Origin of the sequence: Pseudomonas sp. D8002, from assembly GCF_013385695.1 — a bacterium.
Classification (GTDB): domain Bacteria; phylum Pseudomonadota; class Gammaproteobacteria; order Pseudomonadales; family Pseudomonadaceae; genus Aquipseudomonas.
On the sequence record NZ_JACAPM010000035.1, the window covers coordinates 1 to 57,671 of the forward strand.

General features: G+C 61.4%; 44 protein-coding genes and 2 pseudogenes (1 of these 46 running past the window's edge). 25 read left to right on the forward strand and 21 right to left on the reverse strand.

Annotation, left to right across the window (positions count from 1 at the left end; genetic code table 11):
• The coding region (locus HX807_RS21135; protein WP_177050932.1) for a hypothetical protein at positions 1–578 on the reverse strand (578 nt) is incomplete at its 3' end.
• Between HX807_RS21135 and HX807_RS21140 the strand changes: the two genes are divergently transcribed.
• The 5 genes from HX807_RS21140 to HX807_RS21160 all read left to right on the forward strand — a co-directional run bounded on the left by HX807_RS21140 (position 528) and on the right by HX807_RS21160 (position 8,377).
• Positions 528–2,501: a BapA/Bap/LapF family large adhesin gene (locus HX807_RS21140; protein ID WP_256349554.1), complete on the forward strand. Its 1,974-nt coding sequence runs from the start codon at positions 528–530 to the stop codon at positions 2,499–2,501. The two genes, HX807_RS21135 and HX807_RS21140, sit on opposite strands and share 51 nt — an antisense overlap.
• 182 nt (positions 2,502–2,683) lie before the next feature.
• Positions 2,684–4,081, forward strand: coding sequence for a TolC family outer membrane protein (locus HX807_RS21145; protein ID WP_085984651.1), 1,398 nt, complete (start codon positions 2,684–2,686; stop codon positions 4,079–4,081).
• The gene (locus tag HX807_RS21150; protein WP_177050933.1) at positions 4,078–6,261 is read left to right on the forward strand and encodes a type I secretion system permease/ATPase; all 2,184 of its coding nucleotides are present in this window, start codon (positions 4,078–4,080) and stop codon (positions 6,259–6,261) included. Before HX807_RS21145 ends, HX807_RS21150 begins: the two co-directional genes overlap by 4 nt.
• A 26-nt stretch (positions 6,262–6,287) precedes the next feature.
• Complete coding sequence (locus HX807_RS21155; protein ID WP_087693464.1) at positions 6,288–7,478, forward strand: HlyD family efflux transporter periplasmic adaptor subunit; 1,191 nt, start codon at positions 6,288–6,290, stop codon at positions 7,476–7,478.
• A gap of 35 nt (positions 7,479–7,513) precedes the next feature.
• Positions 7,514–8,377: a S9 family peptidase gene (locus tag HX807_RS21160; protein ID WP_177050996.1), complete on the forward strand. Its 864-nt coding sequence runs from the start codon at positions 7,514–7,516 to the stop codon at positions 8,375–8,377.
• Here HX807_RS21160 and HX807_RS21165 read toward each other — a convergent pair.
• The 3 genes from HX807_RS21165 to HX807_RS21175 form a co-directional block, all read right to left on the reverse strand.
• A complete protein-coding gene (locus HX807_RS21165; RefSeq protein ID WP_177050934.1) occupies positions 8,374–11,427 on the reverse strand; it encodes a UDP-N-acetylmuramoyl-tripeptide--D-alanyl-D-alanine ligase in 3,054 nt (1,017 codons plus the stop codon). The genes HX807_RS21160 and HX807_RS21165 overlap by 4 nt on opposite strands.
• A 239-nt stretch (positions 11,428–11,666) precedes the next feature.
• Positions 11,667–11,867 carry a hypothetical protein gene (locus HX807_RS21170; protein ID WP_003212332.1) on the reverse strand — a complete coding sequence of 67 codons (201 nt, stop codon included), beginning with the start codon at positions 11,865–11,867 and terminating at the stop codon, positions 11,667–11,669.
• Between the two features lie 558 nt (positions 11,868–12,425).
• Positions 12,426–12,770, reverse strand: a complete 345-nt coding sequence (locus HX807_RS21175) for a cupin domain-containing protein (protein WP_003212331.1) — start codon at positions 12,768–12,770, stop codon at positions 12,426–12,428.
• A gap of 389 nt (positions 12,771–13,159) precedes the next feature.
• Here HX807_RS21175 and kynB point away from each other — a divergent pair, with 389 nt between their 5' ends.
• Both kynB and kynA read left to right on the forward strand, forming a co-directional pair.
• Positions 13,160–13,810: an arylformamidase gene (gene kynB / locus HX807_RS21180; RefSeq protein WP_177050936.1), complete on the forward strand. Its 651-nt coding sequence runs from the start codon at positions 13,160–13,162 to the stop codon at positions 13,808–13,810.
• A complete protein-coding gene (gene kynA / locus HX807_RS21185) occupies positions 13,807–14,664 on the forward strand; it encodes a tryptophan 2,3-dioxygenase (RefSeq protein WP_008436669.1) in 858 nt (285 codons plus the stop codon). The genes kynB and kynA overlap by 4 nt, the downstream gene beginning before the upstream one ends.
• 177 nt (positions 14,665–14,841) lie before the next feature.
• Here kynA and HX807_RS21190 read toward each other — a convergent pair whose 3' ends face one another.
• From HX807_RS21190 to antA, 4 genes are all read right to left on the reverse strand, one after another.
• A complete protein-coding gene (locus tag HX807_RS21190; protein ID WP_003212324.1) occupies positions 14,842–16,242 on the reverse strand; it encodes an amino acid permease in 1,401 nt (466 codons plus the stop codon).
• A gap of 71 nt (positions 16,243–16,313) precedes the next feature.
• On the reverse strand, positions 16,314–17,321 hold the full coding sequence (gene antC, locus HX807_RS21195; protein WP_177009245.1) for an anthranilate 1,2-dioxygenase electron transfer component AntC: 1,008 nt from the start codon (positions 17,319–17,321) through the stop codon (positions 16,314–16,316).
• Between the two features lie 170 nt (positions 17,322–17,491).
• On the reverse strand, positions 17,492–17,983 hold the full coding sequence (gene antB, locus HX807_RS21200; RefSeq protein ID WP_102368034.1) for an anthranilate 1,2-dioxygenase small subunit: 492 nt from the start codon (positions 17,981–17,983) through the stop codon (positions 17,492–17,494).
• Positions 17,983–19,374 carry an anthranilate 1,2-dioxygenase large subunit gene (antA, locus tag HX807_RS21205; RefSeq protein ID WP_177050938.1) on the reverse strand — a complete coding sequence of 464 codons (1,392 nt, stop codon included), beginning with the start codon at positions 19,372–19,374 and terminating at the stop codon, positions 17,983–17,985. Before antA ends, antB begins: the two co-directional genes overlap by 1 nt.
• Before the next feature lie 312 nt (positions 19,375–19,686).
• Here antA and HX807_RS21210 point away from each other — a divergent pair, with 312 nt between their 5' ends.
• Positions 19,687–20,685, forward strand: a complete 999-nt coding sequence (locus tag HX807_RS21210; RefSeq protein ID WP_177050940.1) for a helix-turn-helix domain-containing protein — start codon at positions 19,687–19,689, stop codon at positions 20,683–20,685.
• 139 nt (positions 20,686–20,824) lie between these two features.
• Here the strand turns inward: HX807_RS21210 and HX807_RS21215 are convergent, their stop codons facing one another.
• Positions 20,825–21,700, reverse strand: a complete 876-nt coding sequence (locus tag HX807_RS21215; protein WP_003212314.1) for a LysR family transcriptional regulator — start codon at positions 21,698–21,700, stop codon at positions 20,825–20,827.
• 114 nt (positions 21,701–21,814) lie between these two features.
• Between HX807_RS21215 and HX807_RS21220 the strand changes: the two genes are divergently transcribed.
• The 3 genes from HX807_RS21220 to catA are packed head-to-tail and all read left to right on the forward strand — an operon-like array spanning position 21,815 to position 24,218.
• Positions 21,815–22,939, forward strand: a complete 1,125-nt coding sequence (locus HX807_RS21220) for a muconate cycloisomerase family protein (RefSeq protein WP_177050942.1) — start codon at positions 21,815–21,817, stop codon at positions 22,937–22,939.
• A gap of 16 nt (positions 22,940–22,955) precedes the next feature.
• On the forward strand, positions 22,956–23,246 hold the full coding sequence (gene catC, locus HX807_RS21225; RefSeq protein WP_003212310.1) for a muconolactone Delta-isomerase: 291 nt from the start codon (positions 22,956–22,958) through the stop codon (positions 23,244–23,246).
• 42 nt (positions 23,247–23,288) lie between these two features.
• A complete protein-coding gene (gene catA, locus HX807_RS21230) occupies positions 23,289–24,218 on the forward strand; it encodes a catechol 1,2-dioxygenase (RefSeq protein ID WP_008436682.1) in 930 nt (309 codons plus the stop codon).
• A gap of 124 nt (positions 24,219–24,342) precedes the next feature.
• Here catA and HX807_RS21235 read toward each other — a convergent pair whose 3' ends face one another.
• Complete coding sequence (locus HX807_RS21235; RefSeq protein ID WP_003212305.1) at positions 24,343–24,816, reverse strand: Lrp/AsnC family transcriptional regulator; 474 nt, start codon at positions 24,814–24,816, stop codon at positions 24,343–24,345.
• 142 nt (positions 24,817–24,958) lie between these two features.
• On the opposite strand from HX807_RS21235, the gene kynU reads away from it, so the two are divergent.
• Both kynU and HX807_RS21245 read left to right on the forward strand, forming a co-directional pair.
• Positions 24,959–26,209, forward strand: a complete 1,251-nt coding sequence (gene kynU / locus HX807_RS21240; RefSeq protein ID WP_177050944.1) for a kynureninase — start codon at positions 24,959–24,961, stop codon at positions 26,207–26,209.
• Between the two features lie 171 nt (positions 26,210–26,380).
• The gene (locus HX807_RS21245) at positions 26,381–27,781 is read left to right on the forward strand and encodes an amino acid permease (protein WP_177050998.1); all 1,401 of its coding nucleotides are present in this window, start codon (positions 26,381–26,383) and stop codon (positions 27,779–27,781) included.
• Here HX807_RS21245 and HX807_RS21250 read toward each other — a convergent pair.
• On the reverse strand, positions 27,727–28,623 hold the full coding sequence (locus tag HX807_RS21250) for a LysR substrate-binding domain-containing protein (RefSeq protein WP_177050946.1): 897 nt from the start codon (positions 28,621–28,623) through the stop codon (positions 27,727–27,729). The two genes, HX807_RS21245 and HX807_RS21250, sit on opposite strands and share 55 nt — an antisense overlap.
• Positions 28,624–28,813: 190 nt before the next feature.
• Between HX807_RS21250 and HX807_RS21255 the strand changes: the two genes are divergently transcribed.
• From HX807_RS21255 to HX807_RS21275, 5 genes are all read left to right on the forward strand, one after another.
• The gene (locus HX807_RS21255; RefSeq protein ID WP_177050948.1) at positions 28,814–29,593 is read left to right on the forward strand and encodes a sulfite exporter TauE/SafE family protein; all 780 of its coding nucleotides are present in this window, start codon (positions 28,814–28,816) and stop codon (positions 29,591–29,593) included.
• 117 nt (positions 29,594–29,710) lie between these two features.
• The gene (locus HX807_RS21260) at positions 29,711–30,301 is read left to right on the forward strand and encodes an NAD(P)H-dependent oxidoreductase (RefSeq protein ID WP_008436691.1); all 591 of its coding nucleotides are present in this window, start codon (positions 29,711–29,713) and stop codon (positions 30,299–30,301) included.
• A gap of 41 nt (positions 30,302–30,342) precedes the next feature.
• Positions 30,343–31,239 (forward strand): LysR family transcriptional regulator, encoded by an 897-nt coding sequence (locus tag HX807_RS21265; RefSeq protein ID WP_003212293.1) that lies wholly within the window; start codon positions 30,343–30,345, stop codon positions 31,237–31,239.
• 104 nt (positions 31,240–31,343) lie between these two features.
• Positions 31,344–32,237, forward strand: coding sequence for an NAD-dependent epimerase/dehydratase family protein (locus HX807_RS21270; RefSeq protein ID WP_177047041.1), 894 nt, complete (start codon positions 31,344–31,346; stop codon positions 32,235–32,237).
• Positions 32,238–32,445: 208 nt separating this feature from the next.
• Positions 32,446–33,891 carry a SulP family inorganic anion transporter gene (locus HX807_RS21275; protein ID WP_008436699.1) on the forward strand — a complete coding sequence of 482 codons (1,446 nt, stop codon included), beginning with the start codon at positions 32,446–32,448 and terminating at the stop codon, positions 33,889–33,891.
• Positions 33,892–34,020: 129 nt separating this feature from the next.
• Here HX807_RS21275 and HX807_RS21280 read toward each other — a convergent pair whose 3' ends face one another.
• The gene (locus HX807_RS21280; protein WP_003212286.1) at positions 34,021–34,413 is read right to left on the reverse strand and encodes a lysozyme inhibitor LprI family protein; all 393 of its coding nucleotides are present in this window, start codon (positions 34,411–34,413) and stop codon (positions 34,021–34,023) included.
• A 193-nt stretch (positions 34,414–34,606) separates the two neighbouring features.
• Here HX807_RS21280 and HX807_RS21285 point away from each other — a divergent pair, with 193 nt between their 5' ends.
• From HX807_RS21285 to HX807_RS21300, 4 genes are read left to right on the forward strand one after another with little or no spacing between them, the layout of a single operon-like run.
• Complete coding sequence (locus HX807_RS21285) at positions 34,607–36,010, forward strand: gluconate:H+ symporter (RefSeq protein ID WP_177047039.1); 1,404 nt, start codon at positions 34,607–34,609, stop codon at positions 36,008–36,010.
• 15 nt (positions 36,011–36,025) lie between these two features.
• Entirely contained in the window at positions 36,026–36,886 is an 861-nt protein-coding gene (locus HX807_RS21290) for a MurR/RpiR family transcriptional regulator (protein ID WP_003212283.1), read from the forward strand.
• Position 36,887: 1 nt separating this feature from the next.
• Positions 36,888–38,351 (forward strand): amidohydrolase family protein, encoded by a 1,464-nt coding sequence (locus HX807_RS21295; RefSeq protein WP_177050950.1) that lies wholly within the window; start codon positions 36,888–36,890, stop codon positions 38,349–38,351.
• Between the two features lie 29 nt (positions 38,352–38,380).
• Positions 38,381–38,749 carry a glyoxalase superfamily protein gene (locus HX807_RS21300; RefSeq protein ID WP_177021603.1) on the forward strand — a complete coding sequence of 123 codons (369 nt, stop codon included), beginning with the start codon at positions 38,381–38,383 and terminating at the stop codon, positions 38,747–38,749.
• Between the two features lie 651 nt (positions 38,750–39,400).
• Here the strand turns inward: HX807_RS21300 and HX807_RS31995 are convergent.
• The 6 genes and pseudogenes from HX807_RS31995 to HX807_RS21325 all read right to left on the reverse strand — a co-directional run bounded on the left by HX807_RS31995 (position 39,401) and on the right by HX807_RS21325 (position 51,580).
• Entirely contained in the window at positions 39,401–40,264 is an 864-nt protein-coding gene (locus tag HX807_RS31995; RefSeq protein ID WP_371132985.1) for a methyl-accepting chemotaxis protein, read from the reverse strand.
• Positions 40,256–41,353: pseudogene (locus HX807_RS32000) on the reverse strand (methyl-accepting chemotaxis protein); the annotation flags it as partial. The gene HX807_RS31995 and the pseudogene HX807_RS32000, both read right to left, overlap by 9 nt.
• A 151-nt stretch (positions 41,354–41,504) precedes the next feature.
• Positions 41,505–47,249 carry a membrane-targeted effector domain-containing toxin gene (locus HX807_RS21310; protein ID WP_177050952.1) on the reverse strand — a complete coding sequence of 1,915 codons (5,745 nt, stop codon included), beginning with the start codon at positions 47,247–47,249 and terminating at the stop codon, positions 41,505–41,507.
• A gap of 64 nt (positions 47,250–47,313) precedes the next feature.
• On the reverse strand, positions 47,314–49,116 hold the full coding sequence (locus HX807_RS21315) for a CocE/NonD family hydrolase (protein ID WP_177051000.1): 1,803 nt from the start codon (positions 49,114–49,116) through the stop codon (positions 47,314–47,316).
• A 19-nt stretch (positions 49,117–49,135) separates the two neighbouring features.
• Positions 49,136–50,575, reverse strand: a complete 1,440-nt coding sequence (locus HX807_RS21320) for a YfcC family protein (protein ID WP_177050954.1) — start codon at positions 50,573–50,575, stop codon at positions 49,136–49,138.
• A 108-nt stretch (positions 50,576–50,683) separates the two neighbouring features.
• Complete coding sequence (locus HX807_RS21325) at positions 50,684–51,580, reverse strand: LysR family transcriptional regulator (RefSeq protein ID WP_177050956.1); 897 nt, start codon at positions 51,578–51,580, stop codon at positions 50,684–50,686.
• Positions 51,581–51,752: 172 nt separating this feature from the next.
• Here HX807_RS21325 and HX807_RS21330 point away from each other — a divergent pair, with 172 nt between their 5' ends.
• The gene (locus HX807_RS21330; RefSeq protein ID WP_177050958.1) at positions 51,753–52,976 is read left to right on the forward strand and encodes an OprD family porin; all 1,224 of its coding nucleotides are present in this window, start codon (positions 51,753–51,755) and stop codon (positions 52,974–52,976) included.
• Positions 52,977–52,982: 6 nt separating this feature from the next.
• On the opposite strand, the gene HX807_RS21335 is transcribed toward HX807_RS21330, so the two are convergent.
• The 3 genes and pseudogenes from HX807_RS21335 to HX807_RS21345 form a co-directional block, all read right to left on the reverse strand.
• Positions 52,983–54,440: a glycosyltransferase family 39 protein gene (locus HX807_RS21335; RefSeq protein WP_177050960.1), complete on the reverse strand. Its 1,458-nt coding sequence runs from the start codon at positions 54,438–54,440 to the stop codon at positions 52,983–52,985.
• 117 nt (positions 54,441–54,557) lie between these two features.
• Positions 54,558–55,106 (reverse strand): annotated as a pseudogene (locus HX807_RS21340) (nucleotidyltransferase family protein); the annotation flags it as partial.
• Complete coding sequence (locus tag HX807_RS21345) at positions 55,107–56,135, reverse strand: hypothetical protein (protein ID WP_177050963.1); 1,029 nt, start codon at positions 56,133–56,135, stop codon at positions 55,107–55,109.
• A 428-nt stretch (positions 56,136–56,563) separates the two neighbouring features.
• On the opposite strand from HX807_RS21345, the gene HX807_RS21350 reads away from it, so the two are divergent.
• Together HX807_RS21350 and HX807_RS21355 are read left to right on the forward strand one after the other, a co-directional pair.
• The gene (locus tag HX807_RS21350; RefSeq protein WP_003212263.1) at positions 56,564–57,310 is read left to right on the forward strand and encodes an SDR family oxidoreductase; all 747 of its coding nucleotides are present in this window, start codon (positions 56,564–56,566) and stop codon (positions 57,308–57,310) included.
• Between the two features lie 149 nt (positions 57,311–57,459).
• On the forward strand, positions 57,460–57,671 hold the beginning of the coding sequence (locus tag HX807_RS21355; protein ID WP_003212262.1) for a DJ-1/PfpI family protein. It continues 643 nt past the right edge of the window; the window shows 212 of its 855 coding nt (coding positions 1–212); it begins with the start codon at positions 57,460–57,462; its stop codon lies off the right edge, out of view.

Sequence of the window (57,671 nt, forward strand, 5' to 3'; positions counted from 1 at the left end):
ATGCTGATGCCGATGCCGATGCTGATGCGGACGCTGATGCTGATGCCGACGCTGACGCTGACGCTGACGCTGACGCTGATGCGGATGCTGACGCGGATGCCGACGCCGATGCCGATGCGGATGCGGATGCGGACGCGGATGCTGATGCCGACGCTGACGCTGACGCTGATGCGGATGCTGACGCGGATGCCGACGCCGATGCCGATGCGGATGCGGATGCGGATGCCGATGCGGACGCGGATGCTGATGCCGACGCTGATGCTGATGCTGATGCGGACGCCGATGCTGACGCGGATGCTGATGCCGACGCCGACGCCGACGCCGACGCCGATGCTGATGCTGATGCCGATGCCGATGCCGACGCGGATGCGGATGCGGATGCTGACGCCGATGCCGATGCCGATGCCGATGCCGATGCCGACGCTGATGCGGACGCCGACGCCGACGCCGACCTCGAAGCCTTCGACGACCTCGCTACCGGCGAAGTAACCATCAAACCCGTAACATCCAACACCGGCCTGGCCGATATGCGCGTGTTCACCCTGTTGGGTGTCGGCGGCATCATTCTGGGCGATCACACCAAGCAGCAGGAGTTCTCGGTTGCCGAGGGTTCCAGCGGAACGCTGAACCTGCAGTTTGCCCAGGCCGACCTGGTCTCGCTGTTGGGCGGTGGCTTCACTGCCACGCTGGAAGTGAGCGACGGTGCCGGTGGATGGTTGCCGGTGCAACAAGGCAGCAACGGTTCGGGCTTGCTCGACCTGTTGGGGCTGTTCGGACAAAGCTCCAGCGCCAAAATCGAAGGCCTGGAAGCCGGGCAGTATCGCTTTACCCTCAAGCTCGACCCCAACCTGGTCAGCGTTGGTGCAGGGGCCACGGCCAAGTTGAGCGTCACCAATGACAGCCTCACCGACTTCACCGGGGAAGCAGGGCCGGATGTCACCGGCAACGTCATCACCGACCCGGGCATTGGCGGTAAACCGGATGAACCGGGAACCGGCGGGCCAGTGAAGGTGCAGGTCGAGGTCAACGGCGAATTCGTCGATGCCGACGCCACCACCGGCACGGTGCTGCAGGGCCAATATGGTCAGCTGACCATCTTCGCCAACGGCGAGTACAAGTACACCCCGAACGGCGATGTCGCCAGCATCGGCAAGGTGGATGCCTTCGAGTATCACCTGGTCAATGGTGCCGGTGCTTCGGCCTCGGCAACCTTGTATGTGCGTATCGACAGCCCGAGTGTCAACGTGGACTGGAGCGCTACCGATCCATCTGCGCCCGGCGTGATCAACACGGTTGCCAATGATGACCTGGGTTCGGCGCAGATCGACATCGTCAACCTGGTCACCCAGGCCGACCTGGCGCCCCTGAGCTACAACCTGGCACTGCTCGGCAGCAGTACGGGTACGGGTGCAGCGATCAACGTTGCCACGGGCACGACCGCAGAGCTTGCGATCAACGTCACCGTCACCGGCATTGCGTTGTTGCCAGGCACGACCGTCAATCTGCAGAAGTTCATCGGTAACGAATGGGTCACGCAGCAGACCACTACCCAGGCGAACCACACGTTCCAAGGGTTGGATGCCGGGACCTATCGCGTGACCGGGACGACCGGTGCCGTGCTGTCGCTGAGTGCGCTGCACATTGCGCAGAAGCTCACTACCACCTCCCTCACGGAGTTCGTGACCGGTGCAATGAGCAATGCGACTGGCAACCTGCTGTCCGACAGCTTGTCCGGGCCGGATGTCCTCGGTTCGCCGCTGACGGTACTCAGTGTGCTGGTCAACGGGGTCTATGTGATTCCTGGGCAAACGGGGACGAAAATCAACGGTGACCACGGCACATTGACCGTGTTTGCCGATGGTAAGTACGTCTACACCCCGCATGCCGGGCTGACGCTGGACGAGATTGGCCAGGTGGATAAATTCACCTACAAGCTCACCACGCCAACCGGCCAGGAAGACACCGCCGACCTCTACGTGCGCATCGACTCGCCGGATCGCGACCTGGTCTGGGACGACGCCAACCCGGGTGCGCCAGCCACTGAAGGTGCCGGCATTGCCGCTGCCCACAGTGCGGTGGACCAGGCGGCGGATGACGGCGCCAACGTTGACGGCGATCACCACGATGCCGTGGTGGCCGACGACACCGACTTCACCCATGTCGATGCTGGCGCGGGTGCAGACGGGTTGTTGTGGGAAGGCGGCGATGCAGCCATCAACCTCACCGACCTGATTGGCACAGTCAGCGGGGTGCACAGCATCGACCTGAACGATGTCAGCGCCGTCGACCTGACCCTGAGCCTCGAAGACCTGGTGTCCATCACCGGGCCTGAGTCGGATCGCTTGATGATCCAGGGCGACGATCAGGACAGCGTGCACCTGACAGGTGACTGGAGCGCCGGTGCGACCCAGGTAGAGAACGGTCTTGAGTACGTGATCTACACCAGTCCGGAAGATGAAACCCATCAGCTCTGGGTACAGAGCGGCATCAGCGTGGTGTAACGCCACCCCTGCCGGCCGGGCCGCGAGGCCCGGTTTTCCCTACCAACGGTAATGCAGCGATGGGCCGTGACGTCAGTCACGGTCCGTTGTTGTACTCATCAGGTTTGACAACAGTCAGGTGACTAGCAGTGAGGCAAAAGAGTTTGGCCAAGCAGCTGTCTGCCGTAATTCTGGCAGTCGCAATGATCGCGCCCGAGCGTGCGCCGGTCATGGCAGCGTCGTATATCGACGATGAAGAACGCGTCAACATCATCAGCCCGAGCAACCTGGGCACACATTTACCCGGTGGGCCAACGGGCGTCAGCGCACCGGTGGCACCCGAGCACGTCATACCGAGCAACCTTGACCTGACACGCGCCATTCAACTGGCGGTGGAATGGCACCCGGCAATTTCCGAGGCGATCGGCCAGCTGTACCAACAAAACGAGAACGTGAACATCGCCCGTTCCGGTTATTACCCGCAAATCAGCGGTGGCTTCAACTCCGGCTACGACAGCGGCCTCAGGGGCAACGGCCAGAGCCGTGCGTTTTCGTTGTCGGCGTCGCAGATGCTCTACGACTTCGGCAAGGTCTCAAGTTCTGTCGACAGTGCGCTGGCGCGGGTCAGTGCCAGCCAAGCGTCGGTGTTGCTGTCGATCGATCAGGTGGCGCGCGATACCTCGTTCGCCGTGATCGAACTGCAGCGCTCGCAGTTGCTGGTGCAACTGGCTCGCGAGCAAATCGACGGCATTTCGGCGATTGCAGAGCTGGCCAAAAAGCGCAGCGACATGGGCGCCAGCACCCGTTCGGACCTGATCCAGGCCCGCTCGCGGGTCGAGGCCTCGGTGGCGACGCAATTGCAATTCACCGCGCAATTCAATCGCTGGCGCAGCACGTTGAGCAGCCTGCTTGGGTCGCAGGCGCCAGTGAGCGTGGCGCATGGTTTTCCGGCAAGCCTGGAGCAATCCTGCGTGGGCGTGGTACCCGATACGGCAGTCACGCCGACCCTGCTGATCGCCCAGGCGCAGCGTGTCGATGCGCTGGCGCTGATTGCACAAGCCCGTGCCGAGGCGTTGCCGACCGTGTCGCTGGACCCGTCCATCACGCACTACCTGGACAACAACGACGACAGCAACGTCCCCGGCGGCCGCGACCGTACCCGTTACGGCGTATTTCTCAACGTGAAAATGCCGCTGTACCAGGGCGGCGCAATCACCGCCCGCAAATCCGCCGCGCAACAGGCCCTGCGTTCCGCCGATGCCGCCAACGACGCCGCGCGCCTTGCGGTTCGCCAGGGGTTGCTGGAGGCGCGGGATCAAATCTCAAGCCTCAGCCAGCGGCTATCCACCCTGGATTTTCGTGAGCGCAGCATCTCCGAAACCCGCGACCTGTATCGCCAGCAGTACCTCGAACTGGGCACACGGCCGTTGCTCGACCTGCTGAATGCCGAGCAGGAAATTCACCAGGCACGCATGGACCGGGAAAACACCGCCGCTGACCTGCGCCGCCTGAAAATCGATTGCCTCTACAACACGGGCGCACTGCGCACGGCGTTCCACCTGGACAACAGCACCCTGCAAGGTGTGGAGATTCGGCCATGAATGATGCTGTGATGCTTGCGGGCGAAACCAACGCAGTACAAACCCCGCTGAACCCGGCGCCCGCAGTGGATTATGACGTGTGGCTGGAGGCCGTCCTGAGCGTGGCCCGGCATTACCGCCTGGAATGCTCGGCCCAAAGCGTGCGCATCGCTGCACAATGGACCGAAGGCGCTTCGGTGGAAGAGGTGGTACGGCAGATGGCCCGCCAGGCGGGGTTGAACTGCGTGATTGCCGACTTCAGCGAAACCACGCTGATGCAGCGCCAATTACCGGTGGTGCTGCAATTTGCCGACGGCCAGGTGGGTGTGCTCGAAACCCTCGGCGACGGCGACAACCTGGGCATCGCCTACAGCGGCGACGGCGGCCTGCAAAGCCGGCTCACCCGCCAGGACCTGTTGGAGCAAGCGCGCAAGAGCGTGATTCTGCGACCCATGGCGGCAGTGCGTGACCGGCGTGTCGACGACTACATCAAGCCTTACGAGAAGGCGTGGTTCAAAAACATCGTGCTGCGCGACCTGCGGCCCTATGGCTATGTGATGCTCGCGTCGCTGGTCACCAGCGTGCTGGGGTTGGCCGGGGTACTGTTTTCGATGCAGGTGTACGACCGGGTGATCCCGGCCGAATCCATGCCCACCCTGTATGTGCTGTTTGGCGGGGTGATGCTGGCGCTGGTGTTTGATTTCATCATGCGCATCACCCGTGTGCGCATCACCGACATGCTCGGCAAACGCGCGGATCTGCGCGTTTCCGACCTGGTGTTCGGGCATGCCATTCGCTTGCGTAACAGCGCCCGGCCGAAGTCCACCGGCTCGTTCATTTCGCAGCTCAAGGAACTGGAACAACTGCGTGAGCTGATCACCTCCAGCACCGCCACGGCGCTGGCCGATCTGCCGTTCTTCCTGCTGTTTCTGGTGATCTACTGGTTGATCGCCGGCCCGCTGGTGGCGGTGCCAATGGTGGCTGTGCTGTTCCTGATAGTGCCCGGGCTGTTGGCGCAGAAAAAACTCGCGGCACTGGCGAATGAGTCGATGCGTGAAAGCTCGTTGCGCAGCGCAATGCTGGTGGAGACCATACAAGGCCTGGACGACATCAAGGCGTTGCAGGCCGAACAGCGCTTCCAGCAACAATGGAATCACTACAACGCCACCTGCGGCGACGCCAGCCTGCGCCTGCGCATGCTCACCAACAAACTGGTGGCCTGGAGCAACAATGTGCAGGGCTCGGTGTTTGCCGTGGTGGTGGTGTTCGGTGCGCCCATGGTCATGGCCAGCGACATGACCACCGGTAGCCTTGTCGCGGCGTCGATCCTGGCGTCGCGGATGATGGCGCCGATGTCCCAGGTCACCCAGGTGCTGACGCGCTGGCAGCAGGCCAAGGTTGCGCTGCAAGGCCTGAACCGGATCATGGAATTGCCGGTGGACCATTCCGAGGGCAGCAAGCGCGTGCACCTGCCGGTGATCAAAGGCCAATACGCGCTGAGCCAGGCCACATTCCAGTATTCCGACGATGCCCCCGTACCGGCGCTGCGTGTGGCCGACCTGAAGATCCAGCCGGGCGAACGCATCGCGATTCTGGGGCGTAACGGCGCGGGTAAATCCACGCTGTTGCAGGCATTGGCCGGGATGCTCGACCTCAAGGCCGGCACCATCAGCCTGGATAGCGTTGCTCTCAGCCACATCGACCCCGCCGACGTGCGCCGCGATGTGGGGCTGATGACACAAAACTCGCGGCTGTTCCACGGCACGCTGCGCGACAACCTGATCATGGGGGCGCCGCATGCCAGCGATCAGGAAATCCTCCAGGCCCTGGCGCTGACCGGTGCGGGCGACTTCATCGGCAAGTTCGCCGACGGCCTGGACCACATGATCCTGGAAGGTGGCCTGGGCATGTCGGGCGGGCAGCGTCAGTCGCTGCTGCTGTCGCGGCTGATGATTCGCCAGCCGCATATCGTGTTGCTCGACGAGCCCACCGCGTCCCTGGATGAAGCGACCGAGCGCCAGTTGATCCACAACCTCGACCGCTGGGCAGCCCACCGCACGCTGATTATCGCCACGCACCGCATGAGTGTATTGAGCCTGGTGAATCGGGTGATCGTGGTCGACAACGGCCAGATCATCGTCGATGACAGCAAAGCCAACGCGATTGCGCGCCTGTCCAAACCGAAGGGGAAAACCCAGTGAAAAACCCTGCGCCGAAAACCATACCCCTGCTCGCCACCGAAGACGAAGGCGCCCGGCATACCCACGACGGCGTGGATGAACGCACCGTGGTGCGCGCCACGCGCGTGGTGGGTTGGGTGTTTGTCATGCTGATTGCGTTTGGTGCCTGGGCCTACTTTTTTGAAGTGGACGAAGTCTCGACGGGCAGCGGCAAAGTCATCCCGACCTCGCGTGAGCAAATCATCCAGTCGCTGGAAGGCGGCATCGTCACGGAATTGAATGTGGGGGAGGGCGATATCGTCAAAAATGGCCAGACGTTGGCCAGGCTTGACCCGACCAAGACCGAATCCAACTTTGATGAAAGTGCCGCCAAGTACCGGGCGTCGCTGGCCAGCGTCGCGCGTTTGCAGGCCGAGGTAGACGGTAAACCGTTACTGTTCCCCCCGGAGCTTGAGCGTTACCCCGCACTGGTGCGCGCCGAAACCGACCTGTTCAACACTCGGCGCAAGGGCCTCGAAGAATCGTTGGCCGGCGTGCGATCGTCGCTCGGGCTGGTGCGTAGCGAGCTGGAAATCACCGAAAACCTGGCCAAGGTCGGCGCCGCCAGCAACGTTGAGGTGTTGCGCCTCAAGCGCCAAAAGGCCGAGCTGGAGTTGAAACTGACCCAGGCCCGCTCCGAGTATATGGTGCGGGCCGGTGAGGACCTGGCGAAGGTCAATGCCGACGTCGAGACGCTGTCGTCAGTCATGCGCGGGCGCTCCGACTCGGTGACCCGCCTGACCCTGCGCTCGCCGGTGCGCGGTATCGTCAAGGGGATAGAGGTCACCACCATCGGCGGGGTTATCCCGCCCAACGGGCGCCTGATGCAGATTGTGCCCCTGGATGAGCAGTTGTTGATCGAGGCGCGTATCTCCCCGCGAGATATCGCCTTTATCCATCCCGACCAGGTGGCCAAGGTCAAGATCACCGCCTACGACTACGCCATTTATGGCGGCATGGACGGCAAGGTCGTGACCATTTCTCCGGACACTATCCAGGACGAGGTCAAGCCAGAAGTTTTTTACTATCGAGTGTTCATCCGCACCGACGCTGACACCTTGAAAAACAAGGCCGGCAAGTCGTTTTCGATTGTGCCTGGGATGATTGCCTCGGTGGATATCAAGACCGGCCAGAAAACCGTGCTCGACTATTTGATCAAGCCCATGAACCGTGCGCGGGAGGCCTTGCGCGAGCGTTAGGCGAGGTGGCTGTGGCCAGGTTTGCGTTGTGGTGGATGCTGTTGTGGGCCGGCGTGCCGGGCGCGTGGGCCCTGAGTGAGGGTTCGACACCGTTGCTTTGGAACACCCCGGCCGACCAGTCGACCTGCAACCAGGTCGACTCTTCACTTTGGGTCGAGTTGGCCGGGGGCGATGAGTGCATTCGCTATTTTTCCGGGGCGGTGCTGAGCCGTGCGCCCGTGGTAATCGTGATGTTTCATGGCGACCGCAACGTGGAAATGCACCGCTCGCCCGAGTCGATCCGTGGCAATACCCTGGCCGCCAAGGCCAGGCAGGCCAAGGCCCTGAGCCGGCGTGCGGGCGTACCGGTGGTGATTGTGGCGCGACCTGGCACCTACGGTTCCAGCGGCAACCATGGGCAGCGGCGCCAGGCGCGGGAATTCATTGTGCTGGACGCTGCGCTCAACGAGCTGCGCAAGCGTTACGGCATCGGGCAGTTTGTGTTGCTGGGGCACAGCGGCGGCGCCACGGTGGCCGCGGCGTTGTTGACCTTGGGGCGTACCGATGTGAAGTGTGCAGTGATGACTTCCGGCGCGTTTGCCCTGGTGCAGCGCGCGCAGATGTTGCGTCAAAGCAAAGGCCTGCCTTCGCGTCCGGGACGCGACACCAATGGTTTATTGCACCCCTACGATCCCCTGGAGCACCTGGCCGGCATTGCCGTTGCGCCTGCGCGGCAGTTGTTCGTGATTGGCAGCGTGGACGACCAGGTAACCCCATTTGTGTTGCAGGAGCGTTTTTACCAGGCGTTGATTCGCGCCGGGCATCAGGCGCAGTTGGTCAAGGCGCAGGGTGTGCCTGCGATGTTTCACCAACTGCGCAATGACATTGGCCTGAAGACAGCAGCGGGCTGCGCGGGCTAACCCGCCGGCACCGCCTGTTCGGTCGTGTTCAGCCAATCACAGATCTGCGACAACCCGGTACCACCGGAGCTTTTCACCAGTACCCAATCCCCCGCTTGGAACCACTGGCCGGGGTGGCGCGCCAACGCCTGGCCTAATGCCGTGGCATCCTCGAACCACTGCACTGACAGCTCACTGCGCAGCACCCGGTACACCTCACGCATCAGCGGTCCGCACAGCACCAAATGCCGGGGCGCCGCCGCGCGCAGCGAGTCAGCCAATTCCAGGTGGTAGCGCTGGGCGTCGGGGCCCAGCTCCAGCATGTCGCCCAACACTACTACCCGGTGTCGCGAGGCCACGGGCAGGTCGGCCATCGAGCGCAAGGCCGCAGCCATCGAGCCGGGGTTGGCGTTGTACGCATCGTTGATCAACTGGAAATGCCCGTCGGTGCATTTGATCGAGCGGATATTGCCGCGACCTTCCACCGGTTGGAAGCCGGTCAGCACTTCCAGTGCCTGGTCGGCGTCAAGCCCGGCGGCGAACAGCGACGCCAGCACCCCCAGTGCGTTGAGCACCATGTGTCGGCCGCGAGCACTCAGGCTGAAATCCAGCCGTTGCGTGTCACGTTGCGCGGTGACGTAGACCCGGTCGGCCTCGCTGCACACGTCGAGCAGGCGCACATCGGCATCGGCGTGTTCGCCATAGTTGGTCACGTGCAAGCGCGCGACTTCGGCGGCCTGGGCGAACACCTCGTAGTGCGGCATATCGCGGCACAGCACCGCGTGCCCACCCGGTGCCATCGAGCGGAAGATCGCGCTCTTTTTACGCGCCAGGTTTTCCAGGGTGCCATGGTATTCCAGGTGCGCCGGAGCCAGCCCGGTCACGATAGCAATGTGTGGGCGCACCAGCTCCGAGTTAATCGGCATGCGGCCCACGGCCATTTCCAGTACCCAGAATTTGGCCGGCCGGGGCATGCTCGCCAGGTTCCAGGCGATCCCATGGGGCAGGTTGGCGTTGGCCTCGGTGTGGCCCACTTCGCCCCAGTGTTTCAGGGCGTGGCCGAGCATGGCGACCACGGTGGTTTTACCGAAGCTGCCGGTGACGCCGAACACCTGGCCAGTGAATTGCTGCCTGGCGTATCGACCCATTTGCAGCATGGCCTCGCTGGTATCGGCGACCTGTAACACCGGCAGGCCGCTGTCCAGGTAGGGCGTCGGGTCTACACACAAGAACGCCGAGGGGCGCCGCTCAGGACTGGCCTGGGCCCAGCGCAGCGCCGACTGCACTTCGTTCGGTCCCACCTTGCTGGGGTGCCGATTGAGCATGCGCTGGGGTTTGAAAAACTGCATGGACGGCGTCAAACCCGACGTGTACCAACCGGGCGGCGGCTGTTTGGCCCAGGTGCCGTGTGTCACCCGAGCCAGGGTGTTGGCGTCCCAGACCCAGCCGAGGGGCGCTGCGTCCTGGGCCAGGCTCACTTGCGGCGCGCCGTCGAGCAGGTAGCGGTGGTAGGCAATCAGCCCCGAGAGGTAATGCTCCACGTCGTCGATGCGCACCCTGAACGCGTGGTGACGGATAAAAAACGAGCCGGCAATGCGCGCAGGATTGGCGAAATACATCGCCGTTTCCGGCCAGAAATACCCGTTGAACAAATAGCGCGCACGATGATGCAGGGCGCGGTAAAACGCGTGCAGGTCGATCTCGGTGAGCAGGTGGCGCAATTGCGCTTGCTGGGCGATGCGTTCGAGCATCTGCTGCGCAGCCATCATCAATTCCAGTAGCGTCGGAAAGGTGGTGATGCGCTGTTGCACGAACCCCAGATAACCGGCGACGTTATTCAGGCCGAAGCGGAAATACTTTTCGTCAGGTCGGTAGCGGGTCAGTTCGTTCACGCAATAGCTGAGCCAGTGATCGTGCTCGCGCCAGTGCTGTTTTTCGATGAAGTAGTCGAAGGCTTTTTCCACCACGGTTAACCAGCGCTCATCGCCGGTGAGGCCGTAGAGGCGGATCAACCCGAACGCGGCCTCGCCGTCGTAGTAGATGATCCGGAACGCCTCTTTGACGGTAAGGTCACGGCCATGCAAGACGTGCACGAAGGCGCCGGTGGTCGCGTCCTGCATCCAGGCCATGCCATTGGCCAGGGCTTCCAGCACGGGTAGGTAGTGGCGGGTGCCGGTGACTTCGCTGTATTTGACCAGCGCCAACAAACACACGGCATTGCCACCCAGTTTGATCTCGTCACCGGTGTCCAGCAGATACGCGGCCACACTGCCGTCGGGCAGCACGTAGGACTTGATCAGTTCCTGGGTAAGGTAGGCCAGCGAGCGGTCGATGGCGGATTTAAGCGCCTCATCGCCGGTCAGTGCCCAGGCCTCGATCATCGAATAGGTGGTACTGGCGTGGCGCAGGGTGTTGTAGTTTTTTATCGCCCGGTCAAAGCACGGGAAGTAGCCGTAGACGAACTGGCCGCCGCCCTGCACCTGAGTGCTCAGGTAGCTTGCGGCGCTGATGATGCTCGCCTTTACCATGCCGGGCTCCAGCGCTGCGAGGGTGCGCCAGCCGGTTTCTGTCGGGCCAGGGTTCAGCGGGTGGGGCACGCCGTCTTCGGCACAAAAAACGCCCTTGGTGTCGAACAGGAACACGGGGGTCTCGGGTTCAAGTGTGGCGATCAGGTCGGCTGTATTGAGCCCGGTAAAACGGCGCCTGGCGTACACCGAAAAATTGCCGGCATTGAAGCTCGCGTGATTGATAGCGTTGCCGCCATACAGGATCGCGTTGGCGTTCAGTTCCTGTTCGGTGATCGCGATATGCAGCGCCGCATCGAAGGCGATGCCGCGCCGGAAGTAATTACGCTTGTGGCGCTTGAAGCGCGCATTGAGTTCGGCCCAGGTGATGGCGGTTACGTTGATCGCGCATTCGACGCGTATCCATGAACGTTCGACGATGTTGCCTGACTGCGCACGGTCTCGTTCGTAGGCACCCTGCAAGCGCTGCATACCGGTTTGCCAGGCAGCTTCGAAGTTATCTGCCGTGATATGAAAAACATGCGCGCGCTGGGTGCTGTCGCTCATGGAGAAAAACAAGGTACAGGGCTGCGCGGTGTCTGATGATACAGCAGGCCCATTCATTTCTTTGCTTAGATGAGCATAACAAGCAAGCCATTGCTGTTTCACAGGCATAGTTCATCACCAGTTTTTAACTTGGAGAGGGGTGGCGCGCAGTGTTCATGATTAAACTGCGCGCCAGCTGATAAATAAGCAGAAAGTTATGCCGCACAATTTTATAAAGGCAAATTAACCAGGCTTATATATCAAGAGCAGAGCGATGAATCCTCTTTCTCCGGCTCCAGCACGGAGGGCGGGACTTGGCTCTCGTATTGCTGGAGATGGTCACGAATCAGCTTGCGAATAACCTGAGAAATAGTAAGGTCAACTTCCTCGGACAGCGACTCCAGACGCTGCTTGGTCGGGAAGTCGATGAGAATGGTCAGACGTGTTGTTTTTTCAGGCATTTTCTTGATCCTTTTACAAAAGCGCGGTCTCGACTGCCGCGTGCAGTAAGTGCTGGAAGACGTGTGGAGTCCTTAGAACAAACCAATGGGGTAATCAATTGATTCATTGGAGTCTAATTCAAATCGCTGCGCGTTTTCCATCAATGTGCAGTGAAGGTTGCGATTATGTGAAGTTCTGCACCTTCTCCGTACCTCTTATTATCATCGGGTTATAATGCTATGATATTCGAGTATAGACCGGTTGCAAGAAAGCTATCTCAAAGTGTAGGGGGGTGTCAAAAGTCAATCTTATCTATAACTAAAGTAGTGGTTGTACTGTTTGGTGAGTTTGATTATGTATTTTGCGCATTACGTCATGAGATTTTTTCAAGAACTTGGTGCTCACAATATTCTGTCACAAAATACTAATTGATTGTTTTCGAATATCAAGGGTTGTTGTCACGAATAACAGCGATTGTTGTTGGAAGAGGGGCAGGGAGGTGCTGCTTTTATCAGAAGGGCGCGACGGTCGTCGTTGAGGTAAAAGGGGCCAGGGCGACCCCTTTCCAGGTGGTGGGATCAGGCAAACACAAAATACTTACGCACCGTCTCGACCACTTCCCACGTCCCCTTCATCCCCGGCTCCACCACAAAGATATCCCCAGCCCGCAAATGGATCGGCTCCAGGCCGTCCGGGGTGATCACGCAGTAGCCTTCCTGGAAGTGACAGTATTCCCACTTCACATACTCCACCCGCCATTTGCCGGGGGTGCAGATCCAGGTGCCCATGATCTTGCTGCCGTCCTCGCTGGTGTAGGCGTTGAGGTTGACGGTGTGCGGGTCGCCTTCGAGTTTTTCCCATTTGCAGGCGTCCAGCACCGGCAGTGGATGGGTGTCGCGCAGTACGGTGATTGGCTTGGACATGATGATTCCGAGGCAGTGGAAGGGAAGTCCGAACCCTATCGCCTTGGGCGGCCCGCCAGTGGTCTGGACTCGACATCGGGATGCCCAGAAGCGCAGTCATTTGCACAGCCGTGAGTCACCGCCAACCCCTGTGGGAGCCGGGCTTGCCCGCGGTGGCGGAGTGTCAGGCGATGGAAGGGCACGCTGTGCCGACCTCATCGCGGGCAAGCCCGGCTCCCACAGGGGATATTTGTTGTTTGAAGGATTGAGTCGGTACGAAATATCTGTGCGCCAATCAGCCATTTCCTCGCAGTAAGTGCGAAAGATTTCCTACTTTGCGCTGGAATTCGCAAGAATATTTACAGCCGGCCCTCGTATCATTCACCCCAGTAACGACCGAGAGCCTTGAAATGAATCCAATAAAAACGTGGTGGGACATCAGCCCGCCCTTGAGCACCGCGACCCCGACCTGGCCGGGTGATACGCCGTTTCAGGAAGAGCGGGTCTGGCAGTTCGGCCCCGAGTGCCCGGTGAATGTCGGACGCATCACCCTGTCACCCCACACCGGCGCCCATGTGGACGCGCCGTTGCACTACAGCGCGGACGGCGCGCCGATTGGCGAAGTGTCCCTGGATGTGTACATGGGCCCGTGCCGGGTGCTGCATTGCCTGGGCAGCGGCGCGCTGGTGCAGCCGCATCAGTTGGAAGGTCGGCTGGAAAACCTGCCGGAGCGTGTACTGTTGCGCACTTATCAACAGGCGCCGCTGGATGCCTGGGATTCGAATTTCGCCGCCGTCGCCCCGCAAACGGTCGAGTTGCTGTTCAGCCTCGGTGTGCGCCTGATCGGTATCGACACACCGTCCCTGGACCCGCAGCAGTCCAAGACCATGGACTCCCACAACGCCGTCGCCCGGCATGGCATGGCGATTCTCGAAGGCATCGTCCTCGACGACGTGCCGGAGGGCGATTACGAGTTGATCGCGCTGCCGCTGCGTTTTGCCAACCTCGATGCCAGCCCGGTACGAGCCATTCTCCGCCCGCTCAAGGAGCCCACGCGATGAGCCAGTGTCCTTTCTCCCCTGACTACCAGCCGCCGGAAGAATGGCATAACGCCGAGCTGAATTTTTCCGAGTCCATGAGCTACGGCGACTACCTGGACCTGGGCAAAGTGCTCAGCGCCCAGCACCCGCTGTCACCGGACCACAACGAGATGCTGTTCATCATCCAGCACCAGACCTCGGAGCTGTGGATGAAGTTGATGCTCCACGAACTCAAGGCCGCCCGTGAGCACGTGCGCCTGGGTGAGCTGCCGCCGGCGTTCAAGATGCTGGCGCGGGTGTCGCGGATCTTTGACCAGTTGGTGCACGCCTGGGCGGTACTGGCGACCATGACGCCGTCGGAGTACAAGTCGATCCGCCCGTACCTGGGGCAGTCGTCGGGTTTCCAGTCGTTCCAGTACCGGGAAATCGAATTCATCCTCGGCAACAAAAGCGCGGCGCTGTTGCGGCCTCACGCCCACCGGCCGGAGTTGTTGAAGGAGCTGCAGGTGGCGATTGCCACGCCGTCGCTGTATGACGAAGCGATCAACCTGATGACCAAGGCCGGGCTGGCGATCGACCCCAAGCGCGCCGAACGCGACCCGACGGCGCCAACGGTTCACGATGATTCCGTGGAGGCGGCGTGGCGCGAGGTTTATCGCGATCCGAGCCGGTATTGGGACCTGTACCAATTGGCCGAAAAGTTTATCGACCTGGAAGATTCCTTCCGCCAGTGGCGCTTCCGCCATGTCACCACCGTGGAGCGGATCATCGGCTTCCAACCTGGTACGGGCGGCACCGAAGGCGTGGGCTACCTGCGCAAGATGCTCGACACCGTATTGTTCCCCGAGCTGTGGCGAGTGCGTTCTACGCTGTAATCAAGGCCCAACAAAAAGCCCCGGTACTCATCAGTACCGGGGCTTTTCATTTGGAATACGATCAAAATGTGGGAGCGGGCTTGCTCGCGAAAGCGGTGGGTCAGTCAATACATCAGGTGACTGACACGACGCCTTCGCGAGCAAGCCCGCTCCCACACAAGCCCGCTCCCACATGGGTTATTGCGCTGTTACTGCCTTCGCGTTGTTCAACCGCAACCGGTACGCCACATAGATGATCCCGACCCAAACCGGGATCGCATACACCGACGCCCGCACACCCGGAATCGCCAGCATCACGCAGATGATCATCAGCATGAACGCCAGGCACAGGTAGTTGCTGAACGGGAACCAGAAGGTCTTGAACGACGGCACCACGCCTTGCTCGCCCATGGCCTTGCGGAACTTGATGTGGGTCAGGCTGATCAGCGCCCAGTTGATCATCAACGAGGCAACCACCAGCGCAAACAACAGCTCCAGTGCGTCATGCGGCGCGACGTAGTTGATCACCACACACAGCAGCGTCACCAGGGCGGAGATGCCCAGGGCACGCAGCGGCACGCCTTGCTTGTTCAACTTCATCAGCGCTTTCGGCGCGTCGCCTTGCTCGGCCAGGCCGAACAGCATGCGGCTGTTGCAGTACACGCCGCTGTTGTACACCGACAGTGCCGCGGTCAGGACCACGAAGTTGAGGATGTGGGCGGCGGTGTCGTTACCGATCAAGGAAAAGATCTGCACGAACGGACTGCCGCTGTAGGCATCGCCCGACGCGCCGAGGGTTTGCAGCAGTTGGTCCCATGGGTACAACGACAGCAGCACGGTAAGGGCGCCGACGTAGAAAATCAGGATCCGGTACACCACCTGGTTGATCGCCTTCGGGATCACCTTGCGGGGTTCGCTGGCTTCGGCGGCGGTAATACCCACCAGCTCCAGGCCGCCGAACGAGAACATGATGAACGCCATGGACATCAACAGCCCCATGCCGCCATTCGGGAAGAACCCGCCGTGGCTCCACAGGTTGCTCACCGAGGCTTGCGGGCCGCCGGTGCCGCTGAACAGCAGGTAGCAGCCGAGCACGATCATGCCGACAATCGCCACCACCTTGATGATCGCGAACCAGAACTCGGTCTCACCGAAGAACTTCACGTTGAGGGTGTTGATCAGGTTGACCAGCACAAAGAACACCACCGCACTGACCCAGGTCGGAATTTCCGGCCACCAGAACTGGATGTACTTGCCCACCGCTGTCAGCTCGGCCATGCCCACCAGCACGTAGAGTACCCAGTAGTTCCAGCCGGCGAGGAAGCCTGCGTAACCGCCCCAGTACTTGTGGGCGAAGTGGCTGAAGGAGCCGGCCACCGGTTCCTCGACGATCATTTCGCCCAGCTGGCGCATGATCAGGAACGCGATGAACCCGGCTACCGCATAGCCCAGGATCATCGACGGCCCCGCCGACTTGAGCACGCCCGCCGAGCCGAGGAACAGCCCGGTCCCGATCGCCCCTCCCAAGGCAATCAGCTGAATATGCCGGTTCTTCAGGCCACGCTTGAGGCCCACCGGGTTAACCATGTCATCCGCCATTAACATTCCCTTCTACTTGTTTTTTTCAGGGTTGATCGCACACCGAACCAGCCCCTCAAACCGCTGAGGGGTCAGATATTACTCTCGGTAAACTTTTCGTAATACAGCTGAACGCCATCAAGTGCCTGATCCAGCAGCCATTGTTTGATGGATTCGACCATCGGAGGGGGGCCGCAGACGTACATATCTGCCGATTGATCCCGCAATTCGGCCAGGTCGAAATGCTCGGTGAGGTAGCCGCGTTTGCCGGCCCAGTCCGAAGGTGGGTCGCTGAGTACCTCGGTGTAGCGAAACCCCGGGATCGTATCGGCGTAGGCTTTTATGCGTGTTGCCTCGCATAAATCGGCCGCACCCCGCACGCCGTAATACAGGTGCACCGGCTGTTGGCAGGTGCTGGCGGCCAGGTCGTCAAGCATGCCCAGCAGCGCCGATAAACCAGTGCCACCGGCCACCAACACCAGCGGTCGGGTGACATGCCGAAGGTAGAAGGCACCCAATGGCGCTTCCAGCAGCAACTCATCACCGACCTGGCAGCGTTCGCGAATGTAGTTGCTCATCACGCCATCGGGCAGCAGGCGGATCAGGAACTGCAACTGATTGCCCGGGCGGTTGGCGAAAGAGTAGGAGCGCCAACTGTCGGTGCCGGGAATCGACAGGCGGGCATATTGGCCCGGCAAAAAGTCCAATGGGTGTTCAAGCTGCAGGTGCAGGATCGCGGTGCTGGCCGAGACCTGTTGCACTTGGCTCACCGTACTGCGGATTTGTACTGGCCCCGGCGCGTTGCACAGGCTGGAATCAAAATCGAAATAAAACGCCGCATCGGATTGGACCCGGGTCTGGCAGCTGAGCATTTTGCGTTGTTGCAGGTCGAGGCTGGAGAGGGCTTCCTCGTCCACGTAGTCCTGGCTGTAGTCGCCGGACTCGCAGCGGCCCTGGCAGGTGCCGCAAACGCCTTCGCGGCAGTCGAGCGGGATCTTGATGCCGTTGCGCAACGCCGCATCCAACAGGATCTCATTGGCGCCCACCGGGAAAAACAGGGTCTTGCCGTCGGCAAAACTGAAGGCCACTTTGTGATTCATTCGCAGAACTCCGCGAGTTTGATTTTCTATGCCTGCGATTTACCTGTGGCGAGGGAGCTTGTTCCCGCTGGGCTGCGCAGCAGCCCCAAAACGCCGGGAGCGCTACGCACTGGAGCGCCAACCCGGTCCAGCGGGAGCAAGCTCCCTCGCCACAGGTGTAATGCATCAGGTCACAGGTGATAGAAATCCAGCACCGAGTTGATGGTGTCGTTGAGCAGCAGCGCATGCTTGCGGGTGATCAACCAACTGTCGCCATCGGGCTTGAGGCTGTAGGTGGCGCTGCCATAGAACTGCTCCGACGTCGCCAGTCGATAGAACAACGTGTGCCAGTTCAACTTCACTTCCAGCAGCCCGCCCGGTTGCTCGGCAATCCGCACGTTGTTGATCAAATGCAGCGTCCTTGGCATCGGCGTGGCCGACGCGGCCTTGCCCGTGCGCAGGCGAAACACCCGATCCTCCAGCCCCGAGCGGTTGGCGTAGTAGATCAACGACATTTCGCGCTTCGGGTCGCGGGTGTAGACATGTTCCGAATCCCACTGCGGCAGGTGGAATTCACTCTGCGGGTCGAACAACTGCACGTAGGCGTCCCAGTCCTGGGCATCGCACAGCTCGGATTTACGATAAAAAAACTGCTCGATCCGGTACTGCAATTGCGCATTCATCATTCCACCTCCCGCAGTTTCAGGGCTTGCTGGTCGAGCCCGTCCAGCAGGAATTTCTGCCAGTTGCGGTGCTGGTTGACGTACAGCCCTTCGTGGGTGAATTCGGTGCCGGTCATCGCCGGCTGGATACCGATGGCTTCGCTGTTGGGGGTCGGCCCGGTTTCCCAGAGGTGGCTGCCACGGGAAATATCGCTCCAGCGCTCCAGGCGGCCCTGGAAGCCGCGCTGGGCTTCGCGAAATTCCACCAGGTCATCCGGCGTGCCCATGCCCGAGACGTTGAAGAAATCCTCGAACTGGCGAATACGGTTTTCACGGTCGGCGTCAGACTCGTTCTTCACCCCCAGGCACTGGCTGATGATTTCGGTCTTGTTCCACGCGATGGGCCGGATGATCCGCAGCTGCGAACTGATCTGGTCGAGGAAGAACAGGCTCGGGTAGATGTTCAGGTTGCGCAGGCGGTGCATCATCCATTCGGCTTTTTGCTGGCCGTGTTCTTCGATCAGGCGCGGCATGATGGTGGCGTAGCCCGAACGCACGGTGGGGTTGGGCATGTCGCTGAACAACAGGCTGTGGCCATTGTTGAAGGCGAACCAGCCGTCATCGGTGTTCGCGTCGCCGGCGCCGAGCTTGCTGTAGTCCAGTGTCGTGCCCGAGCCGGTGCCGTTTTCCGTATTGACCTGCTGGCGATGCTGCACCGTGGCCACGTAGTTGTAGTGCACGGTGCTGACGTGATAACCGTCCAGGCCGTTCTCGTTTTGCAGTTTCCAGTTACCGTCGTAGGTGTAGGCGGACTTGCCCGGCAGCACTTCCAGCTCACCGGTGGCCGATTGGGCGACCATCATGTCGAAGAACACTTTGGCGTCGCCGAGGAAGTCTTCCAGGCTGTTGGTGCCGTTCACGTCGAGGCTGATGAAGACGAAGCCCTTGTAGCTCTCGATCCGCGCTTTTTTCAGGCCGCGAGTGGCCTTGTCGAAGCCTTCCGGGTATTCCCCCGGCGCCTTGACCTTCACCAGCCGGCCATCGCTCTTGTAGCACCAGGCATGGAACGGGCAGGTGAAGGTGGACTGGTTGCCCTTGCCGACTCGGGTCAGGGTGGTGCCCCGGTGCTGGCAGGCGTTGATCAGCGCGTTGAGCTGGCCTTCGCCGTCGCGGGTGATGATCATCGGCTGGCGCCCGGCGCGCATCGTCACGAAGTCGTGCTTGTTGGCCAGTTCGCTCTCGTGACAGGCATAGATCCAGTTTTTTTCGAAGATCAGCTCCATTTCCAGCTCGAACAACTCCGGCTCGGTGAACATGTCCCGGGCGATGCGGAACACCTCATCCACCGGACGGAAGTCCAGGCAGCCTTCGATAAAGCTTTTCCACTGCTCGACGCTTCTTGCACCACTCATGGGAGGCACCTTTTTGATAATGGCTAGACGGGTAGGCCATTAAGAGGCTGCGGCGGGGCACCGGGCTATCCGGTTAATGGGGGAAGGTGGGCCACTTAGTTGGGCACGAAATACCCACGGCGGTGCAGGGCGGTGGCGGAATGCGCTACTGTCTTGCAAGGCGATTGTCGGAAAAGTCTGCTTGTTATCCACTTAGTCGACGGTTGCTATCCACCCAGTGGCGATCCCGCTGGCGTGGCGCAAAACTTGCTGTCGATCTACCAGGACGCGCCGTCAGAGCGCGCCGGCCACAATTGCCGTGGGTGCCCCGTGATGAGTAGCAATACACGCGATATACGTATCGAGCGCTTCGACCTTGAAGGCGCCTGCAGCTGGATGTCCGGCATTTGCGGGCCGCACCGCCTGCAAACCGCGACGCCGGAGCGCATCCGCTTTCACCACAGCGCCAATGTGTTCAAGTCCCGCGCCACGACGCTGGGGATTATCGAATACGGCACCGATGTCACCATCGACATCGAAGACGCCGAGCACTTCAGCAGCTACAGCCTGACCCTGCCGCTGGTGGGCGAGCAGGAACTGAGCAAGAACGGCGTGCGGCTCAGCTCCAACCGTGACCAGGGCGTGATCATCTCGCCCAACGAACATCAGGTGCTGGAGATCTCCGGCGACTGCCGCAAGTTGCAGGTGGTGATCACCCGCGCGGCGATGAGCGAATCCCTGGAAGGCCTGCTGCAGCGGCCGATTGAAGCGCCGCTGCGCTTCGAGTCGGCGATGGACGCGGTGGACGGCGCTTCCGCGTCGTGGTGGCGCATGGCGCGGTATTTCATCGCCGAACTGGAGCGCAGCAGCGAGCTGTATGACCAGGTGGCGTTTACCCGGGACCTGGAAAGCTCGCTGATCAAGGGCCTGATCCTGGCCCAGCCGAACAACTATTCCGAAGAACTGCGGGACGTGCTGGGGGTGAAGCTGCCGCACTATTTGATTCGTGCCCGACAGTACATCCACGACAACGCCCGGGAAGTGGTGCACCTGGAGGATCTGGAGGCGGCGGCGGGCGTGTCGCGCTTCAAGCTGTTCGATGCCTTCCGCAAATACTTCGCCCTGTCGCCCATGGCCTATCTGAAGAAATACCGCCTGGGTGCCGTGCGCCAGCAAATCCTCGAACATGGCTCAACCCGTACTATCTCCGAAATCGCCCTGGGCTGGGGCTTTACCCACCTGGGGCGATTCTCGGCCGAATACCGCAAGCTGTTCGACGAGTCTCCCAGCCAGACGCTGCAGCGCAACGACGCCCGGCGCATGCGGGGGTGAACACTTTACTCAAAAACAACGGAGATCAACTGTGGGAGCGGGCTTGCTCGCGAATGCGGTGCATCAGCCAACTCATTCGGTGACTGACACTGCGCATTCGCGAGCAAGCCCGCTCCCACATTGGATGTGTGGTGTTCTTTTAAATCAACTCTTCCACCAGTTGCAGGCAATGACTGAGCCCCGGCGACTGGTCATTGATCCGCCGGCTGAGAATGATCGGCGACGTGGCGGTGGCCTCCACCACCGGCGTATAGCCAATGTCTGCGCGGTGCAGTACCTGCACCGAGGCGGGTACCAGGGTCACGCCCATGCCTGCGCCGACCAGACCAATGGCGGTCTGCAATTCGTTGGTCCACTGCGAAACCTTCAGGCTCAAGCCATGGGCATCGAACAGCGCGATCACATGGTCGGCGTAGCTCGGCCTCGGGTTGCCGGGATACAGCACGAAGGGTTCAGCGGCCAATTGCGCCAGGGTGGCCGGGGCGCCCAGCAGGGGATGCCCGGCGGGCAACACCGCCACCAACCGGTCCTCCACCAACACCCGCTGCACAATGGCCGGGTCGTCAATGCGAATCCGCCCGAAGCCCACGTCAATCCGCCCGGCCTTGAGAGCTTCAACCTGTTGCAGCGTGGTCATCTCCGACAGGCCCAACTCCAGCTCCAGGCCATCGTGGCTGCGCAGCCGGCGAATCAACTCCGGCAGCACGCCGTACAGCGTCGACGGCGCAAAACCGATGCCCAGCCAGGTTTTCTGCCCAAGGCCTATGCGCCGGGTGTTGTCACACACCTTGCCCAGTTGCTCCAGCAGCACATTGGCGTGCTCATAGAAAAACCGCCCGGCTTCGGTCAGGCGCAACGGGCGCCCACGCTCCAGCAGGACCACACCCAGTTCGTCCTCCAGTTGCTGGATCTGCCGGCTCAGCGGCGGCTGGGCAATGTGCAGGCGTTCGGCGGCGCGGGTGAAGTTGAGGGTTTCCCCCAGCACCTGGAAGTAACGCAGATGGCGCAGTTCCATAAGGACTCCATTCATACCTTAAGGGTATTGTTCGAGACTCATTCTATATTGGAAGCCAGCAGAGATCCGGAACAGAATCAGGCCAAATCTATAAAGAACCCAACGGGTATTGCCATGCCGATTTGCGCCATCGAGTCGATCGAGACCATCATCGTCGATCTCCCTACCATCCGCCCGCACAAACTGGCGATGCACACGATGCAGAACCAGACCCTGGTGATCATCCGCGTGCGCTGCGCCGACGGTATCGAAGGCATTGGTGAATCCACCACCATCGGCGGCCTGAGCTACGGCAATGAAAGCCCCGACAGCATCAAGATCAACATCGACCGGCACTTCGCGCCGCTGCTGCTCGGCCAGGACGCGAGCAACATCAATGCCGCCATGTTGCGCCTGGAGCGCAGCATCCGGGGCAACACCTTTGCCAAGTCGGGTATCGAAAGCGCCTTGCTCGACGCCCTCGGCAAACGCCTGAACCTGCCGGTCAGCGAATTGCTCGGCGGCCGCGTGCGGGACGCCTTGCCGGTGGCCTGGACCCTGGCCAGCGGCAACACCGAAAAAGACATCGCCGAGGCCGAGAAGATGCTCGACCTGCGCCGCCACCGCATTTTCAAATTGAAGATCGGCGCCGGTGAAGTCAGCCAGGACCTGGCCCACGTCATCGCGATCAAAAAAGCCCTGGGCGACCGCGCCAGTGTGCGGGTCGACGTCAACCAGGCCTGGGACGAAGCCGTCGCCCTGCGCGCCTGCAAGGTGCTGGGTGACAACGGTATCGACCTGATCGAACAACCGATCTCGCGCAACAACCGTAGTGGCATGGTGCGGCTCAACCTGTCGAGCCCGGCGCCGATCATGGCCGACGAGTCCATCGAATGCGTGGAAGATGCCTTCAACCTGGCCCGCGAAGGCGCGGCCTCGGTGTTCGCCCTGAAGATCGCCAAAAACGGCGGGCCGCGTGCGGTATTGCGCACCGCTGCGATTGCCGAGGCGGCGGGTATCGGCCTGTACGGCGGCACCATGCTCGAAGGCGGTATCGGTACCCTGGCTTCGGCCCATGCCTTTCTCACCTTGAACAAACTGGCGTGGGACACCGAGCTGTTCGGCCCGCTGCTGCTCACCGAAGACATCCTCGCCGAGCCGCTGGTGTACCGCGATTTCCACCTGCATGTCTCCACCGCTCCGGGCCTGGGCCTGGCCATCGATGAAGAGCGCCTGGCGTTCTTCCGTCGCGATAAATAACAAGAGGACACCTGCGATGTTGTTCCACGTAAAAATGACCGTGAACCTGCCCGTCGACATGAACCCCGAGCGCGCTGCCGGCCTCAAGGCTGAAGAAAAAGCCTTCTCCCAGCGGCTCCAGGAGCAAGGCAAATGGCGCCACCTGTGGCGCATCGCCGGGCTGTACGCCAACTACAGCGTGTTCGATGTCGACAGCGTGCAGGAACTGCATGACCTGCTGATGCAACTGCCGCTTTATCCTTACATGGCCATCGAAGTGAATGCCCTGTGCCGGCATCCATCGTCGATCCGTGAGGATGATCGCTGAGTCTGTTTTTTCACCTAATAATTACAAGATGAGGATTGCACCATGACCATCCGACTTTCCCAGACTGCTCACGCCCAACAGTTTCTCGAAGAAGCCAGCGGCAACCTTAACGACGGCGGCAACCCACGGGCCAAGGCGCTGATCTACCGGATCCTGCGGGACACGGTGAACATCATCGAAGACCTGGAAGTGACTCCGGAAGAGTTCTGGAAGGCGGTCAACTACCTCAACGAACTGGGCAAGAACCAGGAAGCCGGCTTGCTCGCGGCAGGCCTGGGCCTGGAGCATTACCTGGACATGCTGATGGACGCGGCAGACGAGGAAGCCGGCAAGTCCGGCGGCACCCCGCGCACCATCGAAGGCCCGCTGTATGTGGCCGGTGCGCCGCTGTCCAAGTTCGAGGCGCGGCTGGACGACGGGCAGGACCCGGGCGTGCCGCTGTTCATGCAGGGCCAGGTGCGCGACACCAATGGCAAGCCGTTGGCGGGGGCGATTGTCGATGTATGGCAGGCCAATACCGGTGGTACGTATTCGTGGTTTGACAGCACGCAGTCGGAGTTCAACCTGCGTCGGCGAATCGAGACCGATGCCCAGGGCAACTACCGTTTTCGCAGCATCGTGCCGTCGGGGTATGGCTGCCCGCCGACCGGCCCGACCCAGCAGTTGCTGGACCAGTTGGGGCGCCATGGCCAGCGGCCGGCGCATATCCACTTCTTCATCTCGGCGCCGGGCCATCGGCACCTGACCACGCAGATCAACCTGTCGGATGATCCGTACCTGCATGATGATTTTGCCTATGCGACGCGGGATGAGTTGATCGCCGAAATTCGCTTCAGCGAGGACGCAAACCTGGCGAAGGAATTTGGTGTGGAAGGGCAGTTTGCGCAGATTGATTTTGACTTTGAGTTGCAGCCTGCGGCGGCGCCTGTCGAACAGAAACGTATGCAACGAGTTCGCGCGCTCGAAGACTGAACGCGGTAAAAAAATGTGGGAGCGGGCTTGCTCGCGAATGCGGTGGATCAGTCAATATTTCCGGTGACTGACACTCCGCATTCGCGAGCAAGCCCGCTCCCACATTGGCGCTGTATCGTTTGGCCTACTTGCGAACAACCAGATCGAGCAGATCATCCCGATCCTTGATCTTCTGCAGCACGATCTCCGAGCGAATATCCATCACCCCCGCCGTGCGGTTCAGGTGGTTCACAATGAAATCCGAAAAGTGCTTGAGGTTGCGCGCCTGCACCCGCAGCACATAATTGCTCGCCCCGGTAATCACATACGCACTGGCTACCTCCGGCCACCCTTGCACCTTCTTGATAAACGTCTCGTGCCAATCCTCCACATCCTGGCGTAACGACAGGTGGACGATGGCCTCCAGCTCAATCCCCAACTGCTCGGCATTCAACACCGCCCGATAACCACTGATGATTCCCTCGCTTTCCAGCAGGCGCAAACGCCGCAGGCAGGCCGACGGCGACAGGGCGACTTTCTCCGCCAGTTCCTGGTTACTGATACGGCCATCCTGTTGCAGGAAATGCAGAAGGCGCAGGTCGGTGGCGTCGAGAATCATGGTTAGAATAAATCCGCGTGTTTGGGGGTTAAATTCGAATTTCCTACAGCTTAATTAGCCTGTTGCCCACCACTTTGCACGAAAATTCTCTAAAGCTTCGTTCATTATTTGGCTCATTGTTACTACAACAACAGGACTGACCATGACCACCCGCACCCATTGCCTGACCCTCGACGCCCAGGATCCGCTGGCGCCATTGCGCAACCAATTCGCCTTGCCGGCCGGGGTCATCTACCTCGACGGCAACTCCCTCGGTGCGCGCCCGGTAGCGGCACTGGAACGGGCGCAAGCGGTGATCGCCGAGGAGTGGGGCAATGGGCTGATTCGCAGTTGGAACAGTGCCGGCTGGGCCGACCTGTCCCAGCGCCTGGGCAATCGCCTGGCACCGCTGATCGGTGCCCGCGACGGTGAAGTGGTGATCACCGATACCACCTCCATCAACCTGTTCAAAGTGCTCAGCGCCGCGCTGACCGTGCAACGCGAACGCGCGCCAAGCCGCAAGGTGATCGTCAGCGAAGCGAGCAATTTCCCCACCGACCTGTACATCGCCGAAGGCCTCACCGAACTGCTGCAACAGGGCTACTCCCTGCGCCTGGTCAACAGCCCGGACGAACTGCCGAAAGCCATCGACCAGGACACGGCCGTGGTGATGCTCACCCACGTCAACTACAAGACCGGCTACATGTACGACATGCAGGCCCAGACTGCCTTGAGCCATGAATGTGGCGCGCTGGCGATCTGGGACCTGGCGCATTCGGCGGGCGCGGTGCCGATCGACCTGCATCAGGCCGGTGCCGATTATGCGATTGGTTGCACTTACAAATACCTCAACGGCGGGCCCGGCTCCCAGGCGTTTGTGTGGGTCAACCCGGCGCTGGTGGATGTGGTTACGCAGCCGCTGTCGGGCTGGTTCGGGCATACCCGACAGTTCGCCATGGAATCGCGTTATGCCCCGAGCCAGGGCATCGCCCGCTACCTGTGCGGCACCCAGCCGATTACCTCGCTGGCGATGGTGGAGTGTGGCCTGGATATTTTTGCCCAGACCGATATGGCCAGCTTGCGCTCTAAATCCCTGGCGTTGACCGACCTGTTCATCGAGTTGGTGGAAAGCCGTTGCGCCGCCCACGACCTGACCCTGATCACCCCGCGTGAGCATGCCCGACGGGGTAGCCACGTCAGCTTCGAACACCCGGAAGGCTACGCGGTTATCCAGGCCTTGATCGCCCGTGGCGTGATTGGTGATTATCGCGAGCCGCGCATCATGCGTTTCGGGTTTACCCCGCTGTACGCCAGCTTTGCTGAAGTGTGGGATGCGGTGGAAATCCTGGGTGAGATTCTCGATCAGAAAACCTGGGACCAGCCGCAGTTCAAGGTTCGCCACAGCGTCACCTGAGTAAACGCAGAGCAAAAAATGTGGGAGCGGGCTTGCTCGCGAATGCGGTCTATCAGTCTCTGATGTATTGACTGGCACACCGCATTCGCGAGCAAGCCCGCTCCCACGGGGGACAGTGTTTCAACCAGAAAGCAGTGCAATCACAATAATAAAGGGGCACGCCACGTGACCATGCCAGACCAAGGCTTTGCCGAAATCACCAATCGCGAACTGGGCCTCAGGCGCCAGCTCACTTCCGGCCAGATGAGCATGATCGCCATCGGTGGCGCCATCGGCACCGGGCTGTTCATGGGCAGCGCCTACGCCATCGGCTATGCCGGGCCCAGCGTGCTGGTCAGCTATGCCATCGGTGCGCTGATCACTTTGCTGTTGATGGGCTGCCTGGCGGAGATGACCGTGGCGCATTCCACCTCGGGCTCGTTCGGCGCGTATGCCGAATTCTACGTCAGCCCGCTGGCCGGTTTCCTGGTGCGTTATGCGTACTGGGCGGCGATTGTGCTGGCGGTGGGCGCCGAGGTCACGGCGGTGGCGATGTACATGAAGTACTGGTTTGCCAACGTGCCGGAATGGGTGTGGATCGTCTCGTTTTCCAGCGTGCTGATCGTACTCAACGCCATCAGCGTCAAGACCTTCGGCAACTTCGAGTACTGGTTTTCCACGATCAAGATCAGCGCGATTGTCGGCTTCATCATCCTCGCGGTGTACGTGGTGTTCGGCTCCGGCAACCCGGATTACGGTGTGCAGAACTACACGGCCCACGGCGGCTTTTTCCCGAACGGGTTGAGCGGCATGTGGATCGCGGTGATCGTCTCGATCTTCAGTTACCTGAGTGTGGAAATGATCGCGGTGGCCGCAGGTGAAGCGGCCGACCCGGAGCAGGCGGTGAAAAAAGCCTTCCGCGCGACCATCGTGCGGCTGGTGGTGTTCTACCTGCTGACCCTGGCGCTGATGTTGGCCATCGTGCCGTGGAACCAGGCCGGCCACGCCCAGAGCCCGTTCGTCACGGTGATGCAGACCATCGGCATTCCCGGCGCCACCGGGGTGATGAACTTCGTGATCCTGATCGCTGCGCTGTCGGCGATGAACAGCCAGCTCTACATCACCACCCGCATGATGTTCAGCCTGTCCCGCGCCGGTTTCGCGCCCAAGTCCATGGGCGCCTTGAGCAAGAGCGGGATCCCGTTGAACGCCTTGTTGCTGTCCAGCTCGGGCATTGCCCTGGCGACCCTGCTGAACGTGGTGTACCCGGAAAGCTCGTTCACCCTGATGATGGCGATCTCGATGTTTGGCGCGATCTTCACCTGGTTCATGATCTTCCTCACGCACCTGTTTTTCCGCCGCTACCGCAAGCGTCACGGCGGGGCGAAGCTGTCGTTCCAGCTGGCGCTGTTTCCCTACAGCACACTGCTGGGCCTGGTGCTGATGGGCGCGGTGATGATCACCACGTTCTTCACCGATGCATTCAAGATGACGCTGGTGTTCGGGGTGCCGTTCCTGCTGATTCTGTCGCTGGTGTACTACGTATTCTTCCGCAAGGGCGCGGCCAAGGCATCGAACAAGGCTTTGGCATAACCCGGCAATTGCTCGAACTCGCGGGCGCATAACAGCAGTTTGCGACAGGCCCAATCCTCGCTCAGGGGTTGGGCCTTGAAGCGCCGCTCCAACGGCCAGCGTTCCAGCGCGGCCAGGGGCACGATCCCCAGCCCCGCGCCCCGGGCGACCATGCGAATAAGCCCGTCAAACCCATCTGCACGGATGCGTGTCTGCAAGCGAAAGCCTGCGTGCAATGCCTGTTCCTCCAGGTACACCGCCAGCGCGCTGTCGGCGGCCAGGCCCACGTAGTCATACTGCAAGCTGTCGATAAAACTCACGGTGCGCCCGGCCAGCGGGTGATCCAGCGGCATGATCAGCACCAGCGGGTCGTCGCGAAAGGGCAGGGTTTGCAGGCCGTGGGTATCTACTGCGTCGGAAATAATCCCCAGGTCTGCCGCGCCCTGGCGCAAGGCGTGGGTGATGCGCAGGCTTGGCAGTTCCTGCAGGTCGATGTCGAGGTTGGGGTGCTCGTGCAGAAAGTCCGCCAACAGTTCCGGCAGGTATTCGCTCAGGGCGGTGGTGTTGCACAGCAGGCGCACTTGGCCCTTGACGCCGTTGGCGTATTCCGCGAGGTCTTGCTGCAGGTGATCGGCCTGCTGCAACAGCAGGCGGGCGTGACGGGCGAGGGCTTTACCCGCAGCAGTCGGGGTGACGCCACGGCGACCACGTTCAAGAAACTCGATGCCCAGGGAGGCTTCCATCGCCCGGATCCGTGCACTCGCCGCCGCCAGGGACAAATGGCTGCGGCTGGCGCCGGCGGTGATATTGCCGGTGTCGAGGATGTGCAGGTACAGGCGCAGGTCGATCAGGTCAAAGTGCATGTGCTGGGGATCTCAGTGTCTGTACGGGCCTCTTCGCGAGCAAGCCCGCTCCCACATTTAGATCTGTGAACCCTTTCAAAATGTGGGAGCGGGCTTGCTCGCGAAGAGGCCATCTGCCTCATGCAAAACAAGAGGCTGCCTCAGTATATGGCGAATTTTCAGACATCACCCAAACCTGCAAAATCGGCCCATGAATACTTTCCTCGCGTTCTACCAAAACCTCGGCCCGGCCCTGACATTGCTGGTGGTCGGCACCTTCCTGCTGGCCGGTACGGTCAAGGGCGTCATCGGCCTGGGCCTGCCCACCGTCGCCATGGGCATGCTCGGCCTGGCTATGTTACCGGCGCAGGCTGCGGCGTTGCTGATCATCCCGTCCACCGTCACCAACCTCTGGCAACTGGCCTTCGGCGGTCACCTGAGCGCGTTGATCAAACGCCTGTGGCCGATGCTCCTGCTGATTTTCCTCGGCACCGGGCTGGGCTCGGTGTGGCTGGGCTCGGTGTGGCTGGGCATGGATGGCGGGCATTGGGTGGTGCGGGCGTTGGGCGGCGCGCTGCTGGTGTATGCCTTGAGCGGGCTGTTGCTGCCGACGTTCAAGGTAAGCCCGGCCACCGAGCGTTGGCTGGGCCCGCTGTGCGGCGTGCTGACCGGGGTCATCACCTCGGCCACTGGGGTGTTCGTGATACCGGCGGTGCCGTATCTGCAAGCGTTGGGCTTGAACCGCGATCAGCTGGTACAGGCGTTGGGGCTGTCGTTCACCGTGTCGACCCTGGCGCTGGCAGCCGGGCTGTTCTGGCGTGGCAGCCTGGGCGGCGGCGAATTGAACGCCTCGTTGCTGGCGCTGGTTCCGGCGCTGCTCGGGATGTGGCTGGGCCAGGCCCTGCGCCAGCGCATCAGTGCCGTGCTGTTCAAACGGGTGTTCTTTATCGGCATGGCCGCGCTGGGAGGTCATCTGCTGATCAGTGGTTAACAATATGCCGTTGATTCGTGCGCCTTGGTCAAATGTATTTTGCCGCCGGGACGCTTATTCCAAAGCGCCGACCCCGTTACCCTGCCTTCAGACATTTTTAATCTTTAGGCATCCCCTATGAAAAAAGTACTCCTGCTCAACGGCGGTAAGAAATTCGCCCATTCCGACGGTCGCTACAACAGCACCCTGCATGAAGCCGCCCTGGCGGTACTGGACCGTGGCGGCATCGACGTCAAGGAAACCCACATCGACGCCGGCTACGACGTGGCCGAAGAAGTCGCCAAATTCCTCTGGGCCGACGTGATCATCTACCAGATGCCCGGCTGGTGGATGGGCGCCCCGTGGATCGTCAAGAAGTACATCGATGAAGTCTTCACCGAAGGCCATGGCAGCCTGTACGCCAGCGACGGCCGCACCCGCTCCGACTCGTCGCAGAAATACGGCAGCGGTGGCCTGATCCAGGGCAAGCAATACATGCTGTCCCTGACCTGGAACGCTCCCCAGCAAGCGTTCGACGACCCCACCGACTTCTTCGAAGCCAAGGGCGTGGACGCGGTGTATTTCCCGTTCCACAAGGCCAACGAGTTCCTCGGCATGACCGGCCTGCCGACCTTCCTCTGTGTGGACGTGATGAAACGCCCGGCCATCGAAGCCGACGTGGCGCGTTATGAACAGCATCTGGCACAGGTGTTTAACCTGAGTCTGTAATGCGGCTAGTATCCGTGCAGCCGCTATAAAGAGGATTCACGTTGAAAGCCCGATCCGATGAGCTACAGATCTTCGTCTGCGTGATTGAATGCGGGTCGATTTCCGCCGCAGCCGAACAGGTCGGGCAGACGCCGTCGGCGGTCAGCCGCACTTTGTCGCGCCTGGAAGCCAAGCTCGACACCACCCTGATCAATCGCACCACCCGGCGCATGGACCTGACCGAAGAGGGCAAGTATTTCTTCGAGCGGGCCAAGGTGATCCTCGAGCAGATGGACGACCTGGAAGAACGCCTGTCGTCGCGCCAGCAAACCCCGTCGGGGCGCCTGCGGATCAACGCGGCGTCGCCGTTCATGCTGCATGCGATCGTGCCGTACATCGCCGAGTTTCGTGGCCTGTACCCGGATATCCAGCTGGAACTGAACAGTAACGACCTGATCATCGACCTGCTGGAGCAGAGCACCGACATCGCGATTCGCATCGGCGCCCTGGCCGACTCGACGTTGCACGCCCGCTCACTGGGGTGCAGCCCGCTGCATATCCTCGCCAGCCCGGCGTACCTGGAACAGCACGGCACGCCCACCACCGTTGCCGAACTGGCCGAACACACGTTGCTCGGCTTCACCCAGACCGAAACCCTCAACCACTGGCCGTTGCGCCACGTGCACGGCGATCGCTGGCAAATCCAGCCCGGTGTCGCCGCTTCCAGCGGTGAAACCTTGCGCCAGCTGGCGCTGGAAGGGCAGGGCATCACCTGTCTATCGGACTTCATGACCGCCCAGGACATCAAGACCGGGCGCCTGATACCGGTGCTGGCCGAGTTCAACAGCGGCTATCGTCAACCGATCAATGCGGTGTACTACCGCAACTCGCAATTGGCCTTGCGCATCCAGTGCTTCCTGGACTTTATCCAGGGCAAGCTGGCCAGCTACGCCAGCTGATTCGTGACCTCTGCGCAAGATTGAATTGGGCAATACGGACTTATTCGGAATGGATAGGTCCGCAATACTGAGTCCATCAATTACTCACGCAGGGAGACACCTCCATGAACGTATTCATCACCGGCGCTGCCGGTTTTATCGGCGGTTCCATCGCCACTGGCCTGGTCAAGGCCGGCCATAACGTCACCGGCCTGGTGCGCAGCACCGAACAGGCTGCGGAAATGACGGCACTGGGCATCACGCCGGTAATCGGCACGCTGGATGACAACACGCTCTTGACCGAACAGGCGAAGAAAGCTGACGCGGTGATCAACGCCGCCAGCAGCGACCATCGCGGCGCCGTGGAAACCTTGCTGGCCGCGCTGCGCGGTTCCAACAAAACCTTCCTGCACACCAGCGGTTCGAGCATCGTTGGCGATGCGTCGGGCGGTAAGTCCAGCGATGTCATCTACTTTGAAGACAACCTGCCGGCGCCGACTGTCGACAAGGCTGCTCGCGTGGCCATCGACAACCTGATCCTGGCTGCCGCCAAAGATGGCGTGAACTCGGCAGTGATCTGCAACACCCTGATCTACGGTCACAGCCTGGGCGTCAAGCGCGACAGCGTGCAGTTGCCACGCTTGCTCAAGCAGGCACGCAAAAGCGGTGTAGTGCGGCATGTGGGCACCGGGCAGAACATCTGGTCCAACGTGCACATTGAAGACGTGGTTGCGTTGTACCTGCTGGCGCTGGAAAAGAATGTGCCGGGCACTTTCTACTTTGTGGAGAGTGGCGAAGCGGCGTTTGTCGACATGACCACCGCGATTGCCGAAGCGCTGAAGCTGGGTAAACCACAGGATTGGCCATTGGCGGATGCCGAGGCCGAGTGGGGTTATGAAATGGCCAACTATGGCCTGGGCTCCAACAGCCGGGTGCGCGGCAAGCATGCGCGGGAATTGCTGGGATGGGCGCCGAAGCGGACTTCTGTAGTTGAGTGGATTCGCAACGAGATGGTTTGATGTTCGCTTGAGACCGAGGCTAGCCCTTTCGCGAGCAAGCCCGCTCCCACACTTAACCGAGTTCCAACTTTGGAATGCGGTCAAATGTGGGAGCGGGCTTGCTCGCGAAAGGTGCGACTCGGTCCAACGGTCTTACCCAACACTAGCCCCACCCCGCCCAATTCCGTACCATCCCCAGCCTTATCCCCCGCAACTCCCCGGTACTTCAATGAACCTCACCCGTCTGCGCGCCGACGCCCTGGCCGGACTCACCACGTCTTTTGCCTTGCTGCCCGAATGCATCGCCTTTGCCCTGGTGGCTCATCTCAACCCGCTGATGGGCCTTTACGGCGCATTCATCATCTGCACCCTCACCGCGCTGTTCGGCGGCCGGCCTGGCATGGTCTCCGGGGCCGCCGGCTCGATGGCGGTGGTGATCGTCGCGCTGGTGGTGCAGCACGGCGTGCAGTATCTGTTGGCCACGGTATTACTGGGCGGGTTGATCATGGTCGCCTTCGGCCTGTTGCGCCTGGGCAAGCTGGTGCGCATGGTGCCGCACCCGGTGATGCTCGGGTTCGTCAACGGCCTGGCGATCATCATTGCCTTGGCGCAGCTGGAGCATTTCAAGAGCGGTGACACCTGGCTCAGCGGCACGCCTCTGTACGTAATGACTGGGCTGGTCGCGGCCACCATGGCCATCGTCTACCTGCTGCCGCGCCTGACCCGCGCCGTACCGCCAGCCCTGGTGGCGATCCTCGGCGTTGGCTTGGCGGTGTACCTGCTCGGCCTGCCGACCCGCACCCTGGGCGACATGGCCCACATCGCCGGCGGCCTGCCGACCTTCGCGCTGCCACAGATTCCCTGGACCCTCGAAACCCTGCACATCATCGCGCCCTACGCGATCCTGATGGCCATGGTCGGCCTGCTGGAAACCCTGCTGACCCTCAACCTCACCGACGAAATCACCGAAACCCGCGGCTACCCGGACCGCGAAAGCGTGGCCTTGGGTGCCGCCAACATGGTCTCGGGCCTGTTCGGCGGCATGGGCGGCTGCGCGATGATCGGGCAAACCGTGATCAACCTCAGCTCCGGCGGGCGCGGGCGCTTCTCCGGGGTATTTGCCGGGGTGATGATCCTGCTGTTCATTCTGTTTCTGTCACCGCTGATCGAGCGCATTCCGCTGGCGGCGCTGGTGGGGGTGATGTTTGTGGTGTCCCAGCAGACCTTTGCCTGGGCTTCGTTGCGGGTGATCAACAAGGTGCCGCTCAACGACGTGCTGGTGATCATGGCGGTGACGGTGATTACCGTGTTCACCGACCTGGCGACGGCGGTGCTGTGCGGGATTGTGATTGCGGCGCTGAACTTCGCCTGGCAGCAAGCGCGCGAGTTGTACGCGGATGAACATATGGAAGCGGACGGCAGCAAACTCTATCGGGTGCACGGCACGCTGTTTTTTGCCTCGACCACGCCGTTTTTGAATCGCTTCGATCCGGCCAACGACCCGGCCCAGGTGACGCTGGATTGCCGTCACTTGAGCTTCGTCGACTATTCGGCGATTGCTGCGTTGATGACCTTGCGCGAGCGCTACGCCAAGGCCGGCAAGCATTTGCGAGTGCTGCACCTGTCCGAGCGCTGCCGCAAACTGCTCAAGCGGGCCCGGGTGCAGCACGACTGACCGTTGTTGAAGCGCAATGATCGTTCCCACGCTCTGCGTGGGAACGCCGCTTTGGACGCTCCGCGTCCGCTCTTAAAATCGTGACGCGGAGCGTCACAGGATGCATTCCCACGCAGAGCGTGGGAACGATCATGGCCCGACCAGGTTTTCCAGTTCCTGGGCGCGGGTCTGGGTCATGTCCAGCACGCAGCCGGAGCCGTTGACCTGATCAATGGTGCCGCCGGTGGCCGAGCCGATGAAGCCGCAATTGGCATCGCGAAACTTGAGCCACTGGCGTTGTACGTCCTGCAGCTGCTGCTTGCGGTTGCCTTCCATCGCGGTCATCGCGGTTTTGTAGGCGGTATTCAGGCGCGCGTCCTGCACCTTGGTTTCCTTGGCGTTGCAATCGACCATGTCGGCGGTGGTGTTGGCGCCGTCCATGCATTTTTTCAGTGCCGGGTTCTCATCGGCCGAGGCCGTGCCGCACAAGGCCAGCAACAGTGCGCCGGCGGCGAAAGGAACAAGCAGGGGGTTACGATTCATTCTGGGTTTTCCTGGTCATGAGTCGGTGTGCAGTCTAAGACTCGGCCTGCGCAGTTGAGTTTCCAGCCCCGGCGATCTTCATGTAAGAACGCCCCCCGAATTTTCATCCACTGACCCTGGGCATATCCCTGCGCGACAGGGCTTGTCTGTGGGCGAAAATTACTTTCATAAAAATTGAAAATGCACCTCGGTAATGATTTATGACTTTCACAACCTATTCGACGTGACCCTTTCCGAGGAGTACCGCATGGCCGCATCACCGGGGTATTGGCTGTTGATCTACGCCGCCATCGCCATCATTGCATTGATCGTATTGATCGCGCGTTACCGGCTCAACCCGTTTATCGTCATCACCCTGGTGTCCATCGGCCTGGCGCTATTGGCCGGGATGCCGGCGGATACGATCATGGGTTCCTACGAGGCTGGCGTCGGCAAGACGTTGGGGCATATTGCGCTGGTGGTCGCGCTGGGCACGATGCTTGGCAAGATGATGGCCGAGTCCGGCGGCGCCGAGCAGGTGGCGCGCACGTTGATCAATCGGTTCGGCGAGCGGAATGCGCACTGGGCAATGGTGTGCATTGCGTTCCTGGTGGGGCTGCCGCTGTTTTTCGAGGTCGGTTTTGTGTTGCTGGTGCCGATCGCCTTTACCGTGGCGCGGCGAGTGGGCGTGTCGATCCTGATGGTCGGCCTGCCGATGGTGGCCGGCTTGTCGGTGGTGCATGCGCTGGTGCCGCCGCATCCGGCGGCGATGATGGCGGTGCTGGCCTATAACGCCTCGGTCGGGCAGACGGTGCTGTATGCGATTTTGATCGGCATACCCACCGCGATCATTGCCGGCCCGCTGTACGCCAAATTTATCGTGCCGCACATTCACCTGCCTGCGGAAAACCCGCTGGAACGCCAGTTCATCGACCGCGCGCCGCGCACCCGCCTGCCGAGTTTCACCCTGACCATGGGCACCATCCTGTTACCGGTGGTGCTGATGATGATCGGCGGCTGGGCCAACCTGATTTCCACACCGGGCACCGCCTTTAACCAGTTCCTGTTGTTTATCGGTAACTCGGTGATTGCGCTGCTGGTGGCGACCTTGGTGAGCTTCTGGACCCTGGGCCTGGCCCAGGGTTTCAACCGCGAATCGATCCTCAAGTTCACCAACGAGTGCCTGGCACCAACGGCCAGCATCACCTTGCTGGTGGGTGCGGGCGGTGGTTTGAACCGGATTCTGGTGGACGCCGGGGTCACCAATGAAATCCTCGGCCTGGCCCACGCCTTCAACCTGTCGCCTTTGGTGATGGGCTGGCTGTTCGCCGCGCTGATGCGCATCGCCACCGGCTCGGCCACCGTGGCCATGACCACGGCCTCAGGCGTGGTCGCACCGGTTGCGATGGGCCTGGGTTATCCACACCCGGAATTGCTGGTGCTGGCCACCGGCGCGGGTTCGGTAATCTTTTCCCACGTGAACGACGGCGGCTTCTGGCTGATCAAGGAATACTTCAATATGACGGTGATCCAGACCTTCAAGACCTGGACCGTGCTGGAGACCCTGATTTCGGTGGTCGCCTTCGGTCTGACTTATGGTTTGTCCTGCATCTTGTAACCCGGAGCCGAACCGATGGACATCCTCTACCAGATCCGCGCCCGCCAGGATTCCTTCAGCGCCGGCGAAGGGCGTATCGCCAAGCTGATGCTCGACGATGTCGGCTTTGCAGCGTCCGCCAGCCTGGAAGAATTGTCCCAACGGGCCGAGGTCAGCACCGCCACCTTGTCGCGTTTTGCCCGCAGCGTCGGCTGCCGCGACCTGCGTGACCTGCGCCTGCAACTGGCCCAGGCCAGCGGCGTCGGCAGCCGTTTCCTCGACCCGGCGGGCCTGCCGGAGCAGTCGGCGTTTCACCGGCAGATTCTCAGCGATATCGAGGCGACGTTGCGCCGGCACCTGTCCGGTTTCAACCAGCGCAGTTTTGTCGACGCCGTGAGCCTGCTGGGCAATGCGCGGATGATCCACGCGTTCGGCATGGGCGGGCCGTCGAGCCTGTGCAGCGACGAGTTGCAAGTGCGCCTGGTGCGCCTGGGCTACGCGATCAACGCCTGCCACGACCCGGTGATGATGCGCGTGACCGCCGCCACCCTGGGCCCGGAGCATGCGCTGATCGTCTGCTCGCTGACCGGCATCACCCCGGAGGTATTGGGCGTGGTGGCGCTGGCACGCAACTACGGCGCAAAAATCATCGCCATCACCCTGCCGGATTCACCGCTGGCGCAGTTGGCCGACGTGCTGCTGCCGCTGCAACCGGCCGAAACCAGTTTTATCTACAAGCCAACGGCGGCGCGCTACGGAATGCTGTTGGCCATCGATGTGCTCGCTACCGAGCTGGCCTTGGCCATGCCGGACGACAACCAGGAACGCCTGCGACGGATCAAGCTGGCCCTGGACGATTATCGCGGTGGCCCTGACAGCCTGCCGCTTGGAGATTGAGATGAAGTACCACACGCTGATCCGCCAGGCGCTGATCATTGATGGCAGCAACACCCCCGGCTATGTCGCCGATGTGGCAGTGCACGAGGGCCGTATCGAGAAGATCGGCGACCTGTCCCGAGACAGCGCCGAGCATGAAATCGACGCCACCGGGCGCGTATTGGCGCCTGGGTTTATCGACGTGCACACCCACGACGACACGGTGGTGATCCGTCACCCGCAGATGCTGCCCAAGCTGAGCCAGGGCGTGACCACGGTGATTGTCGGCAACTGCGGCATCAGCGCCTCGCCCGTGAGCTTGCAGGCTGATCCACCGGACCCGATGAACCTGCTGGGCACCGCCGAGGCCTTTGCCTACCCACGGTTCAGCGATTACCGGGCGGCGGTGGAAAACGCCCACCCGGCCGTCAATGTGGCGGCGCTGATCGGCCACACCGCGCTGCGCAGCAACCATATGGACGACCTGCACCGTACCGCCACGCCGGGTGAAATCACCGCGATGCGCGTGCAGTTGCAGGAGAGTCTGGCGGACGGTGCCCTGGGTTTATCCACCGGGCTTGCATACGCGAGCGCCTTCAACGCCGAGACCGATGAAGTGCTGCAGTTGAGTGAAGAACTGACGGCGTATGGCGCGGTGTACACCACCCATTTGCGCAGCGAATTCGAACCGGTGCTGGAGGCGATGGACGAGGCTTTTCTGATCGGCCGGCATGCCAAGGCGCCGGTGATCATTTCCCACCTCAAGTGCGCGGGCGCCGGTAACTGGGGGCGCAGTCCGCAGTTGTTGGCCTCGCTGGAACACGCGGCGAAGACCCACCCGGTGGGCTGCGATTGCTACCCGTATGCGGCCAGCTCTTCGACCCTGGACCTCAAGCAAGTCACCGATGCCTTTCGCATCACCATCACCTGGTCTGCGCCGCATCCGGAAATGGGCGGGCGGGATCTGCAGGATATCGCCGCCGAGTGGGCGGTGCCGCTGATGGACGCCGCCCGCCGCCTGCAACCCGCCGGGGCGGTGTATTACGGGATGGACGAGACCGACGTGCAGCGCATCCTGGCGCATCCGCTGTCGATGATTGGCTCGGATGGTTTGCCGGAAGATCCGTTTCCTCATCCACGTCTGTGGGGCGCGTTTCCCCGGGTACTGGGGCATTTCAGCCGGGACCTTGGCTTGTTCCCGCTGCACACCGCCGTGCACAAGATGACCGGACTGTCGGCAGCGCGCTTTGGCTTGGCCGAGCGCGGTGAAATCCGTGAAGGACACTGGGCCGATCTGGTGCTGTTTGATCCGTTGCGGGTGCGGGATGTGGCGGACTTCAAAGAGCCGCAGCGCGCGGCGGAAGGGATTGACGGTGTGTGGGTCAACGGCGTGCTCAGCTACAGCGACGGGCAGGCCAACGGGCAGCGTCCCGGACGATTCCTGGCGCGCAGTGGGGATTTGCGAAACGGGTTTGCGGCCGTATAGTGGCCGCTCTCAAACACGGAGCAATCGCCATGCACTTAGGAAAAGTCACCCCCATCTTGCGCAGTTTCGACGAGGCCAAAACGTTGGAGTTCTACGTCGACTTCCTGGGGTTCAAGGTCGATTGGCAGCACCGGTTTGAAGACAACTTTCCGCTGTACCTGCAGGTGTCGCTGGGGGACTGCGTGCTGCACTTGTCCGAGCACCATGGCGATTGCACGCCAGGTGCGGCGGTGCGGATTCAGGCTCAAGGGTTGGAAGCGTACCAGCAACAATTGCTGGCCAGGAATTACCGCAACGCCAAGCCCGGTATTGAAGACACGCCGTGGGGTAGCCGCGAGATGAGCATCAGCGACCCGTCTGGGAACCGGTTGGTGTTTGTTGAAGAAGTCAGCAGCTGAGGCTGCGCGCATAAATCGCAGGCAATAAAAAACCGCCTTAGTAGGGCGGTTTTTTATTGCAATCCCAGTTCGCGGCTGGGGTTGCGCCTCACCGGAAGCATTGACCTGCTGACCGGATACTACTGTCGGTTCAGGCATCACGCAAGGCCTGGTGACACTCGGTGTTTTCAGTTCTTTGAGATCTACGCTATTTAAGGACGACTGCAAAAACTGGCAATAAATTCTTGGAGCGTTACCGGTGGATTAGTTCTCCCAAGTCACACCTTTGAGCGGGATGTTGGTTAGTATCGCCCCCGTTCTGTGTATGTCGTTTGTAGGTGGGCTGGGTACGCGCGCGAATTTATGGACCGAACGCCACGGGCTAGTAATCCGTGCCGGATTCATGCGGGAGGACCCAAAGCCCGGCCGCCTCACTGGAAGCATTGACCTGCGTCCGAAGGCTCACGTGTTCCGGTAAGTGCGCTGGAGGTAGGCCCAACTGATGGAGGGCCGAGTATGTCCAAGTTTGCACGACGTACGTGGGACCTCGTAGTGAACTCCCTGCGTGTTTATCACGTGTGGAAATTCCTGCGGGACAGCTTTGATGACCGTTAAGGTCTGAGAAGTGGGCCGCCCCGGTTTCGACCGGGGCGGCTTTTTTGTGCCTGGGATCTACACCCGGAAATGGCTGACCATCTGCTGCAACTGCCCGCCCAAACGCGCCAGTTCCACACTCGACTTGGCCGTTTCATCGCTGGCCGCTGCCGTCTGCTCCGACACGTCCCGCACATTCACGATACTGCGGCTGATCTCTTCCGCCACGGCACTCTGCTGCTCGGCGGCTGCGGCGATCTGCTGGTTCATCGACTGGATATTCGACACCGTACGGGTGATGTTTTCCAGTGACACACCGGCCTTGCGCGTCAGTTCGACGCTGCTGTCGGTGAGGCTGCGGCTGTTGTTCATCACGGCGGCCACTTGCTGGGTGCCGTTCTGCAAACCGGCCACCAGGCCTTCGATTTCTTCGGTGGATTTCTGGGTGCGCTGGGCCAGGCCGCGCACCTCATCGGCGACCACCGCAAAACCCCGACCGGCTTCACCGGCACGGGCGGCTTCGATGGCGGCGTTGAGCGCCAGCAGGTTGGTCTGCTCGGCCACGGCCTTGATCACGTCCATCACGCTGCCGATCTTGTTGCTCTCTTGTTGCAGGTGCGTCATGGCGTCGGTGGAGCGTGCCACTTCAGCTGCCAGGCGTTCGATCTGGGCGATGGCTTCGGCCACCACCTTGTCACCGGCACGGGCTTCACCGTCGGCGGCCGAGGCAGCCTGGGACGCTTGTTCGGCGTTGCGTGCGACTTCCTGCACGGTGGCAGTCATTTCGTGCATGGCGGTGGCCACTTGATCGGTCTCGATCTTCTGGCTGTTGACCCCGGCACTGGTCTGTTCGGTCACGGCCGACAGCTCTTCGGCGGCGCTGGCGATCTGGGTCACGCCGTCACGGATGCCGCTGATCAGTTCACGCAGGGTAGTGCCCATGCGCTGGATGCCTTGCTGCAACACGCCGAGTTCGTCGCGGCGGGTCACCTGGATGTTGTGGCTCAGATCGCCGGAAGCGATGCGCTCCACCACGGCCAGGGTCTCGCGCAGTGGGCGAGTGATCTGGCGGGTGATGATCACCGCAGCCACGATGCCCACCAGCAAGGCCAGCAAAGTGCTGATCAGTTGCAGGCTGCGGGCCTGGGCGCTTTCCGCGTCACGACGTTGCAACTGGATGTCGTACAGCTTGTCGCTGATGGTGACAATGTCGGTGCCCTGGGTGGTCATTTCTGCCCGGGCCGAGACGATGTTGGCGTTGGCCGCCTTGTAGTTCTGCACCGCGCTGCGATAGGCGCCGAGGGCGGTTTCCAGGGCGGTCAGTGCAGGCTGTTGGCTGGCGCCAAACGCTGCGTGCAGGCCTTTCAGACCGTCGATGGCTTTCTCGATCTGCGCGGCAGCGCGGGCTTCAGTCTCGGCGTTGACGTTGCCGGTGTAGCCGCGCACTTCGTAGCGGGCCAACTGGAACTGTTCCTTGGCGCTGGTCACGGCCTCGAACTGGGCAAAGCGCTCGGTGCTCTCGGGCATCTGCCGCACGCTGGCGTCCAGGGCACTGATCTGCGCATTGGCGATGTCAGCCTTGTCGCCCATGACCTGGCGCGCGGCGTTACCGTTGCGGTAGGCCTCGCGCATCTTGTTCAAGGACTGCTGGTAAGCGGTGATGATCGCTTTTTGCTCATTGAGCAGCTTGAGGTTGTCCGGGCTCTTGAAGCTGTCCAGCAGCTTCTGTTGCTGGGCGACAAAACCGTCGAGGTTGGTCTGCACGTTTTGCGCCACGGCTTCGTCGCCGTTGGCCAACATGTATTGCAGGCGCACGATGCGCAACTTGGTCAGCGAAGCGTTGAGCTGGGTGATGTCGCTCATCCAGTTGCTGCGGTCGATCAGGCCGCCCAGGCTGGTCCAGCCGGTGAGCGCGAGGATCGAGGTGAGGACCAGTACCAGGCCGAAGCCCAGGCCCAGTTTCATGTTGACGCTGATGTTGCCGAACCAACTATTCATCGCATTCCTCCAGGAACAGATTTGCGGGTACATCCGGTTGCTGGAAGTAGCGACCAGCCGATGGGTAGTCAGGAGGTATCGGCAGCCCTGGCGAGAGCTGAAACGGTTTTTTCGTGAGGGCAGGATTTATGGAACGTGAGCGACGAGCGGTCGCACCGCCCTCATGCAGAGGGCGGTGCGAGGATCAGTGGACTTGGCGCATTCTTTTGCTGGTGGTGATGATGTCGATCAACGCTTCCCTGCTGCTGAAACGGCGGTCATCCAGGTTCCAACGATTGACGAAGTGCCCCCTGGCATCCTGCTGCAACGCGGTGTGGACCAGTACGCCGTCGCGGTTTTTATGGACCATCTCCAACCCGTCGTCCAAGGTGCGCTGAAGCAGGTAATCGCCTTTGCGCCGCAGGCGTTGTTCGAGGCTGAGGGATGGCGCGGGCACGACCGGTGGCGGCAATGGCGCACCGGCGACTTCGACGTTTTTCTTGAAGTCGTAGCGCACCAATGGCCATTGCTGCTCGCGCGGCAGCGCCTGGACGCTGGCGGGCTCACGCACAAAGCCGGTGGCCGAGCCGGGAGGCACATCGTCCAACAGCAAACTGATGCCGTTGTTGAGCTCGGCAATGCCCGGCACGCCGCGATGGGTATTGGCGTGCGTTTCGCCCACCAGTGCGACCCACTTGTGCGGCCCCTGTTGAAGCTGATCGGCGCGGATCACCTGGGTCGCAAAGTAGTTGAACATTGATGTCCTGGAGGCGGGCATGCCGTCCACCCGCAAGCTGGCGACACAGTCGAGCGCGCGGATCCGCACGTTATGCTTCATCGCCACCTGCACCAGGCTGACAAAACCGTAGGGGCTGTCGGCCGGTACGCCGTGGCCTTTGTCCAATGCGTTGAGGTAGCTCCACAGTTCATCTGGCATAAAGCCCAGGCTGTGGACGATATCCAGGTCGGCTTGATGCAGCTCGGTGGTGAGTTGCTCCATGTACAGGGTTTTTACTTCTCGCGGGCCCTTCAGGTATTCCATGTGCCGGCTGAGGAAGCCTTTGCTCGACGTACCGGCGTGGGCTTCGCCGACTACCAGGCCATCGGCGGTGTCCAACAGTTGATCGATAAATTTCGCCTCATCCAGGGCCGGGTCGACCGCAGGCAGTGCTCCCCGAGCAGGCGGTGTGTGTTCGGTAAAAAACGCCTGGGCCTGATCCTGAAGTTTTTTGCGGGTCTGGTCGAACGTGGTTTGCGCCGCGCGACGGCTGCTGGCGGTCTCCCTGTAGGCGGTGGCGAAGAGCGCTTCACGCGTGCCTATCGGCAAGGTGATTTCCTCGCTGATCAGGCCCAGGTGTTCATGGGGCAGGTCAAAGGTGCTGAAGTGGCGCGGCGCCTCAACAGGCAGAGGGCGCGTTGGCCGTAGCGCGTGTGAGCGCTCCACCGAGGGCCCCGGGTGCGGCGCCGGTTGGCGTGCCGTGTGCAGCGACAGCTTCAGGTCGCCCTTGGCCAGGGCATCGCCGGGAATGCCGCCGGCCACATCCGCGATGACTCGGGTGGGTTGGTCGAAGGCGTCGTCGACCCGCAGGGCAATGCTCTTTTGCAGGTCGGCCAGGCCCGGCGTGCCGCGATAGGTACTCATGCGTTTTTGATCAACCAACGCTATCCAGCGCTCGCCCGGTTTTTTCGCCTGGTCGTCGTTGATGAGGGTGTGGGAGTAAAAGTTGGTCAGCCGGTTGGAGCGAATCGGGGCCGGGCGTGAATCAAGCAGGCACAGGGTGTTTTCCAGGTCGTAGGAGCTTGAGGCGTTCAACGGTCTGACCTCAATTCCGTGCTGTTGCGCGGTGTTTACCAGCATCCAGTGGCCGTGCAACCCGTCGGGGTCGCGGTAATTTTCCTTGTCGATGGATTTGAGCTGGCCCTCGGCCCGTTTGGAGAAACCACTGGAAAACCGTGAGTGGGTTTTCAGGTGATGAATATCGCGCCACAGCGGCTCGATATAGAGAACCGTCACGTTCAGTTCGCGCAGGTATTGCATGTTTTCGATCAGCACCTGTTTAGCTGCGGTGGAAAACGGTGCCTCGCCCACTACCAGGTGGTGCGCGTCATCGATCAGCAGCTTGAGCAAATCACGCAGGGCGATGTCTGGCGCCGGGTTCAGGGTTTCGGCCCGGGGAACCACGGCGGGCAACCGTGCAAAAAACGCGTCGGCGTCATCCGTCAGGGCCCTGACATTGTCCAGGTGCTGTTTGAGTGCCGGGGCGAGTTGCCGACGCGAGATCCAGATGCTGTGGGTATTGAGGTCTCGATCCAGGTAGGCGATCTGCAGGAACAGCGCCGACCTGTCCTCGGGGGCGATGACAGCCGATACGTCGCGACGAAACTTTTCCGACAACTCATAGGGCTGGCCGAGTCTTTCAGGGCCAGGCATGCCACCGATGACACCGGAGCGCTGCCACTGGCCGTCCACCGTCTGGTTCACCAGCTTGCCGGTGGAGCGCAATTGCCCGCTGGTGTTGTCGTAGCGAAACAACAGGAATCGCCCCAGGCTGTCCGGGGTGTGCGAGGCCCACAGGCTGTCGCCGGCAAACAGCACGGGCTGCATGCCCTGGGGCAATGGGGGTTGCGGTTGCAGTTGCTTGATCAAGGTCATGGCCTGTTGGTCCTTGGGCACCCGGGCAACGTGGCGCAACGGCGGACGTGCGAGCTTGACGGGGGCGAACAGCAGGGGTCGCAGGTCGGTCAACAACGTCCCGCCGGCATTGAGCAGCGCACCCAGATAGTGTCCCAGCGCGGCGGCGGTGTCGTTGCGGCTGTAGGCATGCAGGGCGAGCATCGAATCCTTGAACACCAGCAAGCCGCCCAAGGCCATGCTCAGTGCCGGGAAGGGCGCGGTCAGCACGGCAATGGTGATTTCGCCGATCACGCTGACCAGCTCCATGATCATCTGCAAGCGCCCGGTGGTGGTGCTTTTGACTTCGTCGATACGGTGACGCAGCTTTTTGTCGTAGGTGTGGAAATGCAGGTTCTTGAGCGGCAGTGCGGTGCGAGGCACTTCGTCGAACACCGGCTTGGAATACAGCCCCTTGAGCTGTGCCGGCAGGCCGGCCACCAACGCATGCAACCTCGGCTCGAACGCCGCGCGCTCAACGCTGGCGACCCGGCTGATGTAGTAGGTGTCCATGCCTTCAAGGTTTTTCAGGCGTTCGTTGAATTCCCGTTGCGGCCTGAAGGCGATGCCATCCGGTGCGTGCGGGGTGTAGAGCAGGGGCAGGTCGTTGGCGTGGTGGAACAGGTAGCAGCCATCGATCACTTGCCCGCTGATGTGCAGGGGATAGAGCCGATACCGATTGCGCACGGCATCGCTGTTATCGGCCAGGCTGTCGATGCTTTTTTCCAGCCAGGCCAGGTCGCTTGTTGCCAGGCAGCCTTGCAGGCAGCACTCAAGCGCGGCGACGTGCATGTGCAGTTGGGCAACCTCCAGGGCCATGTTGCGGCGCCATGCATAGTGGGGGCCTTGCGGGTCCAGCAGGGTTTTCTCGACCTCGGCGACATAGCGATCACCGATCCAGGTGCCTCTGACCGAGTTGCTCACCGTTTGCGCGGTGAGTCGACTCAGGTCGACGCCGGGCGGTCCCTTGAACTGCGCGGTGGTGCTGGCGTCGGGGTTGATAAAGCCCAGGCTGGCGTCGTAGCCATTGCGGTACAGCGTGGTGTAGCTGACGCGTTCGCGAGGGGTGATCACGCCTACGAGGTTTGGGTCTACCGCCGGGATCGGGTTGCCGAGCAGTTGGTTGAGGGCGGCTTTTGCCGCCTTGTGCAAGTAACTGTCGAAGTCGGGAAACTGTTGCAGGCTACCCGGGCTTGCGGCGTAGGCCTGTGCCGCGCCCTGTGCCTGTTCCTTGAGGTCGGCGAGTTTCTGTCGGTCGGCTGCCGATGCCTGGCTCAGCCACTTGGGCATCTGATGCAGGTATTCATCGGCCTGCATGGCCAGCGTCGTGGTGCTCATTTCCACCAGGCAGGCCTCATAGGTGGAGGGCGCGCCGAAACTGATCATCAAATACTCAAGGCTGGCCGGAGTAAAACCCAGGGCGGAAAGCATCGCGCTGTATTTGGGCCGGATCCGGCTGACCAACTGTTCAAGCAGGTAGTCTTTCATGCTGCGCGAACCTGGAGCGGACGCTATCTCCTGGCTCCAGCCGAGGATATGCGCCTGCAATTCCCGCTCGCTGCCAAAGGCCTGGAACTGTTCGGCGCGTGGCGCGTGAGGCGTGCACAGCAGCAAGCGTTTGACCGCGCCCGTTGCATCGGTCTGGCGCAGCACCCACAGGTCCTTGAGCGGAGCCTTGTGCAGGAACAGACAGCAGGCGGTAAGTGTGGGCGATGGACCTTCACTCAGGGTCTGCAGCAGTGCGTAGTCGTCCGCGCTGATATGGTTTTGCAACGATGCACTGTAGGCCAGCGCGTGCAGGCGGCTGTCGAGCATCTGCTGCATGGCTTCCTGTACGGCGGGCAAACTGTGGGCGCGCTTTTGTTCTTCGGCGAAGCTCAGGCTTGGTTGAACCTTGGCCAGCAGGTCGGCGAGGTAAGCCGGGGTGACGTCCCGGAACTCGGGCGGCAATGGCTGCTGGGCGTAGGTCAGTTGGGTGTGCTTGAGAAACTCGGAACCGGCGTGTTCATCGCCACGGTGCAAGCCACGTACCGCCAGTTGCACCAGGTTGTTGTGCTGGTTGTACGAGTTGCCTGACTTCAGGGTGCGCTCGGTGCTGATCTGCAGTTGCTCGGGGATCAGGCCCTGGATATCCAGGTCGTCGTCCAGGTGCTCAAGCAATTGCAGGCGCGCCATGGCCTCCGGCGAGGCCGCCAGGCCGAGCAGCGCCAGCACTTGCAGGCTGAGGTGTTCGTAAGTGCGCAGGTGTTCGGCGAGGGTTTTGCGCTGAGACTCATTGGCGCTGCGGTACCAGTCGGGGGCGGATTCGTGGAGCAGTTTTTCCAGTAACTGTTGCGCGCGCAGTTCCAGGCGCGAGGACAGGTCCCAAGGCGAGCAGCGCAGCGCCTGGTCCAGTTCGAGGGTCATTCTGGCGACGTCTGTCGGCGCGGGGTGGCCGTCCAGGCCAAGGGCAAACGCGATGTCCTGATGTTGTTTGTCCTGCAGGGCATTGTAGGTGTGTTCGTTCAGCGGGAGGCTGTCGATAGGCTCTGGCACCAGCGGCCAGATACTTGCCGCGCGCAAGTGCTGGTAACGGCGCGGCAAGTGTTGCAGCAGTTCCTGACGCCAGGCCGACTGCTTCATGCGCTCCTGCAGCGTGCGGTCCAGGTGTTTGAGCGAGGTGAAAGCCTCCAGGCCTCGGGAAGGGGTGAACAGCAACACATCACCGTCCTCGATTTCCAGGTGGGTGGCCGGTGTCTGGCTGCGGGTGAGGACGAACACCCCGGCGAACTCGATGGTCTGCTGGCGGTAGCGAAACGTCAGGCGATGGATACCCGGGCGCAGCTCGGGGCCGCTGACGATATTCGTCACCAGCAGCTGGTCGGCAGGGCTGAGCAGGCGATCCTTGACCTTCAGCCTGGCCTCGGCCTCCAGCATCGGCTGATGGCTGTCGAGTATCCAGTTCTTGCGTAAATGGCCGTTGGGCCGCCGTTCGATTTCCAGGGCGGCCAGCTTCTTGTGCAATGCCTGGCTGATGCGCGTGCGGTTCAACCGGCCGGGCTCGCCCTGGATCACCCAGTCGCCGGGGACGGTGTAATGCACTTGTGCGTTCTGCAGGCTCCAGCGGCTTTCTTCTGCCAGGGCGGTGTGCAATGCCTGCACCTCCAGCAACTCGGTAGAAGACTGCGCTGCCGGTGCGTGGCCGTTGGGGAAAATCTGTAGACGATGACCGATTTGCAGCAGGTAGCCGTTCAGTTGTTCCGGGGTAAGTGGTGATGTGTTCGGGGGCTGGGCGGGCATGGCCGGTCCTCAGGGAGTCAATGGTCCCTGAGGGTGCGCAGTCTCGGCGTGTGGATGGCGGTAGTTAGTTACTCAAGGCCTCGACCACGGTCAGTATCAGGCGTGACGGGCAATCGGTACTCAGGTGTAGCGTGTTGCGCGCCACCCTGGGATGTTCTGCCTGGCCGGGTGCTTCGCCGCTGTTGGGGTTGACGTCAAAGCGCGGGAAGTTGCTGCTGGCGATATCCAGGCGCAACCGGTGGCCGCGCTGGAACAGATTGCAGGTGGCGAAGGGTTCGATCGCCACCTTGACCCGCTCACCCGGGGTCAGCAGGGTGGGGTGCTCCCAGGTGTTTCGGTAGCGGGCCCGCAGGATGCCGTCGGTGATGTTCATGGCGTAGCCGTCCGGGTAGACGTCGAGCAGTTTGGCGGTGAAGTCGGTGTCGGGCGCATCGCTGTCGATCCACAGTTCCACGCGCAGCGGGCCTGCGACGATCAGGTCGTGGCTCAGTGGCTCGGTCTGGAAGCTTAAGACATCGCTGCGCTCGGCCAGGGGGCGCTGGTCGCCACGGGTACCGAAGAAGTCCGCCCGCTCGCGTTGGTCGAAAGCGCCGCCGACAAAAATCGGCGCGCCGGAGGTCAGGGCGCCACCGATGGTCGGCACCGGATCGGCCGGGTCGGCGCAGTAGCTGAGCTGGCCCTCGGTGGTCGGCGGTTCAGGTTGCAGTTGGCGTTGTGCGGTGAGGTGCAGGGTGAGTTGCCGGCTATCCGGTAGCGGCCATTGATGACTGTCGATCCAGTGCCCGCCATGTTGCAAGCGCCCCTGTTGATCGCGCTCACCGGTGCCACCGCCCATCAAGAACACCTTCACCGCCGCGGGTGCAGGCAGCGGCGAACCCTTGAGGGTGCGTTCAAACCAGTCCAGGCGGCAGCTCAACCAGTCTTTCGCCACCTGCCCGTCGAAGGCCGCTGGCGCACCAAATTGCGCATCGCCACTGTGAGTGATATTGCGATCACCATGCAGCCAGGGGCCCATGATCAACTGATGCTGCGCCGTACTGCCGGCGCAAAACGCCGCGTAGTTGGCGAGGGTCGAACTGACATAGGCGTCGTACCAACTGGACATGAACAGCACCGGGATATCCGGCAGATCGTGGTAATGCCCCTCGGCGTAGATGCCCGGCGCTTGCCAGTACGGGCCGAAGTCGCCCTGGGCCCACTGCTCCAGCAGATAGGCTTCGTACTCCGGCACATGCCGCAGGGGCGATTGCCCGGCGTGCCACGGCATGCGCTTGAACCACTGGTGGATGTCTTCCTGTTCGAGGGCTTCGAGGATCTTCGGATCCGCCAGTGCCGCCGGGCTTTCCTTGGCCTGGCGAAACGCCCAGGTGGCTTGCTTGAGCTCCAGCGCGCCGCCCTGGCGAATCCCGCATTGGTAGGCGTTGGCGAAGCCGCCGCTGTCCAGCACCATGCTGGCGAGGCCCGGCGGATGCAGGCAGGCCATCGCCAGTTGCGTGTGGGCGGCGTAGGACAGGCCCATGCTGCCAATCTTGCCGTTGCACCACGGCTGCTCGACGATCCAGGCCAGGGTGTCGCAACCGTCTTCGCCCTCTGCGGTGTATTTGGTGAACACGCCTTCGGAGGCATAGCGCCCGCGGCAATCCTGGAAGATCGCGACAAAGCCCTGGGCCGTGAACCGCGCGGCCATCTGCTCGCGGGAGATGTGCTGGCCGTCGAGCTGGATTTCCGAGCGCGACGGTTTGCTTTTGTCGTAGGGCGTACGTTCGATCACCACCGGAAACGGACCTGGACCGGGCGGCAAGTAGATATCGGTGGCCAGGTGGATGCCGTCGCGCATGGCGATCATCTGGTTGTGCAACGTCTGCATGGGGAAAACACTCATGGGGTCAGTACCCGGTGCCTACGGCAATGGCCAACAACACCATCGCCAGCACCGCATAGATCAGAAACAGCGGCAGGATGTAGCGTGCCCACTGGCCCCAGCCGACGTTGGCGGTGGCCAGCAATACCAACAGGCCGCTGGAGGTCGGGGTGATCATGTTGGTCAGGCCGTTGCCCATCAAAAACGCGAACACCGTGGTTTGCGGGCTGACGCCGGAGAGCTGTCCCAGCGGCCCGAAGATCGGCATGGTCACCGCCGCCTGCCCCGAGGTGGACGGGATCAGTACATCCAGGCCCAGTTGTGCGAAGAACATGCCGTAGGCCGAGACCACCGGGCCATGATCGCCCACCAGGTTGGCGAGGCTGTTGACGATGGTGTCGAGCACCTGGCCGGTGCTGAGGATGATTTCCACGGCGGTCGCCAGGCCGATCAACACACCGGCGATCAGCACCTTTTTCATGCCGTCGACAAAGGCGCTGGCGGCGGTGCTGGCACCCAGGCCGGCGATTACGCTGAACGCCACGGTCAGCAGCAGGTAGAACGCCGACAGCTCGTGGTATTTCCACTCCCAGCGGTTCGAGGCGTATACCAGGAAACCAATACCGGCCCCCAGCACGATCAGGTTCAGGAGGTGGCGCAGGGGCAGCGGTTTGCGTTCGAAGGTGATCTGCGCGCTGGCATCAAACCCGTGCTTGCGGATACTCCACAGTACGAACGCGATGCCCACCAGCAGGAACGTGCAGTAGGCCAGGACGCGCATGCTCAGGCCGCTGAAAATCGGCAGCCCCACCATCGGCTGTGCCACGGACAACGCCACCGGGTTGGAGATGGAGGCCAGGTAGCCGATCTTCACCGAGATGGTCACGATGGCCAGGCCGATCAGGTTCGACAGCCCCAGGCGGTTGGCCATGGCCACCATCAACGGCACGATCAGGATGAATTCCTTGGCCAGGCCCATGAAGGTACTGCCGGCGGAAAACACCAGCATGAGGCTGGGCACCAGCACGTAGATATTGCCCCGGGTCAGCCCCAGCAGGCGTTCAAGACCGGCATCAATCACACCGGCCTTGTTCAACACGCCGAACATCCCACCGATGAACAGCACCATGAAAATCAGCGCGGCGCGTTTTTCGATGCCTTGGGGAATGGCCATGAAGCCCTCGACCAACGATACCGGCCGAGCGACCGTATCGCTGGCCTTGCGCGGTTCGACGGAGAACAGTTGGCCCAGGGAGTCGTGCTTTTCCAGCACCTGATAGGAGCCCGGAACCACCAGGCTGTTCTGGCGCTGGAACTTGCCCGAGTTCACCGCGTAGGTGAAGGCGACAGCCAGCAGCACGATGCTCAACAGAATGATGGCCGGGTTGATCTGCTTGCGCTGCGCGGGTTTTTCCACCGGTGTTTCAGTGGGCGAGTGGGTACGGACGATCTGCGGTTCGGTCATGCTGGTTGCCCCGGTGTGCGCTGTTATTGTTGTGTCGGGTGACACTTGTGGAGCGGACACTAGGGCAAAGTTTTAACGGCGACAACGTTATGCGCGGGCTGGGTTGGGCTATGCGTTTTGTGCGGCCAGGCGGTGCTTGAGGTGCTCGGCAAACGCCGTCACCACCTTGGACCTGGGTTCATCCGCGCGAAACGCCAGGCCGAATGCATAGGGCAATGCCGGTCGAAACGGACGGACCACAATCGGCAAATGCATGAAGTGGCTGGCCAGCAAACCATTGACGATCGACACCCCCAACCCCTCGGCGACAAAACTGCATGCGGCGCCCACCGAGTGCACTTCCACCCGCACCTGGGGCGTCAGGTTGGCTGCGCGAAACACCTGGTTCAACTCCGCCCGCAGGGCCCGTTGCCGGCCCAGCATTACCAGCGGCACGTCCCGCAAGTGTTGCACTTCGATGCAGGCGTGGCGGGTCAGCGGATGGTCAGCGGGCATCACGCACACGCCTTCGGTTTCCAGCACCGGTTCAATCTCGAAGTCGGGAATCTCGGTAGGCAAGCGCACAAAACCGAGGTCGGCGGAACGGTCGAGCACGGCCCGTTCGATCATGTCGTAGGAACCGGTCAGCAGCTCGACGACGATGTCTTCCCGGCCCTTGAGAAACTCGGCGACGATCCGCGGCAGCAGCTCCTGGGTCATGCTGGTGGGCACCCCGACCTTGATCAGGCTCTTGCGCGAACGGCCCACGCGCATCTCATCTGCCAGGCGCTGGATACGCTGCATGCCGTCGACCAGGCCGGCCACTTCGGCGAGCAGTTCTTCAGCCTCCGGGGTCGCCATCAAGCGGCCCTTTTTGCGCAGGAACAACGCGAAACCCAATGCCTCTTCCAGCTGGCTCAACAACCGGCTGACCGCGGATTGCGACAGGCGCATGCGGGTCGCCGCACCGATGGTCGAACCGGTGGACATGATCGCCTTGAAGGCTTCGAGCTGCTTGAGATTCACCGTGATTTTCCTGTGGTTTGAGGGCTTTGCGCATAGCCTGATGCGCTTCTCGCATAACGTTGCCGGGCGTTCGAGGAGCCGTTAGTGTCCGCCGCAATGCGACGCGCCGTCCAGCGTATCGCAGGCAGCAACTGCCCATAAAAAACCACAATACGGCATTCGGGAGACGGTTATGCGTGAGCTTTTCACGAGGGGAGCAGTGGTGTGCACAGGCTTGCTGGCGAGCCTGTCACCGGCACTGATGGCCCAGGGTTTCTGGGAGGATTCCCACGGCAAATTGACCTTGCGCAATTACTATTTCAACGACGGTTACCGCGACGGCGGCGAGGACCGCAAGGAGTGGGCCCAGGGCTTTTTGCTCAACCTGCAATCGGGTTATACCGAAGGCACGGTGGGTTTCGGCCTGGATGCGCTGGGGTTGTCGGGGATCAGGCTCGACTCCAGCCGCGCCCATGCCGGCACCGGGCTGTTGCCGGTGCACGACGATGGCCGCGCGGCCAGCGAATTCTCAAGCCTGGGCGTGACCGCGAAGATGCGCATCGGTGAAGCCGTGGTGAAAACCGGCACGCTGCTGCCGAAGATTCCAGTGCTGGTGTACAACGATGGCCGGCTGTTGCCACAAACATTCCAAGGCACTCAAGTCGAGTACAGCGGCGTCCGTAACCTGTACGTGCACGCCGGGCATCTGGACAAGTTCAAGCTGCGAAACTCGACCGACAGCGTGGACATTTATCCCCAGGGCTACAGCGGCAAAAAGGGCAGCGACTTTGATTTTGCCGGCGCCACCTATGCCTTCACGCCCAAGCTGAGCGGTACCTGGTACTACGGCGAAATGCGTGAATTCTATCGCCAGCAGTTCTTTGGCCTGGTGCATAAACAGCCAGTGGGTGCCGGCAGCCTCACCAGCGACTTGCGTTACTTCATCAGCAACGAAGCGGGCGAGGCACGCAATGGCAAGGTCGACAGCGACATGTTCAGCGGGTTGTTCACCTACCGGCTAGGGCCGCAGGCGCTGGGCGTGGGTTATCAGAAAGTCACCGGTGATACCGCGTTGCCCTACGCCAGCGTGTCGACGGTGTATTCCTTCAGCAACGCAGGTGTCGGCAAATTCATCCAGGCCGGTGAGCAAACCTGGATGCTGCGCTATGACTACGACTTTGCCGCCGTGCTGCCGGGCCTGAGTTTCATGACCCGCTACTACAAGGGCCAGAACGGTGACTTCAAAGGGCGCGAAGCCCGCGAGTGGGAGTCGGACACCAACCTGCGCTACGTGATCCAGGACAGCACCTTCAAAGGTGTGGGCATCGAGTTGCGCAAGGCCACGTATCGCTCGACCTATGCGAGCGATCGTGACAACTACCGGGTCTACCTCACGTACGACCTGGCGCTGTGGTGACAGGCCCTACTGCTCGACGAAATAGTACGGCTGACGGTTGATCGCCATCTCCTTGACCACCGTCACCGGCACGTTCAGCCGGTCAGTATTGTCCACCAGGGCCACGTTGCCGGGCTTGGCCGCGAGGTAACTCTTGAGTTCCTCCGGCGTTTGCAGAATCGTCAAATAGGCCTGCATGTAGAACACCCCGGCGCCGGCGATTCGCTCGTTGGCCTGATACAGCACCACTTCCTTGCCCTGCGCCTGCATCGCCTGGATCTGGCTGATTACCGGCACAAACGACTGGCGCACATCGGCCTTGGGCGCGAACCAGAAAGCCGCAATCAGGTAGCAGGCCACCACCACGGTGAAGAAGCCACCTACCAGACCCCGTCGGTTTTCATAAACGTGTTCGGCAACGTGTGAAACCTGCCCACGACTTTTCAGCCAGCCCAGCAGCACGCGGCCATACTCGGCGGCCAGCACCGCAGCGGCGGGTGTCAGCGCCATCAGGTAAACCGTGCGCTTGCTGGAGGCAAACGTCAGCAGGGTGAACTGCGCTACTAGCCATACGCTGAAAAACAGCCGGTAGCGGTTGCGCACTAGGCTTTTGCGGAAGTGCCACAGCCCCAGGTACACCAGGATATTCCAGGGCAAAAAGGCTTCGGGCAGTTTGACGATGTAGTAATAGAACGGCTCGTAGTGGCCGGCTTCAACAAACGAACCGCTGAAGCGTCCGACGCTATTGGTCAGCAGCACTTCACGTACCCCCTGCAACCCGTCGCGCTGGTACAGGAAACCCAGCCAGATCATCAGCGGCACCAGCGCCAGCAGCGTGAACAGCCCGGGCTTGACCCAATCGCCGAGCTTGAAGCGTTTATCCATCAGGCTGGTACTGGCCAGATAGACGAAGATCACCACGCCAGGCATGGCCAGTCCCAGAACCCCTTTGCTCAAGGTGGCGATCACCATCCCGAGGGTGAACAGTAACCAGGTGCCCAGGTTGGAACTGTCACGCTCCGACGCGGGCCGAGCGGCCTGATAGAACGCCAGCAGCGCCATGGTAACCCCGAGGGTGAGCAGCGAATCCTCACCGACGCCGCGCACATTGCTCCAGTAACTGGCCATGGTCGCCAGCATCAGGCCCGCGACAAACGCCAGCGTCTTGGGCCGGCCAAACTTGCGCAGCATTCCGTACAGCAGCATCACGCTGAACAGCCCGGCAAACGCCGACGCCAGGCGCACTGCCCAAGTGGTACCGCCAAACAGGCGAATCGCCCCGGCGTCGAGCCACAGGCTCAGCGGCGGTTTCTCCAGGAAGGGTTCACGGAACAATCGCGGCACCACCCAATCGTTATCTAGGTGCATGGCCATGGCGATCCCGGCCACACGGGCCTCGGTCGAGCCTTGCAACTCGTGATTGCCAAGGGCAAAGAAAAACAACAGCGCAGCGAGCAGGAGCAGCAGAGGAGCGGAACGCGTCATGGATTCTGGCTACCGGGGCAGGGGGCCGTTCGAGGGAACAGTCCGGGCGATCGGTGAGTATACGAGGGCGATTCTTAATAATTCGTGAATGAATGTGAGGTTTTTGTAGGGGCAGGATTGTTTCAGCAGTGGCCATTGGGTTAGCCAGCGTTTGGAGGTGATGCGTTGTTGGTAGATGGCGTGTTTTTCCTGGGTGAAGCGGGGCGTGGGTTTGAGTTGGAGATTGAACAGGTCTTCCAGGCCGAGAGGGGCTGAAACTTCGCATACGTCCACTGCGGTTCTTCTGACGGATACTGCGGTGGCGGTTTCGGGCCAGAAGCGCATGGCGTCGCTGGCGTTGCGGTAAGGTGCATCGCCGTTTCGCAGGTGCATGCGGGCCTGGTTTTTGACGGACCAGTCGATGGAGGGTTCTGCTGCGTGTAAGAGGGCTTCGAGGCGGCGGTCTTCGTCGGGGCGGGTGCAGGTGGCGTCGAACCACAGTACGTCGACGTCACCGGTCAGTGGTGATAGGGGGCGACCGTGGAGGTGATCCCATACCGCGTTGCGTACGAAGCCGGCGCCGATCCAGCAGTCGGGGAGGGCGAGGGCGCGGACGACGGCCAGTAGGTGCCAGCGTAAAGGATCGCTGCTGATCAGTGTCTGAACCGTCGTGCGATGTTCACGCATTCAAGGTGTCTTCAGACTGGCAAGTGCGGCCTTGCCCTTGGCTGACAAAACAGGCTCCAACTGCTCCCAGGTGAAGCTCAGGTCATTGTCGCAACCGTCGCCATTGGCCGGTGTCGACAGCTTCATGCCTTGAGTGTCGAAGCTCAGGTCGAAGCTCGAGTAACTGGTGATTGCCGGGCAACCTTCATCGGTGGTGGTTTGCTTCTCCAGCCATGCGCTGAGTTTGGCGGGCAGTTTCAGATGGCCGGAGTAAGCGTCATACCATTCCTGGTTCCCGCCGAGCCAAGTCCATGGGTCAACGCTTTCGCCGGTTTGCAGGTTCCAGGAATGCAGCCCCCAACTGATACCCCTGGCGCCCGTACCGGCGGCCCATCGGTAAAACCTGACAGTGATCCACTGGGATGACCAGTACGTGGGTTCGACGCTGATTTCGCTGGTATAGGTCGCACCGTTGCGTCCAAGGTATTCCCGTCGTTCGCTGAAGTAATTGGCTTGATCCTCAGCGCTGACGGCCAGGCTTGCCAACTGCCGGTTGATCTTCTGAATTGCCGGGCTGTCGCCCTCAAGCTTGAGCGTGACCTGGGCGCCTTGGGTCTTTAGCTGGTAGCTGTGCCCGGCGAAGGATTGCTTCTGCGTCTTGACCGGTAGGGGCGCGGCTTCCATGGGAGCGTTATACGCATCGCTGGCACAACCTTCGGGCGGCGTTGCCATGCGCTGCAATGCCAGGGGCAGTGGATTGCTGCCCTTGGTCTTACTCCAGGAACCTTTCAGGGAATCGCCCTGTGGCGCCTCCAATTGCCAGACGCCGCTGTTGCCTTCTTCGGCCCAGGGAGCATCGGGTGTTTCCTGGGTGAGCTGGATCGGTGTCAGGAAGCGCTGGTAGTAGTAACTGCCGCCTGTATTGGGCGAGGCGTTGAAGCATGCGGTGATTGGCGTCTTGCCGAGAATGCCCTGCCAGACGCCTGCGAGGTCGGCGTTGGCGAGGGTGGAGAGGGTGGCGAGGGCCAGAAATAGAGAGGGCTTGAGCATGGATATCGGACTTCCGGTTGTCTGATAGAAGGGAGCCAAGTTGAAAAGTTGCGCTCAAAATATCACGGCGCCTTCTATTACGACTCCCTGACCTTGTCGGTGTTACCCATTCTTGCGGGATGGCAAATCCTGATTGCTTATCCAGCTCCGCGTCGTAGACGTAAACTCCACTGCCACTATTGAGCGCGTTCAGCGAAGCGAGGTTTTCGCAGGCTTGTACCCACCCGTGCAGGCAGGGCGCGACGCTGAATTCTCCACATGCTCGGATGCCTCTTGGTGTGGCGTTTTTTGAGGGTTATACGACCTTTACGCCATCAGGGTCTGTTTCCATAATTTGCCCAGGAAATCAAGCGCGCGCCATGCGCACAAACGTGTTTGTGCAATGAGCGAGGGCCTGATCAATCACGAAGCAAAGAGAGGCACAGAAGATGAGGCTTAAGAACAAGACAGCTTTGATCACCGGCGGTACCAGTGGCATTGGCCTCGCGACCGCGAAGCTCTTCATTGGAGAAGGCGCCCGGGTAGCCGTTACGGGGCGCGATGATGCCGTATTTGAGCAAGTGAAAGCCGAGCTTGGTGAGAATGCGCTCGTTCTCAAGGGCGACGTACGTTCGATCAAGGACATGCGCAGGATTGCCGCCGAGATCAAGGAAACGTTCGGTGGCCTGGATGTCGTGTTTGCCAATGCGGGCCGAGCGTTCCCATCAGCAATCAACGATATCGACGAAGCACTCTACGACGAGATCATGGACATTAACGTCAAGGGCGTGGTGTTCACACTTCAGGCGGTGCTGCCGGACTTGCGGGAGGGCGCCTCATTTATTCTGAATACATCGTTTGTTGCACAGACGGGCAAGCACAACATTTCCCTGACTGCTGCTGCCAAGGCCGCCGTGCGGTCTCTCGCCCGGAGTTGGTCATTCGAATTCCTGGACCGGAAGATCCGCTTCAACGCAATCGCACCGGGCGGGATAAACACACCGCTGCTCGGTAAATGGGGAATGTCAGAGCACGATCTTCAGCACTTCAAGAATGAGTTCGCGAAATTCGTCCCGGTAGGCCACATGGGTAAGGCCGAGGACATTGCCTACGCGGCGCTCTATCTCGCCAGCGACGAATCCTGCTACGTCGTCGGCACTGAATTGGTCGTCGATGGCGGTGCCTCGCAACTGTGAGACCTTGGTTTCCTGCTCGGGGGGCCTAGACGTATTTTCGGCTCGTCCGCTCTCAATCACACCCAGCCACGCTTTTCGTCGTGGTGGTTCTTCAGTCCAGCCCAACTTCATCTGCGACCGCGGGAAGGGCTGGCGCAAGGAGAAATATCTTGACCGACAATAATGAAAACAACACAACTGGCAAGCGGCCTATCAATGTGGGCAGTTCCCGACGCGATGTTCTCAAGTTCGGAAGTATTGCCACGCTCGGCTCGATCCTGGGGGGCGGTGCCTTGCTCGGCAATGCCACGTCCGCTTTTGCCCAGGCTGACAGCAAGGGGCTACTTGCCCCAGATGAGCCTTTCAATATTTTGATCGTAAA

What these genes read in the sequence shown, in the direction of transcription:
- HX807_RS21295 (WP_177050950.1), top strand. Translation starts at nt 36,888, where the DNA reads ATGAAGTACCACACGCTGATCCGCCAGGCGCTGATCATTGATGGCAGC.
- HX807_RS21270 (WP_177047041.1), top strand. Translation starts at nt 31,344, where the DNA reads ATGAACGTATTCATCACCGGCGCTGCCGGTTTTATCGGCGGTTCCATC.
- HX807_RS21300 (WP_177021603.1), top strand. Translation starts at nt 38,381, where the DNA reads ATGCACTTAGGAAAAGTCACCCCCATCTTGCGCAGTTTCGACGAGGCC.
- HX807_RS21170 (WP_003212332.1), bottom strand. Translation starts at nt 11,867, where the DNA reads ATGCCTGAAAAAACAACACGTCTGACCATTCTCATCGACTTCCCGACC.
- HX807_RS21235 (WP_003212305.1), bottom strand. Translation starts at nt 24,816, where the DNA reads ATGATTCTCGACGCCACCGACCTGCGCCTTCTGCATTTCCTGCAACAG.
- HX807_RS21150 (WP_177050933.1), top strand. Translation starts at nt 4,078, where the DNA reads ATGAATGATGCTGTGATGCTTGCGGGCGAAACCAACGCAGTACAAACC.
- HX807_RS21145 (WP_085984651.1), top strand. Translation starts at nt 2,684, where the DNA reads ATGATCGCGCCCGAGCGTGCGCCGGTCATGGCAGCGTCGTATATCGAC.
- HX807_RS21215 (WP_003212314.1), bottom strand. Translation starts at nt 21,700, where the DNA reads ATGGAACTGCGCCATCTGCGTTACTTCCAGGTGCTGGGGGAAACCCTC.
- HX807_RS21335 (WP_177050960.1), bottom strand. Translation starts at nt 54,440, where the DNA reads ATGACGCGTTCCGCTCCTCTGCTGCTCCTGCTCGCTGCGCTGTTGTTT.
- HX807_RS21260 (WP_008436691.1), top strand. Translation starts at nt 29,711, where the DNA reads ATGAAAAAAGTACTCCTGCTCAACGGCGGTAAGAAATTCGCCCATTCC.
- HX807_RS21350 (WP_003212263.1), top strand. Translation starts at nt 56,564, where the DNA reads ATGAGGCTTAAGAACAAGACAGCTTTGATCACCGGCGGTACCAGTGGC.
- HX807_RS21285 (WP_177047039.1), top strand. Translation starts at nt 34,607, where the DNA reads ATGATTTATGACTTTCACAACCTATTCGACGTGACCCTTTCCGAGGAG.
- kynA (WP_008436669.1), top strand. Translation starts at nt 13,807, where the DNA reads ATGAGCCAGTGTCCTTTCTCCCCTGACTACCAGCCGCCGGAAGAATGG.
- HX807_RS21315 (WP_177051000.1), bottom strand. Translation starts at nt 49,116, where the DNA reads ATGCAGACGTTGCACAACCAGATGATCGCCATGCGCGACGGCATCCAC.
- antA (WP_177050938.1), bottom strand. Translation starts at nt 19,374, where the DNA reads ATGAGTGGTGCAAGAAGCGTCGAGCAGTGGAAAAGCTTTATCGAAGGC.
- HX807_RS21220 (WP_177050942.1), top strand. Translation starts at nt 21,815, where the DNA reads ATGCCGATTTGCGCCATCGAGTCGATCGAGACCATCATCGTCGATCTC.
- HX807_RS31995 (WP_371132985.1), bottom strand. Translation starts at nt 40,264, where the DNA reads ATGGGCACTACCCTGCGTGAACTGATCAGCGGCATCCGTGACGGCGTG.
- HX807_RS21345 (WP_177050963.1), bottom strand. Translation starts at nt 56,135, where the DNA reads ATGCTCAAGCCCTCTCTATTTCTGGCCCTCGCCACCCTCTCCACCCTC.
- HX807_RS21175 (WP_003212331.1), bottom strand. Translation starts at nt 12,770, where the DNA reads ATGTCCAAGCCAATCACCGTACTGCGCGACACCCATCCACTGCCGGTG.
- HX807_RS21275 (WP_008436699.1), top strand. Translation starts at nt 32,446, where the DNA reads ATGAACCTCACCCGTCTGCGCGCCGACGCCCTGGCCGGACTCACCACG.
- kynB (WP_177050936.1), top strand. Translation starts at nt 13,160, where the DNA reads ATGAATCCAATAAAAACGTGGTGGGACATCAGCCCGCCCTTGAGCACC.
- HX807_RS21210 (WP_177050940.1), top strand. Translation starts at nt 19,687, where the DNA reads ATGAGTAGCAATACACGCGATATACGTATCGAGCGCTTCGACCTTGAA.
- HX807_RS21255 (WP_177050948.1), top strand. Translation starts at nt 28,814, where the DNA reads ATGAATACTTTCCTCGCGTTCTACCAAAACCTCGGCCCGGCCCTGACA.
- HX807_RS21310 (WP_177050952.1), bottom strand. Translation starts at nt 47,249, where the DNA reads ATGCCCGCCCAGCCCCCGAACACATCACCACTTACCCCGGAACAACTG.
- kynU (WP_177050944.1), top strand. Translation starts at nt 24,959, where the DNA reads ATGACCACCCGCACCCATTGCCTGACCCTCGACGCCCAGGATCCGCTG.
- HX807_RS21330 (WP_177050958.1), top strand. Translation starts at nt 51,753, where the DNA reads ATGCGTGAGCTTTTCACGAGGGGAGCAGTGGTGTGCACAGGCTTGCTG.
- HX807_RS21290 (WP_003212283.1), top strand. Translation starts at nt 36,026, where the DNA reads ATGGACATCCTCTACCAGATCCGCGCCCGCCAGGATTCCTTCAGCGCC.
- catA (WP_008436682.1), top strand. Translation starts at nt 23,289, where the DNA reads ATGACCATCCGACTTTCCCAGACTGCTCACGCCCAACAGTTTCTCGAA.
- HX807_RS21190 (WP_003212324.1), bottom strand. Translation starts at nt 16,242, where the DNA reads ATGGCGGATGACATGGTTAACCCGGTGGGCCTCAAGCGTGGCCTGAAG.
- HX807_RS21250 (WP_177050946.1), bottom strand. Translation starts at nt 28,623, where the DNA reads ATGCACTTTGACCTGATCGACCTGCGCCTGTACCTGCACATCCTCGAC.
- HX807_RS21320 (WP_177050954.1), bottom strand. Translation starts at nt 50,575, where the DNA reads ATGACCGAACCGCAGATCGTCCGTACCCACTCGCCCACTGAAACACCG.
- HX807_RS21140 (WP_256349554.1), top strand. Translation starts at nt 528, where the DNA reads ATGCGCGTGTTCACCCTGTTGGGTGTCGGCGGCATCATTCTGGGCGAT.
- HX807_RS21165 (WP_177050934.1), bottom strand. Translation starts at nt 11,427, where the DNA reads ATGAGCGACAGCACCCAGCGCGCGCATGTTTTTCATATCACGGCAGAT.
- antC (WP_177009245.1), bottom strand. Translation starts at nt 17,321, where the DNA reads ATGAATCACAAAGTGGCCTTCAGTTTTGCCGACGGCAAGACCCTGTTT.
- HX807_RS21245 (WP_177050998.1), top strand. Translation starts at nt 26,381, where the DNA reads ATGCCAGACCAAGGCTTTGCCGAAATCACCAATCGCGAACTGGGCCTC.
- catC (WP_003212310.1), top strand. Translation starts at nt 22,956, where the DNA reads ATGTTGTTCCACGTAAAAATGACCGTGAACCTGCCCGTCGACATGAAC.
- HX807_RS21160 (WP_177050996.1), top strand. Translation starts at nt 7,514, where the DNA reads ATGCTGTTGTGGGCCGGCGTGCCGGGCGCGTGGGCCCTGAGTGAGGGT.
- antB (WP_102368034.1), bottom strand. Translation starts at nt 17,983, where the DNA reads ATGAATGCGCAATTGCAGTACCGGATCGAGCAGTTTTTTTATCGTAAA.
- HX807_RS21280 (WP_003212286.1), bottom strand. Translation starts at nt 34,413, where the DNA reads ATGAATCGTAACCCCCTGCTTGTTCCTTTCGCCGCCGGCGCACTGTTG.